General features: G+C 71.9%; 51 protein-coding genes and 6 pseudogenes (1 of these 57 only partly in view). 24 read left to right on the top strand and 33 right to left on the bottom strand.

Features of this window, described 5'->3' with window-relative positions; genetic code table 11:
• On the bottom strand, positions 1–191 hold the beginning of the coding sequence (locus ASC60_RS09565) for a carboxylesterase/lipase family protein (protein WP_055548934.1). 1,384 nt of this gene lie to the left of the window's left edge; 191 of the gene's 1,575 nt are visible here — the first part of the coding sequence; it begins with the start codon at positions 189–191; its stop codon lies beyond the left edge, outside the window.
• A gap of 135 nt (positions 192–326) precedes the next feature.
• Between ASC60_RS09565 and ASC60_RS09560 the strand changes: the two genes are divergently transcribed.
• On the top strand, positions 327–920 hold the full coding sequence (locus ASC60_RS09560; protein ID WP_079038347.1) for a TetR/AcrR family transcriptional regulator: 594 nt from the start codon (positions 327–329) through the stop codon (positions 918–920).
• Positions 921–983: 63 nt separating this feature from the next.
• Positions 984–1,145 (top strand): annotated as a pseudogene (locus ASC60_RS09555) (IS256 family transposase); the annotation flags it as partial.
• Positions 1,146–1,253: 108 nt separating this feature from the next.
• On the opposite strand, the gene ASC60_RS09550 reads toward ASC60_RS09555, so the two are convergent.
• The 3 genes from ASC60_RS09550 to ASC60_RS09540 all read right to left on the bottom strand — a co-directional run bounded on the left by ASC60_RS09550 (position 1,254) and on the right by ASC60_RS09540 (position 2,053).
• A complete protein-coding gene (locus ASC60_RS09550; RefSeq protein ID WP_055548929.1) occupies positions 1,254–1,466 on the bottom strand; it encodes a hypothetical protein in 213 nt (70 codons plus the stop codon).
• Positions 1,463–1,687: a DUF2892 domain-containing protein gene (locus tag ASC60_RS09545; protein WP_055548927.1), complete on the bottom strand. Its 225-nt coding sequence runs from the start codon at positions 1,685–1,687 to the stop codon at positions 1,463–1,465. The genes ASC60_RS09550 and ASC60_RS09545 overlap by 4 nt, the downstream gene beginning before the upstream one ends.
• A gap of 66 nt (positions 1,688–1,753) precedes the next feature.
• A complete protein-coding gene (locus ASC60_RS09540) occupies positions 1,754–2,053 on the bottom strand; it encodes an SHOCT domain-containing protein (RefSeq protein ID WP_199830909.1) in 300 nt (99 codons plus the stop codon).
• Positions 2,054–2,252: 199 nt separating this feature from the next.
• Between ASC60_RS09540 and ASC60_RS09535 the strand changes: the two genes are divergently transcribed.
• Together ASC60_RS09535 and ASC60_RS09530 are read left to right on the top strand one after the other, a co-directional pair.
• Complete coding sequence (locus ASC60_RS09535) at positions 2,253–4,838, top strand: heavy metal translocating P-type ATPase (protein ID WP_055548925.1); 2,586 nt, start codon at positions 2,253–2,255, stop codon at positions 4,836–4,838.
• A gap of 126 nt (positions 4,839–4,964) precedes the next feature.
• Positions 4,965–5,708, top strand: coding sequence for a HAMP domain-containing sensor histidine kinase (locus tag ASC60_RS09530; protein WP_055548923.1), 744 nt, complete (start codon positions 4,965–4,967; stop codon positions 5,706–5,708).
• Positions 5,709–5,925: 217 nt separating this feature from the next.
• On the opposite strand, the gene ASC60_RS42125 is transcribed toward ASC60_RS09530, so the two are convergent.
• Positions 5,926–6,504, bottom strand: a complete 579-nt coding sequence (locus ASC60_RS42125; protein WP_199830908.1) for a UTRA domain-containing protein — start codon at positions 6,502–6,504, stop codon at positions 5,926–5,928.
• 99 nt (positions 6,505–6,603) lie between these two features.
• Between ASC60_RS42125 and ASC60_RS09520 the strand changes: the two are divergent.
• Positions 6,604–7,353, top strand: a pseudogene (locus tag ASC60_RS09520) (glycosyl hydrolase family 5); the annotation flags it as partial.
• A gap of 275 nt (positions 7,354–7,628) precedes the next feature.
• Here the strand turns inward: ASC60_RS09520 and ASC60_RS38975 are convergent.
• Positions 7,629–9,507 (bottom strand): annotated as a pseudogene (locus tag ASC60_RS38975) (FAD-binding and (Fe-S)-binding domain-containing protein); the annotation flags it as partial.
• Between the two features lie 39 nt (positions 9,508–9,546).
• Complete coding sequence (locus ASC60_RS09510; RefSeq protein ID WP_055548919.1) at positions 9,547–9,993, bottom strand: ATP-binding protein; 447 nt, start codon at positions 9,991–9,993, stop codon at positions 9,547–9,549.
• A 165-nt stretch (positions 9,994–10,158) separates the two neighbouring features.
• Between ASC60_RS09510 and ASC60_RS09505 the strand changes: the two genes are divergently transcribed.
• Genes ASC60_RS09505 through ASC60_RS09495 form a run of 3 tightly spaced genes read left to right on the top strand, consistent with a single transcriptional unit; the run spans position 10,159 to position 11,380 of the window.
• The gene (locus ASC60_RS09505; RefSeq protein WP_055548916.1) at positions 10,159–11,016 is read left to right on the top strand and encodes a helix-turn-helix transcriptional regulator; all 858 of its coding nucleotides are present in this window, start codon (positions 10,159–10,161) and stop codon (positions 11,014–11,016) included.
• Positions 11,013–11,198 (top strand): DUF397 domain-containing protein, encoded by a 186-nt coding sequence (locus tag ASC60_RS09500; protein ID WP_055548913.1) that lies wholly within the window; start codon positions 11,013–11,015, stop codon positions 11,196–11,198. Before ASC60_RS09505 ends, ASC60_RS09500 begins: the two co-directional genes overlap by 4 nt.
• 5 nt (positions 11,199–11,203) lie before the next feature.
• Positions 11,204–11,380: a DUF397 domain-containing protein gene (locus tag ASC60_RS09495; protein ID WP_370592901.1), complete on the top strand. Its 177-nt coding sequence runs from the start codon at positions 11,204–11,206 to the stop codon at positions 11,378–11,380.
• 16 nt (positions 11,381–11,396) lie between these two features.
• On the opposite strand, the gene ASC60_RS09490 is transcribed toward ASC60_RS09495, so the two are convergent.
• Genes ASC60_RS09490 through ASC60_RS09450 form a run of 9 tightly spaced genes read right to left on the bottom strand, consistent with a single transcriptional unit; the run spans position 11,397 to position 19,158 of the window.
• Positions 11,397–11,882, bottom strand: a complete 486-nt coding sequence (locus ASC60_RS09490) for a hypothetical protein (RefSeq protein ID WP_055548911.1) — start codon at positions 11,880–11,882, stop codon at positions 11,397–11,399.
• Positions 11,879–13,570, bottom strand: a complete 1,692-nt coding sequence (locus ASC60_RS09485; protein ID WP_055548909.1) for a class I adenylate-forming enzyme family protein — start codon at positions 13,568–13,570, stop codon at positions 11,879–11,881. The genes ASC60_RS09490 and ASC60_RS09485 overlap by 4 nt, the downstream gene beginning before the upstream one ends.
• Complete coding sequence (locus ASC60_RS09480) at positions 13,567–14,172, bottom strand: hypothetical protein (RefSeq protein WP_055548907.1); 606 nt, start codon at positions 14,170–14,172, stop codon at positions 13,567–13,569. The genes ASC60_RS09485 and ASC60_RS09480 overlap by 4 nt, the downstream gene beginning before the upstream one ends.
• Positions 14,169–15,341: a beta-ketoacyl synthase gene (locus tag ASC60_RS09475; protein WP_055548905.1), complete on the bottom strand. Its 1,173-nt coding sequence runs from the start codon at positions 15,339–15,341 to the stop codon at positions 14,169–14,171. The genes ASC60_RS09480 and ASC60_RS09475 overlap by 4 nt, the downstream gene beginning before the upstream one ends.
• Positions 15,338–15,592: a phosphopantetheine-binding protein gene (locus ASC60_RS09470; RefSeq protein WP_055548903.1), complete on the bottom strand. Its 255-nt coding sequence runs from the start codon at positions 15,590–15,592 to the stop codon at positions 15,338–15,340. The genes ASC60_RS09475 and ASC60_RS09470 overlap by 4 nt, the downstream gene beginning before the upstream one ends.
• On the bottom strand, positions 15,589–15,861 hold the full coding sequence (locus ASC60_RS09465; protein ID WP_055548901.1) for an acyl carrier protein: 273 nt from the start codon (positions 15,859–15,861) through the stop codon (positions 15,589–15,591). Before ASC60_RS09465 ends, ASC60_RS09470 begins: the two co-directional genes overlap by 4 nt.
• 38 nt (positions 15,862–15,899) lie before the next feature.
• Positions 15,900–17,291 (bottom strand): class I adenylate-forming enzyme family protein, encoded by a 1,392-nt coding sequence (locus ASC60_RS09460; protein ID WP_055548899.1) that lies wholly within the window; start codon positions 17,289–17,291, stop codon positions 15,900–15,902.
• Positions 17,291–18,346 carry a 3-dehydroquinate synthase II gene (locus tag ASC60_RS09455; protein WP_055548897.1) on the bottom strand — a complete coding sequence of 352 codons (1,056 nt, stop codon included), beginning with the start codon at positions 18,344–18,346 and terminating at the stop codon, positions 17,291–17,293. The genes ASC60_RS09460 and ASC60_RS09455 overlap by 1 nt, the downstream gene beginning before the upstream one ends.
• A complete protein-coding gene (locus tag ASC60_RS09450; RefSeq protein WP_079038293.1) occupies positions 18,343–19,158 on the bottom strand; it encodes a 2-amino-3,7-dideoxy-D-threo-hept-6-ulosonate synthase in 816 nt (271 codons plus the stop codon). The genes ASC60_RS09455 and ASC60_RS09450 overlap by 4 nt, the downstream gene beginning before the upstream one ends.
• 228 nt (positions 19,159–19,386) lie before the next feature.
• Here ASC60_RS09450 and ASC60_RS09445 point away from each other — a divergent pair, with 228 nt between their 5' ends.
• The 3 genes from ASC60_RS09445 to ASC60_RS09435 are packed head-to-tail and all read left to right on the top strand — an operon-like array spanning position 19,387 to position 22,395.
• Positions 19,387–19,992: a flavodoxin family protein gene (locus ASC60_RS09445; protein ID WP_055548894.1), complete on the top strand. Its 606-nt coding sequence runs from the start codon at positions 19,387–19,389 to the stop codon at positions 19,990–19,992.
• Positions 19,989–21,533 (top strand): MFS transporter, encoded by a 1,545-nt coding sequence (locus tag ASC60_RS09440; protein WP_055548892.1) that lies wholly within the window; start codon positions 19,989–19,991, stop codon positions 21,531–21,533. The genes ASC60_RS09445 and ASC60_RS09440 overlap by 4 nt, the downstream gene beginning before the upstream one ends.
• Positions 21,493–22,395: a LysR family transcriptional regulator gene (locus ASC60_RS09435; protein ID WP_055548889.1), complete on the top strand. Its 903-nt coding sequence runs from the start codon at positions 21,493–21,495 to the stop codon at positions 22,393–22,395. The genes ASC60_RS09440 and ASC60_RS09435 overlap by 41 nt, the downstream gene beginning before the upstream one ends.
• A gap of 41 nt (positions 22,396–22,436) precedes the next feature.
• Here ASC60_RS09435 and ASC60_RS09430 read toward each other — a convergent pair whose 3' ends face one another.
• The 11 genes and pseudogenes from ASC60_RS09430 to ASC60_RS09385 all read right to left on the bottom strand — a co-directional run bounded on the left by ASC60_RS09430 (position 22,437) and on the right by ASC60_RS09385 (position 32,879).
• Entirely contained in the window at positions 22,437–23,780 is a 1,344-nt protein-coding gene (locus ASC60_RS09430) for a cell wall metabolism sensor histidine kinase WalK (protein WP_055548887.1), read from the bottom strand.
• A complete protein-coding gene (locus tag ASC60_RS09425) occupies positions 23,777–24,478 on the bottom strand; it encodes a response regulator transcription factor (protein ID WP_107097028.1) in 702 nt (233 codons plus the stop codon). The genes ASC60_RS09430 and ASC60_RS09425 overlap by 4 nt, the downstream gene beginning before the upstream one ends.
• A gap of 39 nt (positions 24,479–24,517) precedes the next feature.
• On the bottom strand, positions 24,518–25,663 hold the full coding sequence (locus ASC60_RS09420) for an LLM class flavin-dependent oxidoreductase (protein ID WP_055548885.1): 1,146 nt from the start codon (positions 25,661–25,663) through the stop codon (positions 24,518–24,520).
• A 107-nt stretch (positions 25,664–25,770) separates the two neighbouring features.
• Entirely contained in the window at positions 25,771–26,325 is a 555-nt protein-coding gene (gene ssuE / locus ASC60_RS09415) for an NADPH-dependent FMN reductase (protein WP_055548883.1), read from the bottom strand.
• Between the two features lie 133 nt (positions 26,326–26,458).
• A pseudogene (locus ASC60_RS38970) lies at positions 26,459–26,698 on the bottom strand (dimethyl sulfone monooxygenase SfnG); the annotation flags it as partial.
• A gap of 206 nt (positions 26,699–26,904) precedes the next feature.
• The gene (locus ASC60_RS43990; RefSeq protein ID WP_358626950.1) at positions 26,905–26,985 is read right to left on the bottom strand and encodes a putative leader peptide; all 81 of its coding nucleotides are present in this window, start codon (positions 26,983–26,985) and stop codon (positions 26,905–26,907) included.
• Between the two features lie 137 nt (positions 26,986–27,122).
• Complete coding sequence (locus ASC60_RS09405) at positions 27,123–28,085, bottom strand: LLM class F420-dependent oxidoreductase (protein WP_055548879.1); 963 nt, start codon at positions 28,083–28,085, stop codon at positions 27,123–27,125.
• Positions 28,086–28,209: 124 nt separating this feature from the next.
• Positions 28,210–28,407: a hypothetical protein gene (locus ASC60_RS09400; RefSeq protein ID WP_055548878.1), complete on the bottom strand. Its 198-nt coding sequence runs from the start codon at positions 28,405–28,407 to the stop codon at positions 28,210–28,212.
• Positions 28,408–28,453: 46 nt separating this feature from the next.
• Positions 28,454–30,391: a GDSL-type esterase/lipase family protein gene (locus tag ASC60_RS09395; RefSeq protein WP_055548876.1), complete on the bottom strand. Its 1,938-nt coding sequence runs from the start codon at positions 30,389–30,391 to the stop codon at positions 28,454–28,456.
• Positions 30,392–30,588: 197 nt separating this feature from the next.
• Positions 30,589–31,908 (bottom strand): glucarate dehydratase family protein, encoded by a 1,320-nt coding sequence (locus ASC60_RS09390; protein WP_055548874.1) that lies wholly within the window; start codon positions 31,906–31,908, stop codon positions 30,589–30,591.
• Positions 31,905–32,879: a 5-dehydro-4-deoxyglucarate dehydratase gene (locus ASC60_RS09385; protein WP_055548872.1), complete on the bottom strand. Its 975-nt coding sequence runs from the start codon at positions 32,877–32,879 to the stop codon at positions 31,905–31,907. The genes ASC60_RS09390 and ASC60_RS09385 overlap by 4 nt, the downstream gene beginning before the upstream one ends.
• A 115-nt stretch (positions 32,880–32,994) precedes the next feature.
• On the opposite strand from ASC60_RS09385, the gene ASC60_RS09380 reads away from it, so the two are divergent.
• Complete coding sequence (locus tag ASC60_RS09380; protein WP_055548870.1) at positions 32,995–33,786, top strand: IclR family transcriptional regulator; 792 nt, start codon at positions 32,995–32,997, stop codon at positions 33,784–33,786.
• A gap of 91 nt (positions 33,787–33,877) precedes the next feature.
• Here ASC60_RS09380 and ASC60_RS09375 read toward each other — a convergent pair whose 3' ends face one another.
• Complete coding sequence (locus tag ASC60_RS09375) at positions 33,878–35,347, bottom strand: aldehyde dehydrogenase family protein (RefSeq protein ID WP_055548868.1); 1,470 nt, start codon at positions 35,345–35,347, stop codon at positions 33,878–33,880.
• A 362-nt stretch (positions 35,348–35,709) separates the two neighbouring features.
• On the opposite strand from ASC60_RS09375, the gene ASC60_RS09370 reads away from it, so the two are divergent.
• Positions 35,710–39,114, top strand: coding sequence for a hypothetical protein (locus ASC60_RS09370; protein ID WP_055548866.1), 3,405 nt, complete (start codon positions 35,710–35,712; stop codon positions 39,112–39,114).
• Positions 39,115–39,124: 10 nt separating this feature from the next.
• Here the strand turns inward: ASC60_RS09370 and ASC60_RS09365 are convergent, their stop codons facing one another.
• Complete coding sequence (locus ASC60_RS09365; RefSeq protein WP_234356875.1) at positions 39,125–40,822, bottom strand: helix-turn-helix transcriptional regulator; 1,698 nt, start codon at positions 40,820–40,822, stop codon at positions 39,125–39,127.
• Between the two features lie 102 nt (positions 40,823–40,924).
• Between ASC60_RS09365 and ASC60_RS09360 the strand changes: the two genes are divergently transcribed.
• Positions 40,925–41,542: a hypothetical protein gene (locus ASC60_RS09360; protein ID WP_055548862.1), complete on the top strand. Its 618-nt coding sequence runs from the start codon at positions 40,925–40,927 to the stop codon at positions 41,540–41,542.
• Positions 41,543–41,654: 112 nt separating this feature from the next.
• Positions 41,655–42,344 (top strand): GPP34 family phosphoprotein, encoded by a 690-nt coding sequence (locus ASC60_RS09355; protein WP_055548860.1) that lies wholly within the window; start codon positions 41,655–41,657, stop codon positions 42,342–42,344.
• Positions 42,345–42,408: 64 nt separating this feature from the next.
• On the opposite strand, the gene ASC60_RS09350 is transcribed toward ASC60_RS09355, so the two are convergent.
• A complete protein-coding gene (locus ASC60_RS09350; RefSeq protein ID WP_055548858.1) occupies positions 42,409–42,825 on the bottom strand; it encodes an SsgA family sporulation/cell division regulator in 417 nt (138 codons plus the stop codon).
• Between the two features lie 247 nt (positions 42,826–43,072).
• Here ASC60_RS09350 and ASC60_RS41570 point away from each other — a divergent pair, with 247 nt between their 5' ends.
• The 3 genes and pseudogenes from ASC60_RS41570 to ASC60_RS09335 all read left to right on the top strand — a co-directional run bounded on the left by ASC60_RS41570 (position 43,073) and on the right by ASC60_RS09335 (position 45,868).
• On the top strand, positions 43,073–44,572 hold the full coding sequence (locus tag ASC60_RS41570) for an RNA polymerase sigma factor (RefSeq protein WP_055548856.1): 1,500 nt from the start codon (positions 43,073–43,075) through the stop codon (positions 44,570–44,572).
• Positions 44,573–44,750: 178 nt separating this feature from the next.
• A pseudogene (locus ASC60_RS09340) lies at positions 44,751–45,124 on the top strand (oxidoreductase); the annotation flags it as partial.
• 24 nt (positions 45,125–45,148) lie between these two features.
• A complete protein-coding gene (locus tag ASC60_RS09335; protein WP_055548852.1) occupies positions 45,149–45,868 on the top strand; it encodes an endonuclease V in 720 nt (239 codons plus the stop codon).
• A gap of 49 nt (positions 45,869–45,917) precedes the next feature.
• Here the strand turns inward: ASC60_RS09335 and ASC60_RS09330 are convergent, their stop codons facing one another.
• Positions 45,918–46,883: a YafY family protein gene (locus tag ASC60_RS09330; protein ID WP_055548850.1), complete on the bottom strand. Its 966-nt coding sequence runs from the start codon at positions 46,881–46,883 to the stop codon at positions 45,918–45,920.
• Positions 46,884–46,978: 95 nt separating this feature from the next.
• Here ASC60_RS09330 and ASC60_RS09325 point away from each other — a divergent pair, with 95 nt between their 5' ends.
• Positions 46,979–47,344: a VOC family protein gene (locus ASC60_RS09325; RefSeq protein ID WP_055548848.1), complete on the top strand. Its 366-nt coding sequence runs from the start codon at positions 46,979–46,981 to the stop codon at positions 47,342–47,344.
• Between the two features lie 250 nt (positions 47,345–47,594).
• Positions 47,595–48,581, top strand: coding sequence for an IS481 family transposase (locus ASC60_RS09320; protein WP_055548846.1), 987 nt, complete (start codon positions 47,595–47,597; stop codon positions 48,579–48,581).
• Here ASC60_RS09320 and ASC60_RS09315 read toward each other — a convergent pair.
• The gene (locus ASC60_RS09315) at positions 48,556–49,107 is read right to left on the bottom strand and encodes a DUF1203 domain-containing protein (protein WP_055548844.1); all 552 of its coding nucleotides are present in this window, start codon (positions 49,105–49,107) and stop codon (positions 48,556–48,558) included. The genes ASC60_RS09320 and ASC60_RS09315 overlap by 26 nt on opposite strands.
• Before the next feature lie 158 nt (positions 49,108–49,265).
• On the opposite strand from ASC60_RS09315, the gene ASC60_RS09310 reads away from it, so the two are divergent.
• Positions 49,266–50,204 (top strand): dihydrodipicolinate synthase family protein, encoded by a 939-nt coding sequence (locus ASC60_RS09310; protein WP_055548842.1) that lies wholly within the window; start codon positions 49,266–49,268, stop codon positions 50,202–50,204.
• Positions 50,201–50,485 (top strand): annotated as a pseudogene (locus ASC60_RS09305) (MFS transporter); the annotation flags it as partial. The gene ASC60_RS09310 and the pseudogene ASC60_RS09305, both read left to right, overlap by 4 nt.
• 98 nt (positions 50,486–50,583) lie before the next feature.
• Here the strand turns inward: ASC60_RS09305 and tnpA are convergent.
• Positions 50,584–51,015, bottom strand: a complete 432-nt coding sequence (tnpA, locus tag ASC60_RS09300; RefSeq protein ID WP_079038291.1) for an IS200/IS605 family transposase — start codon at positions 51,013–51,015, stop codon at positions 50,584–50,586.
• An 815-nt stretch (positions 51,016–51,830) separates the two neighbouring features.
• Here tnpA and ltrA point away from each other — a divergent pair.
• Both ltrA and ASC60_RS09295 read left to right on the top strand, forming a co-directional pair.
• Positions 51,831–53,612: a group II intron reverse transcriptase/maturase gene (ltrA, locus tag ASC60_RS38960; protein WP_079038289.1), complete on the top strand. Its 1,782-nt coding sequence runs from the start codon at positions 51,831–51,833 to the stop codon at positions 53,610–53,612.
• A gap of 90 nt (positions 53,613–53,702) precedes the next feature.
• Positions 53,703–54,890 (top strand): RNA-guided endonuclease TnpB family protein, encoded by a 1,188-nt coding sequence (locus tag ASC60_RS09295; RefSeq protein WP_107097027.1) that lies wholly within the window; start codon positions 53,703–53,705, stop codon positions 54,888–54,890.
• The last annotated feature ends 46 nt before the right edge of the window (positions 54,891–54,936 follow it).

The raw sequence follows: 54,936 nt of genomic DNA, 5'->3' as shown, positions 1-54,936 counted from the left end.
CCCTCCAGGCGGCCCTGGCGAGTACGGGCGGTGTCCGACCGGGCCTCGGGGTGCTGTCCGTGGGCAGGCTGCCTGTGCGGATGCTGCCCGGCCGTCGCCGGTGAGGTCCGCACCGCGTCCGCTGTGCCCATCACCGCCACGAGGAGGGCCGCGCCCAATGCGGCGCCGGTGGTGGAGCGTCGCTTCGACATGGTCCGGTCCCCTCCCTCGTGCCGCTGCGGTGTGCAGGCGGACCATCACTTTTTACAATACGTTCGTATTGCCAAAGCGACATTAGGCTGATTCGCCCAGGAGGGCAAGCACGAGGAAGAGAGGTGCCCGTCGACGTGCCGCGACAGGTAGACCACAAGGCCCGCCGGGACCAGATCGCCGAGGCGCTGCTGGACATCGTCGCCGGCCATGGGCTGGAAGCGATCTCCGTACGGGCCGTGGCGGCGCAGATGGGCGTCTCAGCCGGCCGCATCCAGCACTACTTCGCCACCAAGGACGAAATGCTCGCCTATGCGATCGAGTACCAGGACTGGCTGGTCCAGCAGCGGTGGAACGAGCAGGCATGGCCCGAGGGCGACCCCACCCCCCGGGAGGCGCTGCGCTGGGTGCTGCTGGAGACGATCCCCAGGGACGACCGGCGTCGCCGCGAGTGGCTCGTCGGCGTCGCGTACCTCATCCGCATGCTTGCGAACCCCAACCTGCGAGCCCTCTACGTCGACGGGCTGCCCCGCCTCTACCGGCTCCTCGCCGACCTCGTCCGCATGGCCCAGGAAGCCGGCGACATCGCGCCGGACCGCGACCCAGATGTGGAAGCGGAACTGCTCTTCGGCCTCGCCGACTCGCAGGGTCCACCCGTCGTCCTGGGCCTGCGTACCCCCGAACAAGCCACCGCTGCCATCGACTATTACCTTGACCATCTCTTCCAGTAACCGCCGACGGCGGGGCATCGACTGACCAGAATGTGGCCTTTCCTGAGGAGATCGTCCAAGGTGGGGGGCGCGGCCGCCGCCCTGGCCATGGTCTTCAAGCTCGTCGAGTCCGCCCAGCAGCGGTGGCGGGCCGTGAAAGCACTCCACCTCGTCGCCCTGGTCCGTGCCGGAACCCGCTTCGAGCGCGGCCACCTCGTCGAACGCTCCGAGAGCCACGCGGCCTGAACCACCGCGGCTGAACCACCGGTCATGACTCCTGACCCCTCAGCCTGAGGTTCCCCCGCTGTACGGGGGTGGCTGACTAGCTGGTCAGGGCGGGTTGATCCACGGCGGTCAGGAGCGGTCGTTGCCGCCTTGGTCCATGCCGCGCATCATCACCGCCATCATGGCCACGCACATGATGGCGAGGACCAAGAAGCCGGCGCTGAGGATGCCGGTCACGACCAGCACGATCACGGCGACGATCATTGGGACGCAGCAAGCGGGCATCAGCCATCCGTGCTTGCTCCGTTTGTCCTCGCCGGGCGTGGTGTGGCGGGTGCTCATGTCCGGCTCCGTCGGGCCCGGGGCACGTGGCCGGGCTTGGCGTACAGCGGGCAGTGCCCGGTCGCACCCGTGATCATCAGGTCCGGCCCGGCCGGGAGCAGCAGCACCTTCAGTACGACGGCGGGTGCGCCGCCGACGGTGGTGAGCGGGATGATCGCGATGATGGCGGCGGCCAGGCCCAGCAGGACGCGGCCCGCGCGCTCGGCGGGGCCGATGTTCACCGTGCGCCAGGCGGGGGCGCCGGGGCGGTGGGTGACAGGCGCGGCTTGCGGGTGGGGGCGGTCCGGTCAGGGGGATGGTGGACCTGGGGACCTGGGTGGCGATCGTCGGAGGGTGGCCAGGCGCCGCTCGTATTCTTCTTCGTCGATCTCGCCGCGTGCGTACCGCTCGGCGAGGATCTGCTGGGGGCTGTCGGGCGGCGGCGTCTTGTGCCAGGTGGTGGGCCCGCCACCGGGCGAGGTAGGGCGGGCCAGGGCCCGGTAGAGCAGGACGCCGATGGCGATGATCAGCGCCCAGAACACCACCATGCTGATCGACATCGCGAACCAGCCCCAGCCGTTCATGCCGTGGCCGTACCAGAACATCATGCCCGCCTCACTTCCCCAGGTCGGCCGGGCGCAGGCACTCGGCCCTGGTGAGGTTGTTCCCTGCTGTCATCGTCGCTCGTGCCTCGCCGGGTGTGCTGGGGCCTGCAGGTCCCCGGCCGGTGGGCCGGTCAGCCCCTACCGGGTACCGGTGCCTGCGCGCGACGCTGGCACCAGGGGGCGGGAAGGGGACGGTCTGCCTGTGAACGCCCTGGATCTGGTTGTCATCGCCGCCGCCGTTGTCGTGGTCGCCGGGCTGGGCTGGTATTTCTTCGGGCCGCGCCGGGCCCGCACCGCGACCGTGGAGGGCGGGCTGCAGAGGGTCGGCATCACGGTGCGCGGCGGTTACAGCCCGAGCGTCATCCGGGTGCGCCAGGGCATGCCGGTGGAGCTGGTCTTCGACCGGCAGGAGTCCGGGGAGTGCACCTCGCGGGTGGTCTTCCCCGACCTGCGGGTCAGCGCGGGCCTGCCCGCCCACACGCGTACGACCGTGCGGCTGCGGCCCGAGGAGGCCGGGTCCTTCGGATTCGCGTGCGGGATGAACATGATCCACGGAACCCTGCTGGTCGACCCGGCCGCCCCCGGGCAGGGCGGGCAGGTCTCCGCCGACGGTGGCCAGGCTCGGCCCACTACCGCCAGGTCGCCCGGTGGGCCACCGGAGGGCGAGAGCGCGGCGGGCGCGGATGCGGCGGAGGCCGCAGAGCGGCGCGCGGAGATCCATGACCTGACCCGGCGGCTCGCGGTGGGCGCGGTGCTGACGCTGCCGGTACTGGTCGCGGTCATGGCGCACGAGCTGTTCGGCGCCGGCTGGGTGCCGGGATGGATGCTGAACCACTGGTTCCAGCTGGCGCTGGTCACGCCCGTGATGTTCTACACCGGCCGTCCGATCCACACCACCGGCCGGCTGGCCCTGCGGCACCGCTCGGCCGACATGAACTCACTGATCACCCTGGGTACGACCGCCGCCTACGGTTACAGCCTGCTGGTCACCCTCGCCCCTTCTCTGTTCCCGGCCGGGGTCCGCGCGGTGTACTTCGAGGCGGTGGGGGTGATCCTCACCCTGATCCTGCTGGGCCGGCTGCTGGAAGCCCGCGCCAGGGCAGGCACGGGCGAGGCCATCCGGTCCCTGCTCGGGCTGCGGGCCCGCACCGCCCGCGTGCTGCGCGACGGCACCCCGGTGGAGATCCCGGTCGACGACGTCGCCGTGGGAGACGAGCTGTTGATCCGCCCCGGGGAGAAGGTGCCGGCCGACGGCGACGTCCTGGCCGGGTCCTCGGCGGTGGACGAATCCATGGTCACCGGCGAACCGATGCCGGTCACCAAACACCCCGGGGATACCCTGATCGGCGCCACCGTCAACGGCACCGGATCCCTGCGGGTACGGGTGGCCAAGGTCGGCGCCGACACCATGCTGGCCCAGATCATCCGCCTCGTTCAGCAGGCCCAGGCGTCCAAAGCCCCCATCCAGCGGCTCGCCGACGCCGTCTCCGCCTACTTCGTCCCCGCCGTGATCGCCATCGCGGTCGCCACCTTCGCCGTCTGGTTCACCCTCGGCCCGCCCCCGGCCCTGACCCTCGCCCTGGTCTCCGCCGTCGCCGTACTGATCATCGCCTGCCCCTGCGCGCTGGGCCTGGCCACCCCTCTGTCGGTCATGGTCGGCACCGGCAAAGGCGCGCAGGCGGGCATCCTCATCCGTTCGGCCGAGGCCCTGGAGACCGCCCACAAGCTCGACACCATCGTGCTGGACAAGACCGGCACTATCACCGCGGGCAAGCCCGTCCTCACCGACGTGCACCCGGCCGACGGCTACGACGAGAGCGGACTGCTGGCGCTGGTGGCAGCCGCCGAGGACATGAGCGAACACCCCCTCGCCACCGCGATCGTGGCCGGCGCCCGGCAGCGGGGCCTCGACCTCCCGGCAGCCGACGCCTTCGATTCGATCACCGGCAATGGCGTCCGCGCCACCGCCGACGGCCACACCCTCCTGGTCGGCACCGCCCGCCTGCTCACCGACGCCCACATCGACACCGGGGCCCTCCAACCCGTGGCAACGAACCTGTCGGCCCAGGGCAAGACCCCGGTGCTCGCCGCCATCGACGGAACACCCGCCGGGGTGCTCGCCGTCGCCGACACCGTCAAGGACGACTCCGCCGCCGCCATCGCCGCCCTGCGGCGGCTCGGCCTGGACATCGTCATCATCACCGGCGACAACGCCCGCACCGCCGAAGCCATCGCCCGCCGGGTCGGCGTGGCCCGGGTGCTGGCCGAGGTGCTGCCCGAGCACAAGGCGGACGAGATCCGCCGCCTACAGGGCGAGGGGCGCACGGTCGGCATGGTCGGCGACGGCATCAACGACGCCCCCGCCCTGGCCGCCGCCGACGTCGGACTCGCCATCGGCACCGGCACCGACGTCGCCATCGAAGCCGCCGACATCACCCTCATCTCCGGCTCCCTGGCCGGCGTGGTCACCGCCATCCGGCTCTCCCGGGCCACCATGCGCAACATCCGCCAGAACCTGTTCTTCGCCCTGGTCTACAACGCCGTCGGCGTCCCCGTCGCCGCAGGCGCCCTCTACCCCCTGTGGGGCCTGCGCCTCAGCCCCGTGCTCGCCGCGGCCGCCATGGCCCTGTCCTCCCTGTCGGTCGTCACCAACTCCAACCGCCTGCGTCACTGGCACACCACCCCGCCACCACCCGCCACACCTGCCCGCGCCGAGCCTCACGCGGAGCCCACCACGGACCGCTCCCCGACCGCGAGCGGCACCCGCGAAGGAGGCCCACCGCGATGACCACCGCCCACCACCACGCCACCCGGAAACCGGCACCGCCCGGATACACGGGTCACTGGATCCGGTGGAGCGATACCGGCACCGAGCCGCGACCCTGGCGACGGCGCGCCTCGCGTACGCCTTCCCGTGCCCGAAGACCGCGATGACGAGATCACCCGGCTCGGGCACACCCTCAACCAGATGCTCGACCGCCTCGAAGCATCCGCCGAACGCGAACGCGAACGCGAACGCCGCCTCGTCGCCGACGCCAGCCATGAACTGCGCACGCCCCGGTCTCTGCTGCGCGCAGAACTGGACGTCGCCCTGCACCGCCCGCGCGGCGCGGACGAACTCACCGAGACCCTCCGCTCGGTCGACGCCGAGGTCCAGCGGCTCATCGACCTCTCCAACGCCCTGCCCGACCTCGAAGAGCTCGGCAGCAGCGAGCACATCGCCCGCTCGCCGGAGGACCTGGCCGAACTGGTCGGCACCGCCGTCTTCGCGGCCTTGCGAGTCGCCGAACGCGCTGGCCGTTCCCTCACCGTCGATGCCGCCGCCACTACCGTGAACGTGGACGCACGCCGGCTCCGCCCCGCCATCGGCAGCCTGATCAGCAACGCCCTGCGCCACGGGCAGGGGGATGTCCGCGTTACGGCGTCTGCCACCGAAGGCAGGCTCAGGCTGACCGTCACCAATGAAGGGCCCGGATTCCCAACCGAGTTCCTGCCCTGCGCGTTCGACCGCTTCACCCGCGCCGAAGCCAGCCGCACCAGCGAAGGATCCGGCCTGGGACTCGCCTTCGTCGCCGCGGTAGCCGCCGCCCACGGCGGTACGGCCCGTGCCGAGAACACCCCCACCGGTTCCGTCGTGACCCTCGATCTTGCCTGCTGAGTTCCGTCAGGGTGCCCAGTGTGTCCCTGGCGCGGCTGTTGCCGCGTCACCGCCCGGGGGCGGACCGGCCTGTCGAGAAACGCCCCTGCCAGGCCGCCCTCGCACCCAAGTCACCGATCCGGCACACCTGGATACCGCTACACGTTCTGCCTGCTCTCACTGACCGGCCGGGCCACGCGTGCGGACGCCAGCGGCGTCGGCTTCTTCCTCTCCGACATCACAGATCCGGAGGACACGAACCGGGTTCATCCCTGGACCCTGAAGACCTGGCCCGCATCAATCCGGACACGGGCACCCTGCCGGTATTCCGCACGCAGCGGGACGCGGACATCACGGCTGGTGTGTATTCCGCGCACGGCCGCCGTCCCGACGTCCGGCGCGGACTGGGGTAGGCGTGCCGCCGGGCAGGGTCGGGGCAGTGGGACCGAAGCCAGGTCAACCGGCGGAGCCGGATCACCGCTTGGCCCTCGGGCACGCTCAGCCGGGCCGCGGTCACGGCGTCGAGCGCGATCGGGTCGACGTAAACGCGGGATTTGGCGGCGGGGACGCCGATCCGGGCGAAGTAGTCGTACGTGGTCAGGTGGTCGAGGTTTTCCTCTTTCAGACGAGGTGCCAATGAGAAGGGGGTGGCGGAGAGTTCGACGGCGATCACGTTGTCGTCGAGGTCGTACTTCAGCCGCCGTAGCTGGTGCACGGGGTTCCACCAGGAATCCGTGCCGGATTCGAAGTGACCGTTCCCGGCCAGTTCGGCATGTGCGTCGAAGAGAGCGCGCCGCGGGGCAGTTTTGGCGCACATCTTGTCTGCCGGCCCCCGGGGTCCTACATTCCGGAAAATTGGTGGGAGCGCTCCCAAGGTGCTCCCTGCCGTCGAGGAGGGAATCTCGTGATCACTTCCATGAGGTCGGTGACATCGGTCCTGCTGGCCACGCTGTTATCCCTGTGCGGCCTGCTGGCCACGGCGTCAGGCGCACACGCGGACGCGGCCGCGGAACTGTGCGACCAGTACGCGACCACCACCATCCAGGGCCGTTACGTGGTGCAGAACAACCGCTGGGGTACGAGCGCGCCCCAGTGCATCAACGCAACCGGCAGCGGTTTCACCATCACCCGGGCGGACGGCTCGGTGCCCACGAACGGGGCCCCGAAGTCCTATCCGTCGGTCTTCTACGGCTGCCACTACACCAAGTGCACGCCGGGTACCAACCTGCCCAAGCAACTCGGTTCGATCGGCAGCGCCCCCACCAACACGTCCTTCACCTACGTCGGTGGCGCCGTCTTCGACGCCTCGTACGACATCTGGCTCGACCCGACGCCGAAGACCGACGGAGTGAACCGGACCGAGATCATGGTTTGGTACAACAGGGTCGGTTCGATCGCCCCTGTCGGTTCCCAGGTCGGCACCGCCACCGTCGGCGGGATGTCCTGGCAGGTGTGGACCGGCTGGAACGGCACCAACAACGTGATCACGTTCGTGTCGTCGTCCGCGCTCTCCAGTTGGGGCTTCAACGTCATGGACTTCGTCGCTCAGGCGATGAACCGCGGCCTGGCCGATCGCTCCTGGTACCTGACGAGCATCCAGTCCGGCTTCGAGCCGTGGTCGGGCGGCGCGGGCCTCGCGGTGAATTCGTTCTCCGCGACGGTGAATTGATAGGCGCGAATTTCGCCGTCTGTCGTTCGCCTCGCTCTGCCCGCAGTCCCCGGGGGCGCCGTCCGATCCCCGCCGTCACTTCACCACCGGGCCGTCCGGTGGCTTGAAGGGCGGCTCAGGCGGCATCGGTGGCGGGGGCGGTGGCGGTGGAGGAGGCCCCGGAGGGAACAGGTGAGGCAGCGTGGGGAGCGGCTCCCAGGCCCATCTTCGCCACCCGCTGATCGCCGCTGGAACTCGATGGCGCATGGTCGCGGTTGACCGGCCGTTCGCTGTCAGCGACGTCCTTGGGTGAGGCGTCGTACGGCGGTTGCCGTGAGAGCGAGACCGGCTGTCCCCGCGGCCGTGGCGGTGGCCCAGCGGGCCGCGGCGGAGGGCGGGGAGGGGCGCTGGGCGAGGCGTTCGGGGTGGTCGGTGGGGAGGGGGCCGTCCAGGGCCAGGGCCAGGGCTTCGGCCAGGTGGAGGGCCCGGCGGCCGGTGTCGCCCTGCTCGATCTGGGTGCGGCAGCTGAAGCCGTCCGCGAGGAGCAGGCTGCCGGGGGCGGCGGCGCGTACGGCGGGCAGGACGCCCTGTTCGGCGATGGCCATGGAGATCTCGTGGTGGCCGCGTTCGAAGCCGAAGTTCCCGGCGAGGCCGCAGCAGCCCTCGTCGAGGACGTCGGTGACGAGATGGGCCCGGCGCATCAGCTCGCGGTCCGGGTCGTCCTTCATGACGGCGTGCTGGTGGCAGTGGGTCTGGACGACGGCCTGCCGGGTGAGGGCGGGCGGCTGCCAGCCGTCGGGGGCGTGGTGGACGAGGTGTTCGGCGAAGGTGCGGAACTGGGCGGTCAGCCGCCGCATGTCCTGGTCGGCGGGCATCAGTTCGGGGGCGTCGGCACGGAACACTGCGGTGCAGGAGGGTTCGAGGCCGATGACGGGGGTGCCCGCTTCGATGTAGGGCCGCAGGGTCCGGAGCGTGCGGCGCAGCACCTTCTTCGCGGTGGCCAGCTGGCCGGTGGAGATCCAGGTCAGGCCGCAGCAGACCGGGGTGGTCGGTACGGCGACGCGGAAGCCCGCGTCTTCCAGGACGCGCACGGCCGAGGTGGCGACCGAGGGGTGGAAGTAGGTGCTGAAGGTGTCCGGCCAGAGCACCACGGTGCGCGGGTCGGCCGGGTCTGGCTCCCCGCCGGGGCCGGCGGGGCGGGCGCGCCACCACTGGAGGAAGGACTGCCGGGCGAACAGGGGCGCCGGGCGGGCGCTGTCGACGCCGGCCAGCCGTTTGCCGAGGCGGGCCAGGCCCGGCGCCTGGGTCGCCGCGTCGACCAGGGGCGGCGCGATACGGGACAGCCGGGCCCACAGCGGGAGCCAGCCCATGGAGTAGTGCGCGGCGGGGCGCGGGCGGCCCGCGTAGTGGTGGGCGAGGAATTCGGCCTTGTACGTCGCCATGTCGACACCGGTCGGGCAGTCCGACTTGCAGCCCTTGCACGCCAGGCACAGGTCGAGGGCGTCGCGGACCTCGGTGGAGCGCCAGCCGGAAGTCGGCCACGCCGTCGGCGGTCCTCAGCCCGAAGGGGATGCGGGTGTGCACACAGCCCTGCCCGAAGTGCCCGTACAGGGAGGGGTGGTCGTAGCCGAACTCCCCGAACAGCTCCTTCAGGTCGCGGAGGTAGTCGCCCAGGCGCTCGGGCGGGACGGCGGAGTCCTCCCAGCCCTCCCACGTCTCCCGGTCGTCCGGCGGGCGCGCGGTCACGCCGAGGCCCGCCTCCCGGGCCCTGAGCATGCGCTCCTCGCGCTGGGGGTTGTCGGAGAAGGCCACGGTGGTGTCCTTCTCGTCCCGCCCCACCGCGTGCAGCAGCGCGTACGCCTGCTCGTCGACGTCCCGTTCGCTGTCCCCGCTGAACTGCACCAGCAGCCAGCTGTCCCCGTCGGGGAGGGAGTTGAGCGATTCGAGGTAGGCGTGCTCCTCGCGCATCAGCTGGGCCATCCGCCCGTCCAGGGCCTCCAGCGCGCTGGGCGCGCAGTGTTCCAGCAGCCGGGGCACATCGTCGGCGGCCGCGCAGATGTCGTCGTAGCCGAGCACCAGCAGCGACTGGTACGGCGGTACGGGCACCAGGTCCACCTCCGCGCGCAGCGTGGTGTGCGTCCTCGGGCCCGTTCTCCCGGTCACCGCCGCCGCCCCCACCAGCCGCGCGCCGCGCCGCTGGTACGCGCGGTTCTATCCGTCCGACACCTGACGGGAGTCGCACTCCGCCCACACGGTCTTGCCCACGGGGTGGCGCGGCTGCGTACCCCAGCGGTCGGCGAGCGCGGCGACCAGCAGGAGGCCGCGCCCCGACTCGCTGTCCGGCCCCGGGGCGGGTCCGAGGGCGGGCAGTTTCTCGCCACGGGTGTCGGCCACCTCGATGCGCAGGGTGCCGTGGGCTTCGTCCAGGGTCAGCGCGAGCCGGAAGTCCCGGCCCTGGACGCGTCCGTGGATCGCCGCGTTGGCGGCCAGCTCGGCGACGATGCGCTCCGCGCGTTCGGTGACGGCGGGTGACACCGGCCAGCTACGGAGCTGCCCCACGGCGAGCAGCCGGGCGAGGCGGGCCCCGCGCCGCGTGGAGGACAAGCGTTGGGCAAAGGTGCGGGTCGTGGCGGGGAGTTGGGGTGTGCTTGCGTTCATGGGGGCAACGGTCGCGGGTGCGCGCGGCGACTCGCCAGCGGCGCGCGGCGTACGGAGGGTCAGCGTACGGGCACTTTCGGTAGACGGTACGGCGTTTCGTGCGTCACTCTGGGTGAGACGAGCGCGGGGGCCTCGCACAACGTACGCACCTGGAGGTGGCCGCGTATGACGATTGATGACGCCTGTGTGGCGGGAGACGGTGACTGGGGACGGGAGCCCGATCCTTCGGACAGTCTGCGGACGTTCGGGGCGGTCGTCCAGGCTCTGCGAGAACACGCCGGTCTGAGCCGGGCGGAGTTCGGGGAGTTGGTCCGGTTCTCCAAGCACACCGTGGAGTCGGTGGAGCTGGGGCGGCGTATGCCGGAGGAGGCGTTCGTGGAGCGGGCGGAGGAGGTCTTCGGTAACACGGGCGCGTTGCGGAGGTCGGCCAGGTTCCTGTCGCGGGGCGAGCCGGGGTTCGCGGCGTGGTTCCGCCGGTGGGCGTGGCTTGAGCGGAAGGCGGTGAGCCTGTGCACGTATGAGTGCCGGTTGGTTCCGGGGTTGTTGCAGCCCGAGGGGTACATGCGGGCGGTGTTCGACAACAGCATCCCGCTGCTGACGGACGAGCAGTTGGAGGCACAACTCATCGCTCGACTGGGACGCCAGACAATGCTGCACGAGAGGTCGAATGTGCCGTTCAGCTTCATTGTGGAAGAGTCCGTATTCCGGAAGACGCTCGGTGGCCCGGAGGTGACGCGGTCCCTGTACGACTACGTTTTGGAGCACAGTGCGCCGCGCAATGTGAGCCTCCAGATCATGCCGCTGGGCGCCGAGTCCCACGCCTGTCTGGACGGACCTGTGCAGCTGCTGGAGACACCGGAGGGACGGCGCTTCGCCTACTCGGAAGGGCAGCAGAACGGACGGCTGATTGCTGACAGGAAAGAGGTCTCTCTCCTCCAACAGCGTTATGACACACTGCGCTCACAGGCCCTCAACCCCAAAGAGTCGCGGGGCCTGCTGGAGCGGATGCGAGGAGAGTTATGAGCACGTCGGAACTCGCTTGGTTCAAGTCCAGTTACAGCGGCACCCAGGGCGACAGCTGTGTGGAGGTGGCTGTGTCCGAGGAGGCCATTCACGTGCGGGACTCCAAGGACACGACCCGCCCCCACCTCGCCGTCACCCCCGACGGCTGGGCGCGGTTCGTGCGGTTCGCGGCGGGCGGCTGAGCCTGATGAAGCTCGCTTGGTTCAAGTCCAGCCACAGCAGCGCCCAGGGCGACGACTGCGTGGAGGTGGCCGTGTCCGAGGAGGCCGTTCACGTTCGGGATTCCAAGGACACGAGCCGCCCCCACCTCGCCGTCACCCCCGACGGCTGGGTGCGGTTCGTGCGGTTCGCGGCGGGCGGCTGAGCGCGAGCGGAGGGGCTCAGCCGGGCCGCATCAGCAACCGGCACGCGGGGTCGCCGTTGCGCAGACAGGCGGTCGCGCAGTTGCGGGTGAGCTCGACGCCCAGCCCCTCCGACCAGCCCGCGTGGATGTCCGTGCACGGGCAGTCGTAGCCGTCCAGCGAACCGGCCATCCGGACCATCGCCACGGCGAAGTTCTGCCGCATGGTCAGCTCGATCTCGCCGTCCGGGAGCACCGCCGTGCCGCCGTCGCGCAGTTCGCTCGGGAACATCCACTCGGAGCACGCCTCGTACCGGCAGCGCAGTTCCTCCAAGTCGGCGGCCGGTTTTCCGCCGTGCAGGCGGGCGATGCGCTTGCCCGCCTGGACGGCCACGTAGCGCAGCGCCTCGGCGTTGATCTCGTTGGCCGCCGTGTGGCCGAACCGCTTCGCCACGCCCTGGTACCAGCGGGCGTCGTGCAGCCACCACTGGCGGTACACGTCCATGGGCCGGGGGCTGGTGGTCATCGGGACGTTCCGTCCAGGCCACGCCCGCCCGCCAGGCGGGACCGGAAGCGTTCGCGCATCTCCCGTTTGAGCACCTTGCCGGTGGCGCCCTTCACCACGTCGTTCGCGTCCATCCGGAGCGCCCCGGTGAGCGGCGGGAAGCCCTCGGCGGTGAGGATCCGGTTGACCGTTCCCGTCCAGTCGCCGGTGTCCGCCGCGTCCGGGCGCACCTGGAGCAGGACGTACGCGTCGGCCGTTCCGTCGCCGTCCCAGTCGGCGCGCACGCCCTCGGGGGCGACGGCCACCACCGTGCAGTCGTCGAGTCCGGGCAGTTCGCGCAGCAGCAACTCCTCGGTGCGGGTGCTGAACACCAGGCCCGCGGCGGTGCGGACGGCGTCGGGGGCGCGGTCGAGGTGGTAGAAGTTGCCGTCCTCGTCGCGGTAGGCGAGGTCGCCGGTGAGCCAGTAGCCGCCGAGCCGCAGCCGGTGGAACGTCAGCGAGTCGTTCCAGTAGCCGGGGGTGAGGGTGGGGGAGCGGACACCGAGGCGGCCCACCTCGCCGGGTGGCAGCGGGCGGCCGTCCTCGGAGAGCACCGCGGCCTCGGCGAAGCTCATCGGTTTGCCGACGCAGCGGGAGTACGAGGAGCGGCCGGGCTTGTGGCCGTTGTGGAAGAGCGAGTAGCCGGTCTCGGAGGAGCCGAGCCCGTCGGTGAAGACGGAGCCGGGGACGCGGCAGCGCTTGAGGTCGCGGCCGATCGTGTCATGGCTGCCCAGCGCGATGAGCGCCCTGATGTGGGTTTCGTGCGCCGCGTCGCCGGTGTTGTACCAGGCCTCAACGCTGGACAGATCGCGTGCGGCGAGGTCCTGGGCCGCCATCTCCCCGTACGTCCCGGCGAACGCGAAGACGGTGGTGGGGCGGAACGATTCCATCGCGTCCAGGACGTCCACGCCGCGCTGGCTGGACAGCAGCAGGACGGGCGAGCGCAGCAGGAAGCCGAAGAGCATGACCGAGATGGACGCGTTGTGCGAACCGGGCATCGCGACCAGCAGCCTGCCCATCGCGGAGCCGACCGACAGCTTCAGCCGGTGCAACTGCGCGTACAGCAGCGTCTCGTGGGTGTGCGGGACGGCCTTGGGCATGCCGGTGGTGCCGGAGGAGTGGGAAATGATGATCGGGTCGGTGGCGTGGTGGGCGTACGGGTACGACGCCGGGAGCGGGCCGCGGGCCGTGTCCGCGCGGATGCCGGCGGCGGTGGCGCAGAAGGCGAGGCCCAGTTCGTCCCTGTGGGGAGCCAGGACGGAGCGGTGGGCCTGATCGGTGAGGGCGCCCACCGCGCCCTGCCGGCGCACGTACTCGCGGGCGATCTCGGGGCGGAGGTTGCCGTTGACGAAGGAGGGGATCGCGCCGAGGGAGGTGAGCGCGAGGAAGTTGATGGCGAATTCGGTGCTGGAGTACGTCTGGATCGCCACCGGGTCGCGGGGCCGCACGCCGTGCGCGTGGTACCAGCGCGCGTAGATCTCGACGGCCTCGTGCAGTTCGCCGAAGGTCAGCACCTCGGGGTGGCCGCCGTCCGGGGCCTGCCAGGTGGCGTCGGTCCACAGCGCCTGTTCGCCGAGCGGTCTGCCGTACGCCTTCAGCCGGTGGATCACGTTCCCGGCACCCAAGGCGGCGTCCTGGCTGATCCGCGCGCGTTCTTCCTTGGTGATCATGGGCGGTCGGTTCCTTGGATTCGGGCGGCCAGTTCGACCAGGCCGCGGAGGGTGCCGTACGCGGTGGGCGGGGTGCCGTACGGGGGACGGGGGTGCGGGTGAGGGTCGTCGCGGTCGATCACGAGGGCCACGGCCCGGTCTTCGGCGGGCGGGCCGATGGTGCGCAGCTCGCGGTACGCGGCCGTGGTGCGCCCGGTGCCGGCCAGCTCGACACCGATGAGCACGACACGGTCCAACTCCTTGTCGGTGAGGAGGAGTTCGGTGGTGGACAGCAGCTCCCCGGCCAGGTCCGCCACGGTGGACAGGCACAGCAGCGGTCCGGTGACGGCGAAGTCCCGGCTGAGCTGCCCGAGGATCGCGTTGGCGGTGCTCTGCATGAACAGCAGCGGGTTGTGCACCTGCCCGGCGACGAGCCGGCGGCTGCCGAGGTCGAGGGTGGTGGCGTCGCCCATCGTGCTGGCCAGGACCATCGCGGTCCGGGAGCCGTCGCCGGGGTGGGCGGTCAGGCATCGCTCGACGGCCTGGTGCACGAGCGGGTTGAAGGCGGACTCCACGAAACCGGCGACGGGCGGCGCGGCCGGACCGGCCATCGCGGCGATCACGCGCGCTCCACGATCAGCGCGGTGTTGGCGCCGCCGAACGCGGCGTTGACGGTGAGCGCCCGCCGGATGTCGGCCTTGTGGGGCCGGTTCGGTACGTAGTCGAGGTCGCAGGCCGGATCCGGTTCGGTGAACCCGGCGGTGGGCGGCAGGACCCCGTCCCGCAGCGCGAGCAGGGTGATGACGAGTTCCACCACTCCGGATGCCTCCAGCAGATGTCCCGTCGTGCTCTTCGTGGAGCTGACCGGCACGTGGGGCGCGTCCGCGCCGAAGAGCGTGTGCAGCCCGCGTGTCTCGGCGGGGTCGTTGGACTTGGTCGCGGTGCCGTGCGCGTTCACGTAGTCGATACGCGGCCCGCCCGCCCGCCGCAGGGCCCGCCGTGCGGCGGTGACCAGCCCGGTGCCCTCGGGGTGCGGGCGCGCGATGTGGTGGGCGTCGGAGGCGGCACCCCAGCCGGTCACCGCGCCGAGCGCACGCGCTCCCCTGCGCCGGGCGTTCCCGGCCGATTCGAGGACGACGGCGGCGGCCCCGTCGCCCAGCAGCAGCCCGCTGCGGTCGGCGCAGAACGGCCGTACCGCCCCGTCGCGGGAGAGGGCGAACCCCGACCCGAACTTGGCCAGGTTCTCCTCCTCCACGAGGTACGCCCCCGCGCAGACCACGACGTCGGCCCGGCCGGTGGCGATGAGCTGGCAGCCGTGCGCGGTGGCACTGGCCGAGGCGACGCAGGCGTTGGTGAACGCCAGCCGGGTGCCGCGCACCCCGAGGGCGTCCCCGAGCGCCGCGGCCTGCCACCCGGGCACGGTCTCGACGGCGCGGTCGGCCACGGCGGCGCGGTCGGTCTCGACCGCGTGGTCGGGGGAGCCGGGCGCGGTGCGCCAGAAATGGGTCAGGGCGGTGAAGTCGCCCGCGGTGCCCACCAGGACGGCCGCCTCCGTGTCCCTCGGCAGCCCCGCCATCGCCACCGCCGCCCCGGCCACGTCGGCCAGCACCTCGCGCAGCGGGACGGCCCCGCCCCACGTCGCGGCCAGCCCCGTACGGTACGGGCCGGTGTCGAAGCGGGTGATCGGGGCGAACGCGGGGTTCCCGTCGAACACGCCCTCCCGCAGCGCGTCCGCCCCGGTGCCGAAGGCCGTCCGTACCCCGAAGCCGGTCAGCAGCACCTCATGGGTCATGGGCGGTCCACCAGGTGGTGATCGTTGAGGTAGGCGGTGATGCGCCGTACCGAGGTGAACTCGGCGAGGAACGCCTCGGCCGGTTCGATCTCCAGCCCGTAGCGCAGCTCCAGTTGGTGCAGGAACCACACCAGGCCCAGTGAGTCCAGCGCCAGGTCGGCGTCGTCGTCCAGTTCGGGCGGCAGGGCTGCGAAGATCTTGGGGTCGGACAGCAGCTCCCGCACCACGTCGGTGGTGATGTCCGCGGTCATGCCGTGGCGCCCCGCTTGATGACGTCGTCGACCAGGTCGCCGAGGTTCATCGCGCCGACCGGTTCGAAATCGGTGTCCGGGAACTTCACCCCGAACCGGCGCTCGATCCGCAGGACCAGCTCGATCAGGCTCAGCGAGTCGATGTCGATGCCACCGGTGCCCAGGGGGCTGGCGTCGGTGATCTCGTCCGTGTCGAGCGGGTGGTTCATGTCCTCGCTGATCGTGCTGAGCACGAACTGACGGATCTCCTTCTCCAATGCCGTCTCCATGGTGCGGCAACCCTTCTTTCGGCAGCGGTGATATGAGGTCAGTGGCCGGGGGAGCGGGCGAGCAGAGCCTCGCGGCGGCGGATGAGCTTGCCGTTGGAGGTGCGGGGCAGGTCCGGGAGGACCTGGATGACGCGCGGCACCTTGTAGTCGGCCAGCCGGTCCCGGCACCAGCGCAGCAGCTCCCCGGCCGAGGGGCCGTCCGGTGCGGTGGACACGTACGCCTCGGTGGTACCGGCGTGCACGACCACGGCCCCGCTGACCCCCGGGTGGTGGCGCAGCACGTCCTCCACCTCGGTCAGATCGACCTTGAGGCCGCCGATGACCACCAACGAGTCACCGCGGCCCAGCAGCCGCACGGCTCCGGTGGGGTCGAGTTCGGCCCGGTCGCGGGTGTGCAGCCAGCCGTCGGCGTAGCGGCCGCCGCCGGAGGCGTGCAGATACGGGGAGCCGTCCGGCAGCCAGACGTCCAGCTCGCCCTCGTGGACGCGTAAGAGCACACCGGGGGCGGCGCGCCCGACGGTGGGGCGCGAGGCTCCGCTGACCTCCATCGCGATGACGCCCGTCTCGGTGGTTCCGTACGATTCGCCGACTCCGATGCCGAAGCGGTCGGCGAACCGCGCCGCCGTTTCCGGGGGCATGATCTCGCCGCCGGACACCGCGGCGCGCAAGGCGGGAAGCGGGGGCAACTCCTTGGCCGTGCTGAGCAGTTCGTAGTGGAACGGGGTGCCGAATATCGCGTGCACATCGTGGCGCCCGGCCGCTGCGAGGATGTCCTTGGCGGACACCCGGCGGGCGAACACGGCCGCGACGCCCGCGACCAGCGAGTGCAGCACCCCGGCGATCAGCCCGAAGCTGTGCGCGGTCGAGCTGAGCAGCAGCACCCGCTCGCCCAGGGTGGGCATGCCCTCGATCCGGGTGAACCGTTCGATCTCGGCGGCCAGCGAGGCCGGGGTCCGCCCGATCACCTTGGGCAGCCCGGTGGAACCGGAGCTGAACTGCACCAGCCGGTGGCCGGTCGCCGCGGCCCGGCCGTCCGGGAAGCGGGAGGTGACCACCTCGTAGCGGGGCTCGAACCGCAGCGGTGCGCGCCCCGCCATACCCGAGCCGACCAGGAACTGCGGATGGCACAGCGCGCGCAACGCGTCCACTTCGGACTGTTTGAGCCGGTGGTCGACCAGCATCACCTGGGCGCCCAGCCGCCACAGCGCGAGCAGCACCTCGATCTGGGTGAAGCTCGGCGGTATCCGCAGCATCACCGTGGTGCCCTCGCCGATGCCGTACCCGGCGAACACGTCCGCCTCGCTGGCCGCGGCGGCGCGTACCTCGGCGCGGCTCACCGGGTGATCGCCGTGGACGAGGCAGGGCAGTTCGCCGGGGTGGGCGTCGAACAGCGTCTCGACGAGCGTCCGCATGCCGATGTCGCCGCTCATCACTGTTCCCGGCAGAACTCGCCGATGGGGAGGCCCACATGGCGCTGGTCGGTGGCCAGATGGCCGAGCAGTTCGTCGCCGGGCCGCAGCTCGGTGACGTTGTGGACCCGTCCGCCGGGGCCGAGCACCCGTACGTGCCAGTCGTCCTGGACGGTCAGGCTCACCTCGACGCCTTCGGGGGAGCGCGCGGTGATGGTCAGCAGCGGCCGGGACTCCAGCTTGGCGCGGCCGATGAGGACCGGCCGGGTGCGCCCCTCGGCGTTGACGGCGAGGGTGGTGCGGCCCGCGCGCAGCTCGCTCAGGTAGTTGGTGCGGTTGTCCGGACCGAGGACGTAGGAGTGCAGGGCGCCCGCGTTGACCCGGAAGGGGCGGGTCGGCATGTACGGCAGCGGGTGGGTCTCGCTGCAGCACAGGATGAAGCCGGTCGAGTACGAGCCGACGAGGATGCCCTCGTCCTCGGCGAAGTGGCTGCAGGTGTCCACGCACACCCGGTCGCCGAGCCCGTGGTGTTCGATGCCCTCGACGGTCAGCGTGGTCAGGTTCAGCGGTTCCGTACCGGCTTCCAGCAGCCGGGCCAGCGCGAACACATCGCCCGCGGTCGAGGGGGCCAGCAGGATGCCGTCCGAACCGCGTTCGAGCACGTCGAGGACGGTGGCGGCCTCTTCCAGGTCCGCGCAGACGGTGATCAGCTTGCCCTCGGAGCGGTCGGCGGCGGCGAGCACGATCTCCAGCGGGATCTTCGTCGGGTCGGCGAAGCGGACCACGGTGAACGGCAGCGTGACGGCGGCGGCGCACGCCAGCCGCAGCGACGGTTCGTCGTGGACGTCGACCCAGCCCGCGACGACCCGGTCCGCGGTGCCGGCGTCGAGGCCGTACAGCTGCTTCTCGTCGGTCACCGGTGTGGTGGTGACGCCGGTGATGGTCGGGGGCAGGGCCTTGAGGACGGCTTCGTCGTCGCAGAGCACACCGTGGGTCCGGGTGTGGATGGCGGCGTCCACGACGGACTCCAGCTGGTCCTGCGGCACGGTTCTGAGGTCGATCCAGGCGAACTTCATGCGGCACCTGTCGCAATCGTCGGGGGATGGGGGGCCGTTCCGGTGTCGATACCGTCGACCGCGTGGACGACGGCCGCGAGCCGCTTCACCAGCGACGCGGGGGAGGGTGAGGAGAAGATCCGGCGGCCGACCGCGAGGCCACGGCAGCCGGCGAGCATCAACGACGTCCCGTGGCCGATCAGGTCCGTACCGTCGGGCGGGCCGCCCGCGGCGAGGACCGGCAGCGGGCAGCTGTCCACCACCTCGGCCATCCGGTGCAGCGGCAGCGCGACCGATGTCTTCACCAGGTCGGCGCCGAGGTCCGCGGCGATGTTGACGGCGTGGGCGAGCAGCGCCGGGTCGTGCGGATCGGCGATCCGCGGGCCTCGCGGATAGATCATCACGAGGAGTGGCATGTTCCAGGTGTCGCACGAGGCCGCGACGGTCCCGAGGTCGGCCAGCTGCCGGTGTTCGGTGTCCGAGCCGAGGTTCACGTGCACGCTCACCGCGTCCGCGCCCAGCCGCACCGCCTCTTCCACGTCGCCGACGAGCACCTTGGCGTCGGCGTCGGCCTGGTACACCGTTCCGGCGCTCAGGTGCACCACCAGCGCGCAGTGGCGCAGGACGCCCGGGGCGATCGCGCGCGCCCGGCCCTTGTGGACGACCACCGCGTCCGCGCCGCCGTCCACCAGCGCGCTCAGCAGCCCGTTCCAGCGAGCCTGGGGCACCACCGGCCCGTCGGACACGCTGTGGTCGAGCGGGACGAAGAGGTATCTGCCGTCCCCCACGGCGGACAGCCTCCGCATCCGGAGTGACTTACCCAAATCGGTCATGTGCCGGGAACACCTCTTCCAACGGGTGGACGGTGCTTCGGGGGTTCTTGGGGGTGCTTCGGGATTGCCGGGTCAGAATGGCACGCCCGTGCGAGGGCGAGCCGATAGCGAATCTCCATCACTTGGCGGTTATGCGGCTCTGAGAAACCTCTGAGACGGCTGTGGCAGGCTGCCCGACGGCTCTGAGCCAAGAACCGGACCCGGAACAGCGTTTTCGAGGAGGCCGGCTTGAACGCCTTGACCCACCCGGTACACATCGCGATCGCCTGTCACGGCGGACGCGGACACACCGCACGGCTGGGGGAGGCCGTACGCACCGGAGCGAGCCGGGCCCCGGACACCAAGGTCACCCTCGTCCGGGTCGACCGGATCACCGACGAGGACTGGCAGCTGCTCGACGACGCCCACGCGATCGTCTTCGGCGCGCCCACCTACATGGGCACCGCCTCCGCCGCCTTCCACACCTTCGCCGAGGCCAGCGCCCGGCGCTGGCTCGCCCGCCGCTGGCAGGACAAGGTGGCGGCGGGCTTCACCAACTCCGGCTCCATGGCCGGGGACAAGTCGGGGACGCTGGGGTACTTCGCCACCCTCGCCGCCCAGCACGGCATGCTCTGGGTCGGCCTCGGCCTGGCCTCCGGCTGGAACTCCAGCCGCGGCGGCGAATCCGACCTGAACCGGCTCGGCTTCTTCCAGGGCGCGGGCGCACAGTCCCCCGTGGACGACCGGTCGGGCACCGTGCACCCGTCCGACCTCGCCACCGCCGAACACCTCGGCCACCGGGTCGCGGAGATCACCCGGACCGTCGTCGCGGGGAGAGAAGCGCTGACGCCGTGAGGCAGTGGTGGGCCGTGGCCGTGGCGGTGCTGGCGCAGACGCTGGTCCTGCTGGACAACACGGTCCTCAACGTGGCCATGGAAACCCTCGCCGATCCGGTACGCGGCCTCGGCGCCGACTCCGCGGAGCTGGCGTGGGCCAACGCCTCGTACTCGCTGGTGTTCGCCGCGGGCAGCTTCGCCGGTGGCGCCCTCGCCGACCGCTACGGGCCGCGCCGCACCCTGGCCGCCGGGCTGCTGCTCCTGGCCGTCGCCTCCGCGCTGGCCGCGTTCTCGCCCGGCGCCACCGAACTCATCGTCACCCGGGGGTTCATGGGCGCGGGCGGGGCGCTCATCACCCCGGCCACGCTGGCGATCGTCACCCGTGGCACCGCGCCCGCCCACCGCACCCGCGCCATCGCGGTGTGGGCCTCCGCGGGCGGCGCGGCCGTCGCGGCCGGGCCGGTGGTGGGCGGTGCGCTGCTCAGCCGGTTCTGGTGGGGGTCGGTGTTCCTCGTCAACCTGCCGGTGGTGGCCGTATGCCTGGCCGGTGTGGCGCTGCTGGTGCCCGAACTGCGCTACGCCGAGCGCCGGGTGCTCGACCCGGTGGCGCTGCTGCTCTCCGTGCTGGGCCTCGGCCTGGTGGTGTACGGCGTCATCCAGGGCGGCCGCCCGTCCGGCTGGGCGAGCCCGGCCGCGCTGCTGCCGCTGGTGGCCGGGCTCGCGCTGCTGGCGGTGTTCGTACGGACGCAGAGCGGCCGGGAGGCGCCGGGGTTCGACGTGCGGCTGTTCACCGAGCCGCGCTTCGCGGGCGGCAGCGTGACCCTGCTGCTGCTCTTCTTCGGCCTGGCCGGGCAGCTCTTCTACTGCGCCTTCTATCTGCAGGGGGTGCACGGCCTGTCGGCGCCGGCCGCCGGAGTGGTGATGGCCGCCGCGGCGGGTGGCATCGTCCTCGGCAACCAGATCTCCCCGGGGCTCGCGCGGTGGCTCACCGTGCGGTGGTGCGCGGTCGCCGGGATCCTCCTTTCCAGCGCCACCTTCGGCGCGTACGTGTTCTTCGACGCGGCCACCCCGGTGGCCTCGATCGCGGTGGTGCTGTTCGTCCAGGGCGCCGGTATCGGGCTGGTGGTGGCGCCGATGACGGCGGAGATGATGGCCGTCCTGCCCGCCCGGTACACCGGCGCGGGCGCGGCCGTCAGCGCCGCCACCCGGCCCGTGGGCAGCACCCTCGGGGTCGCGGTCCTCGGCTCGGTGCTCGCCACCTCGTATCGCGGCGAGATCCGGCCCGCGCTCGACGGTCTGTCCCCCGGCCCCCGGGGCCGGGCGCTGGATTCCGCGGAGGCCGCCCGGGCGGTGGCCGCGACGCTGAACCGGCCCGAACTCCTCGCCGCCGCCGACCGGGCCTATCTGCACGCCCTCTACGTCACCGCCACGTGGACGGCGCTGCTGTCCCTGGCCGGTGCCGTACTCGTCATCGGCTATTTCCGGCCACGACCATCACCGACGGAGGCAGGAAGTGGATATGGGTCTGCGCCACCTGCGGATCGTGCTCACCGTGGCTGAATCCGGCAGTATCAGCCGCGCTGCCGCCACGCTGAACATCGCGCAATCCGGGCTCTCCACTCAACTCCGCCGTATCGAGCAGGAGTTGGGCGGGCCGCTGTTCCGCCGCCGTCCGCAGGGCGTCGTGCCGACCGAGCTGGGTGTCCATGTGGTGGGCCGGGCCCGGGAGTTGCTGGACGAGTTCGGCGATCTGATCGCCACGGCCCGTACGCTCGCCCGGCCCGCCGAACCGCCGCGGGCCGTCGCGCTGGGCGGCGTGGACAACCCGTGGGTGCCGCTGATCGCCGCGCTCGTACGGGAGCGGCTGCCGCACCACGAACAGCTGACGTATCTGGAGCCCTCCTCCCAGGCCGTGCTGGAGCTGCTGCGTATGGAGAAGATCGCGCTCGCGGTCGTCAGCGAGTTCCCGGACGTCGGCCCGCCCGCGGTCCGCGAGTTCACCGTACGGGACCTCGGCACCGAACCCGTGCTGATCGGCCTGGCCCCCGGCCACCGGCTGGCCCACCGGCAGCTGATCACCCTGGAGGAGCTGGCCGAGGAGATCTGGGTCGCCCCCGGAGACCGCTCCGACGGCCTGGGCTTGAGCCTGCGGATCGCCTGCGAGCGGGCCGGGTTCACCCCGCGGTTCCGCTACTTCGGCGCCGACCAGACCACCGCGGCGGCCATCGTCGGCGCCGGGAACGCGGTCGGCGTCTTCGCCGCCCCGGGCGACCGCTGCCCGGGCATCGCCCTGAAACGGCTGGCGGGCGGGCGGCTGTGGCGCCGGACCCGGCTGGTGTGGCCGGCGGGTTCGCCACTGGCGGAGCTGGCCGGGGACATCGACGCGGGCGCGCTCGACCGGTGCCGCCCACGCGCCTCATGACCGGCGGACGAGTTGGACGGCTGACGCGCCCGGGCGCGCGGTCAGCGCCCGGGGCCGCCCGGCTGCCGGGCCACGACGGACAGGCACGCCGCGATCGACCGCTGCCGTGGGATCGCGCCGCCCGTCGCGCCGCCCGTCGTGTCGCCCGCCCGCGCCGCCGGAAGCTCGACGGTGAACAGCGCGCCGTGCCCCGGGCCTCCACCGGCGGTGATCCGTCCCCGATGGCTTTCGACGACTTCCCGGGCCAGCGCCAGACCGAGCCCGAACCGCCTGCCCCGCCCGGCCGTCCCCCGGGCGAACCGCTCGAAGAGGCGATCGGCCTCCTCCGGAGCGATCCCCACCCCGGTGTCGCGCACGGACAACGACACGACCCCGGGGCGCGGGGCGTCCACGGACACCACGACCTCCCCGCCGGGCGGGGTGTGCCCCATCGCGTTGTCGACCAGCGCGGCGATCACCCGGCGCAGCGCGGGGGCGGTGCCCATCACCACGTGCCGCCCCGGCCCCTGCCGCGTCCGCACGGTCAGCCCCATCGACAGGGCCCGGGCGTCCTCGGCGGCCACCGCCTCCTCGGCGAGGGCGGCGAGGTCGACCGGATCGTACGCCCCCGGCGACTGGGACAGCCGCGCGGACAGCAGCAGGTCGTCGATGACGTCACCGAGCTGCCGGGTCCCGGTCACCAGGCGCTGGAGGTCGGCGGTCAGCGCTTGCGGGCGCTCCGAACCGGAGCGCCGGGCCAGCAGCTGGGCGCGGGTGTGCAACTGGGTCAGCGGGGTGCGCAGTTCATGGCTGGCGTCCGCGACGAACCGCCGCTGCCGGTCCAGCGCCTCGGACAGCGGCGTCATCGCCCGCCGCGCGAGCCTGCCGCTCGCCACGGCGACGAGCAGCAGACCGATCGACTCGGCCGTCGCGAAGGCGAGCAGCAGGTGTTCGCGGTCCGCCCGCTGGAACCGTTCGCCGTACGCCGCCTGCACGATCTCGTCGCCGCGCCGCGCGGTGCGCACCGTGTACTGCTCGCCACCGCGCTCCACCCGCTCCAGCACCGGGCGAGCACCCGCCCGGACCGCGTTCAGGCTGGACATCACGGGGAGGCCGTCCGGGGTGCCGCGGGTGCTGCGGAGCACTCCGTCCCGCTCCACGGTGATCCACACGCAGACCGGCGGGCTGTCGACGGTGTTGTGCCGGATGCCCCACTGCGTCTCGCGCTCGGCGTCGGCGCGTTGGGCGAACAGCACGACGGAGTACACGATGGCCACGACCAGCAGCATGATCACCGACATCACCAGCGAGATGCGCAGGGTGATCGACCACTGGGCGGAGGCGAGCCGCCGCTGCTCGGGGCCGGGAGCCGGGCGGCGCGGCAGACGGACCGGAAGGGAGATCACAGCGAGCCCATCCGGTAGCCGCGCCCCCGCACCGTGCGGACGACACCACGGCCCAGTTTCCGCCGCAGATAGTAGACGTAGGTGTCGACGATGGACTCCGCCGAGGTATCGGGAAACACGCGCTCGCGCAGGTGCGAGCGGTCGTGCACCCGCTTGGGGCCGTCCGCGAGCGCGTGCAGCAGACCGAATTCGCGCGGGGACAGCTCGATCCGGCTGCCGTCGGCGAGACGCACCTCATGGCGCCGCAGGTCCAGCTGCCCGTCCCCGTCGCCGAGCGGCAGAACTTCGGCGTCCGCGAGGTCGCGCCGGTGCAGCGCCCGCACCCTGGCCAGCAGTTCGTCCACTTCGAACGGCTTGACCAGGTAGTCGTCCGCACCTGAGTCGAGGCCGGTGACCCGGTCCCCCAGCTCGCCCAGCGCGGTCAGTACCAGGACCCGGGCGGTGACACCGACCCGCCGTAATCGTTTCAGCAGGTCCAGGCCGTCGATACCGGGCAGCATCCGGTCGATGACCATCACCTGATGACGCCGGCCGAGGCCGAGATGGAGCCCCCGGTGGCCGTCGTACGCCACCTCGACGTCATAGCCCTCTGAGACGAACAATTCGGCCAGCATGTCTGCGGTCTCCCGGTCGTCCTCGACCAGTAACAGCCGTGTCTGATCCGCAGTCGACCGTTGTGTATCGGCTGGGTAGATCATTCGCTCATCTTGGCAGCCCGGCTCCGGGGGCGGTGCGTACTATCTCGGCCGACCGCTCGGCACCGGCCGGCTCAGGCGGCCGGGGCGCGCCGGATGGGACCACAGCCCCTGCTGCCGCAGACGCGGCAGCACGCCCTCGCCGAACCAGTACGCCTCCTCCAGATGCGGATAGCCGGACAGCACGAACTCGTCGATCCCGATCCGGTGGTACTCGGCGATCCGCTCCGCCACCTCCGCGTGGCTGCCGACCAGGGCCGTACCGGCGCCGCCGCGCACCAGGCCGATGCCCGCCCACAGATTGGGGTGGATCTCCAGCCCGTCCCGGCCACCGCCGTGCAGCGCGAGCATGCGCCTCTGCCCCTCGGACTCGCTGCGCGCCAGCCCCTCCTGCACGGACCGCACGGTCTCCGGATCGAAACCGTCCAGCAGCCGCCCGGCCTCCGCCCACGCCTGCTCGCCGGTGTCGCGCGTGATGACGTGCAGCCGGATGCCGAAGCGGATCGTACGGCCCTCCTCGGCCGCGAGCCCCCGGATCCAGGCGATCTTCTCCGCGACCTGGGCGGGCGGCTCGCCCCAGGTGAGGTAGACGTCCGCATGGCGGGCGGCCACCTCACCGGCGATGGGCGAGGAGCCGCCGAAGTACACCTCGGGCACCGGATCGGGCAGCCGGGCCAGGGAGGCGTCCGCCACCTGGAGGTGTTCGCCCGCCAGATCCACCGTCTTGCCGTCCCACAGCCCGCGCACGACCTCCAGGAACTCCCCGGTGCGCCGGTAGCGGGCCTCCTTGTCGAGGAAGTCGCCGTACGCCCGCTGCTCGTGGCTCTCGCCCCCGGTGACCACGTTCAGCAGCAGCCGTCCGCCGGTCTGCCGCTGGTAGGTCGAGGCCATCTGCGCGGCGAGGGTGGGGGAGACGAACCCCGGCCGGAACGCCACCAGGAACTTCAGCCGCTCGGTGTGCTGGCTGACCATCGCCGTCGTCAGCCACGCGTCCTCGCACCACGCCCCGGTCGGCGTCAGCGCCCCGACGAAGCCCAGGTCCTCGGCGGCGCGGGCGATCTGGGCCAGGTAGCCGACGGACGGCGGCCGGTCGCCACCGGCCGCGGTGACGGGCGTTCCATGGCCGCCGCCGACGACATGGCGGCTGTCGCCGTTGGTGGGCAGGAACCAGTGAAAGGTGAGGGACATGCTGCGCGGCTCCGATCGGGGCGGGGAAAGGGGGAGTTGCGGAAGGCCGTGCCGGGGCGGCGGGGTGCCGTTCAGCGCCGTCACCCCGCCGCCCGCCGTGGCACGCGTCAGCTCGCGGCCGCGAGCACGGGACGGTGCCCCAGTGCCACGGAGAACTGGTCGACGACCTGCTCCAGCGCCTCGGCCGCGCCGGGGGCGACGATCACCCCGCCGTCGGCGGTGGTGTCGATGTCCTTGTCGAGCGTGAACCAGCCCTGCACGATGTGTGCGGCGCCCATCGAGGACAGCACCGGCCGCAGCGCGTAGTCGATGGCCAGGACGTGCGCCGTGCTGCCGCCGGTGGCCAGCGGCAGCACGGTCTTTCCCGCCAGCGCGTACTGCGGCAGCAGGTCCAGCAGGGACTTCAGCAGCCCGGAGTAGGCGGCCTTGTAGACGGGGGTGCCGACGACGACCCCGTCCGCCCGCTCGACCAGCGTCCTGGCCCGGACGATGTCCGGATGCCCGAAGTCGGCGCCGAGCAGCGCGGTGGCGGGGATGGTGCGGACGTCGAGCGGGATCACCTCGTGGCCCTGGCCGGTGAGCCGGGCGTCGAGGTGGCGCAGCAGCCGGGCGGTGCGGGAGGTGGCGGAGGGGGAGCCGGAGACGGACAGGACGGTGGCCATGGTGGCCCCTTTCGGGAGGGTCGCGGGCGGTGTGGCGGGCGGGTCAGGCGAGCGCGGGCTCGGTGTCCGGCAGCTGTGCCTGCGGCTCGCGCACCAGCGGCGGCACGCGTTCGCCGAACGCGCTGGAGAAGTCCCCGGCCGGCCACAGCCCGGGGTGGGTGGCGGCGATGACCTTCAGCCGCTGGGTGGCGAGCAGCAGCGCGAGGCCGAAGCCGCTGTTCTCGGCGGGCACGGGCAGCTCGCGGTGGTCGTCGTAGCCCCAGTCGGTGCGCTGCTCGATGCGGCTGGTGACCGGATCGGCGCTGACATCGGGCACCCAAGGGGCGTAACGCGGCGGGTCGTTGGGGAATTCGACAGGGGGATGTGCGGGCATGGGGAACTCCCGGAACGTGAATACGGGCACTCAGGCGCACGTGAAAGCGGCGGCCGCGGTGGGAAATGAGGCGGGTTACCCGGAAAGGCGGCGGCCGGAAGAAAGCAGCCCTGGTCCGTGCCTGGTCAGGTCAGGGGTGCTGAGGAAGGGGGAGGGGCGGCGACGCGGAAGGAGTCGAGGGAAGTCGAGAGATCCGAAACGTTCGCTCAGGCCCGACAGCGACAGGACGCGCTGGAGACACGCGCAAGGTCGACGTGGCGTCGCCGCGTGAGGTCCTGTCGCTTCATGCCATCGATACAAGCAGGGGAAAGTCCGGCCGGTCAAGAAGTCCCGGCCCGGATTCCATATCCCGGACACGCGGACGAAAGCGGCTGGGCCGCGGAATTCCCGCGGCCCAGCCGGTGTTGCTCGCGTTGTTTCGCCGCTACAGCTCCCGGAGAGCGGGCAGCAACTGCTTCTCGGCCCAGTCGAAGAAGGGCTCCTGGTGGTCCCCGCCGATCTGGACCAGGGCCACGTCCGTGAAGCCCGCCTCGACGAACGGGCGGAGCTTGTCCGTGAACTCCCCGACGTCATTGCCGCACGGGAGGGACGCGGCCACGTCCTCGGGCCGTACGTACTGTGTGGCGCCCTCGAAGGAGGCCGGGCCCGGCAGCTCGGAGTTGACCTTCCAGCCGCCGCCGAACCAGCGGAACTGGTCATGGGCCCGAGCGATCGCCGCGTCCCGGTCGGTGTCGTACGCGATCGGCAGCTGGCCGATGCGCGGCTTGCCCTCGCCACCGTGCCGCTCGAAGGCGTCCACCAGCTCGGGCTTCGGCTCGGTGGCGATCAGCATGTCCGCCTGCTGCCCGGCCAGCCTGCAGGACGCCTCGCCGGACGCGGCGAGCCCGATGGGCGGCGCCTCGTCGGGCAGATCCCACAGCTTGGCGGAATCGACGTCGAAGTGCGTGCCCCGGTGGTTGACGTAACCGCCCTTGAACAGCGCGCGGATGATCTCCACGGCCTCCTCCAGCATCTCGTGCCGGATGTCGGCCGCCGGCCAGCCGCTGCCCACCACGTGTTCGTTCAGGTTCTCGCCGGACCCCAGCCCCAGCCGGAACCGGCCCTCGGACAGCAGCTGCAGCGTGGCGGCCTTCTGCGCCACCACCGTCGGGTGGTAACGGACACTCGGGCAGGTCACGAACGTCGTCAGCGGGATCCGCGACGTGGCCTGCGCGGCCGCCCCGAGCACACTCCAGGCATAGGGGGAGTGCCCCTGGGACTCCAGCCACGGAAAGTAGTGGTCGGACGTCACCGAGAAGTCGAAACCGATCTGCTCGGCTCGGACCACGTCCTTCACGAGCTGACGCGGTCCGGCTTGCTCGGTCATCATCGTGTATCCCCATCGCATGGCTCTCGGGTACCGGTTTGCCCCGCTTTCAAACCCGCTTCCCGAGGACGGAGAGCGCCACCGAGACCGGCCGGCTCCGCCTGCCGCGGGCCGCGTCATGCGCCCGCGCAGCCCGCGCCGCCGGTCAGCCGTCGTCCCCCGTGGTGCCGCCGCCGGAGCCCCTGCGGTTGCGCTTCGACTGGCTGCGCACCACCTCACCCATGCCCAAGGTCACGCCGGCCACCGCGCGCACCCAGCGCGGCCCGCCCCGCGCCGCCCACACGACGCAGACACACCCTCCGGCGACGAGCACCAGGACGACGGCCAATGCGAGCACGATCACACTCCACCCCTCCTTCTGTTGTGGTGCGCGCCATCATGTCACTCGATCAGCCGCCGAGCCTGGCGGAGATGAGAGGGGCCAGGCGGGTGGTGATGGTGCGGTGGCCCTGGTCGTTGGGGTGGACGGAGTCGGAGAGGTCGCCGGCGGCCAGCCAGCCGGTGGTGTCGACGTACGAAGCCCTGGCGTCGGCGAAGGCGGTGACCGCGGCCTTGGTCTCGGTGCCGAAGCGGCCGCTGAAGGTGCGCAGGGCGAAGATCCAGGCGCCCGGGTAGGCGGTGCGGACCTTGCGCAGGAGACTGGTGTACGACGCCTGGAACTGCGCCGAACTCACGCCGCGGCCCACGTCGTTGGTGCCGAGGTTGATGACGACGGCGTTGGCCTGGTAGCGGGAGAAGTCCCAGGCGGGCGTGGCGGCGTTGGGGTTGAGCTTGGTGAACTGCTGCTCCAGGCTCATCCGGTCGTCCGCCGTGTCGACGAGTGCGGCGCCGCCCTGGGCGATCTGGGTGTGGTCGGCGCCGAGGCGTTCGCCGATGAGCCAGCCGTAGGCGGTGCGGGCGTTCTGGGAGGTGGTGGTGCCGACGGTGATGGAGTCGCCGACGAACTCGATCAGCTTCTTCGGGGCGGGCGGGGCGAAGGTGGTGGCGCCGCTGTCGAGGGTCAGGCCCTGGAAGACCGCGTCGCCGTGGTAACTGCCGGCGATGACTTGGTAGTTGACCTGGAGGGTGTGGTTTCCGGCGGCGAGGGGGGTGGGGGTGAGGTTCACCGTGCCCTTGGCCTCGTCGTAGAAGGTGGCGGGGCCGCCGTCGATGCTGGCCCACAAGTCGATGGCGCCCCGTTGCCTGAGCCCCACGGTGCGGCCGGTGAAGCCGGTGCGGAAGTAGGCGCCCGCCCAGTAGGGGGTGTAGGCGGTGGCGGAGGTCGTGGTGTCCCAGCGGCCGCTGAGCTTGATGTTGGGGTCGCCCGGCTGGCCCGGGGCGGCGGCGGACTTCATGGCGGCCGCGCCCAGCTTGGCGCTGATGATGGGGGCCAGGCGGTTCGCGAACGTGGTGTGGCCGGCCTCGTTGGGGTGGCCGTCGCCGTCCTCGTAGTCCGTGCCGTCGGTGAGCCAGCCGCTGGTGTCCACGTACGTCACCTTCGTGTCCCCCGCGCCGTTGCGCGCGCTCACGGCCGCCTTGGTCTCCGCCACGTACCGCTTCTTGAGGGTCTGGACGGCGAAGAGGGCCGCGTTCGGGTACTTCGCGCGGATGTCGCGGAGGAGGGTGGTGTACGCCGACTGGAACTCGGGCCCGGTGACGCCGTGCCCGATGTCGTTGGTGCCGAGGTTGATGACGACGGCGTTCGCCTGGTAGCGGGAGAAGTCCCAGTTCTGGTCGCCGGTGGAGGCCGTCTTGAAGAACTGGGTGGCCAGGCCCGCGCAGCCGCTCTTGGCGACCAGGCAGTAGCCCGCGCGGGCGATCTGGGTGTGGCGCATGCCGAGCTGTTCGCCGGTCTTCCAGCCGTACGAGTCGAGCGCGAGCCGGTCGGTGAGGGCGCCGGCGGTGATGGAGTCGCCGACGAACTCGATGAGCTTGCCGGGGATGCGCGGGGTGGTGGTGCCCGCGCCCGCGTCGAGGACCAGGCCCTGGAAGACGGTGTCGCCGGAGCGGTAGGACACGCGGAGGGTGTGGGTGCCCTGGGGGAGGGGCTTCGGGGTGAGGTCGACGGTGCCCCTGACGCCGGTGTAGAAGACGTCGGCGCCGCCGTCGACGCTGGCGTAGAAGTTCACCGCGTTCCGGGCCTTGACCTTGACCGTCGTGCCGGTGAACGCGGTCTGGAGGTAGCCGCCGGTCCAGTTGGGGACGGCGGCGGTGGCGGAGCCGAGGTCCCAGCGGCCGGTGTAGACGATGTTCGGGTCGGTCACCGAGCCGTTCCCCAGGGCGCTGGTGGGAGCGGCGGCGTGGGCCGTGCTGAGGCTCAGCCCCAGCAGTAGCAAAGTCGTGGCCATGACAAGCGCTAAGAGTCTGCGTATGGGAGGGGGGTTCCTCTCGCGGAAGGGAGTGGCGCTGGGAGCGCTCCCAGATGTGGGGTGCGGTCACGATGGAAGCGATGAATCGGTTCAACGTCAAGAGTGGCGTCGAGGTGGAGCGCACGCCTGGTCCGGGCCGCCCCTCAGCGGCCCGGACCAGAAGGGGAAGGCGCGGACTACCAGCGCGGAATGGCCGGGGTCGTCCACTGTGGGTCGGCGACGCGCATCGCGGCGGCGTCGTCGCGGTCCCGCATCGTGCCGTCGTCGTCCAGCCAGCGCTGGTGCAGAACGGCGAGCCGGTCACGATCGAGGTCGACGCCGAGCCCGGGGGTGTCGGTGACGTCGAGACGGCCGTCGCGGAAGGTGAGGCGCTGGGTGATCACGTCCTCGGTCTGCCACGGGTAGTGGCTGTCGCACGCGTAGTCCAGGTTGGGCACGGTGGCCGCGACATGCGTCATGGCGGCCAGGCTGATGCCCAGGTGGGTGTTGGAGTGCATGGACAGGCCGACGCCGAAGGTGCGGCAGATGGCGGCCAGCTCACGGGTGTTGCGCAGCCCGCCCCAGTAGTGGTGGTCGGAGAGGACGACCTGCACCGCGCCCTTGGTGAACGCCTCCCGGATCTCCCCGAAGGTGGTCACGCACATGTTGGTGGCCAGCGGGACCCCGGCGGATTCGGCGACCTCGGCCATTCCGGGCGTACCGCTGGTCGGGTCCTCCAGGTACTCCAGGACGTCCCGCAGCTCCTCCGCCACGTGCAGGGACGTGGGCACGGACCAGGCGCCGTTCGGGTCCAGGCGCAGCGGCTGGCCGGGGAAGCGCTCGGCCAGGGCGCGGATCGCGGCGATCTCCTGGTCGGGTTCGAAGACGCCGCCCTTGAGCTTGAAGGAGGTGAAGCCGTAGTCGCGGGCGAAGCGCTCGGCCTGCGCCACGACCCCGGCCGGGTCGACCGCCGCATCCCAGTCGTCCGCCTCGGCGACGACGCCGTCCGGGTGCTCGGCCCAGCGGTAGAAGAGGTACGCGCTGTACTCGACGCGGTCGCGGACCTTGCCGCCCAGCAGCGCGTGCACCGGCAGCCCGGCCGCCTTGCCCCAGGCGTCGAGGCACGCCACCTCGAAGCCGGAGAGGATCGACAGCCGCAGCTTGTCCGCCGTCTGGACGCCGCGCAGGCCGCCGACGTCGACGGAGTTCTCGACCCGGGAGGAGTCCACCGCGACCTCGCCTGCCAGGGTGAAGAGCCCGTTCAGGTCGGTGACGCTGTGCCCGGGCAGCTTCTCGGCCAGCGGGCGGGCGAGGTCGAGGTACTTGGTGTCGCCGTACGTCTCGCCGATGCCGGTCGTCCCGCCCTCGGTGACCACCTCGATGATCAGTCGGGGGGTGTACGGCTGGTGGACGCCCTGGGTGTTCAGCAGCGGCGGGTCGGCGACGAGGATGGGCGTCAGCCGCACCTCGGCGATGGTCAGATTCTGTGCTTGCGACGTCTGCGGCGGCTGCGTCATCGGGTGGCTCCCACGAGGTCGAGTCCGGTGGTCAGAAGGGCTTCGAGGTCGGCCAGATCGTCCGGGCCGGGGTCGGCGAGCGGTGCGCGCACCGGGCCGACCGGCCGCCCGCGCAGCCGCGCCGCCGCCTTGACCAGCGAAACGGCGTAGCCGGGGACGCGGTCGCGCAGCTCGACCAGGGGTACGTAGAAGTCACGCAGCAGCCGCTCCACCGTAGCGTCGTCGCCGTCGCGCTGGGCGGTGAAGAAGGCGTTCGCGATCTCGGGGGCGAAGGCGTGCACGGCCGAGGAGTACGCGGTGATGCCGATGCTGGCGTACGGGCGGGCCTGGACCTCGGCGGTCGCGGCGCCGTTGAAGAACAGGAAGTCGTCCGGCGCGGCGAGCTTCAGGCGCTGCAGCCGGTCCAGATCGCTGTGCCCGTCCTTGAGTCCGATGACGCCCGGGATCCGGACCAGCTCGCGCAGGCTGTCGATGGTGAAGGCGACCTGGTCGCGCTGGTACGCGATCAGGGGGAGCCGGGTGCGGGCGGCGATCTGCCGGATCTGCTCGACCAGCCCCGACTGCGGGCCCTTCACCAGGTAGTGCGGCAGGACGAGCGCGGCGTCCGCGCCCGCCTCCTCCGCGATTCCGGCGAACCGGGCCGCCTGCGCCCAGCCGTAGCCGATCCCCGCCACGACCGGCAGCCGGCCGTCGGCCTCGCGGACGGCCGCGGTGATGACCTCGCGGTACTCGTCCTCGTCCAGGGAGAAGAACTCCCCCGTACCGCACGCCGGGAAGATCGCGCCCGGGCCGGTCTCGATCTGCGCCGCGAGGTAGTCGCGGAACGCGGGCAGGTCGAGCGCGGCCGCGCCGTCGCCCTGGTCCCCCTTGGTGTCGGTGAAGCTGGTCAGCGGGAACGAGAGCACGCCGCTCGCCATCCCGTCGCGCAGCCGGGCCGCCGTCGTCGCCGCATCGGCCGTGAGGGCCGTCATCGCTCGTCTCCCTATGTAGATGACGTCTACGTATGCAGATAGAGATTAGGAATGTGCACGCGGGGGCGTCAATAGGTGCGACTTCGCTGCCGTGGTCCGGATTACGATGCGCCCCATGGCGGAATCCGGTGGCGTACGCGAAGTGAAGTCGGCGGGCCGCACCGTGCAGCTCCTCGAACTGCTCGCGGCCCGCGGCGACCAGCCCGCCCGGCTGCGGGAGCTGGCCGAGCAACTGGGCGTGCCGCGCAGCAGCATGTACGCGCTGCTGCAGACCTTGATCGACCGCGGGTGGGTGCGCACCGACGTCACCGGCTCGCTGTACGGCATCGGCATCCGGGCCCTGCTGACGGGCACCAGCTACCTCGACAGCGACCCGCGGGTGCGGGCCGCGCGGCCCTACCTGGACGAGGCGTCCGACGCCCTCGGCGAGACCATCCACTTCGCCCGGCTGGACGACGGCGACGTCGTCTACCTCGCCACCCGCGAGTCGCACGAATACCTGCGGCCCTTCAGCCGGGTGGGCCGCCGCCTCCCCGCGTACGTCGGCGCCCTCGGCAAGGCGCTCCTCGCCGAGCGCCCCGACGACGAACTCCCGCTGCCGGAAGGGCCGCTGGAGCCGCTGACCCCCCGTACCCACCGGGACCGGGCCTCCCTGGCCGCCGACCTGGCCCGCACCCGCGAACGCGGCTACGCGGTGGACCGCGAGGAGGGCGTCACCGGCATCGTGGGCTTCGGCTTCGCCCTGCGGTACGACACACCCGCGGTGGACGCCATCAGCTGCTCGGTGCCGACGGCGCGGCTGACGGAGGGCCGGGAGGAACGGATCGTGGCGGTGATGCGGGAGATCCGGGAGAAGATCGAAGCGGTGGTGCCGAGGGCGGGCGGGGCGGCGACGCAGTGGCGGTAGGGGGTGTTGCCCGGCGTTCGCCTTCGGCGCGGGCTCGGAGATGGCGGCGTCGGGGGGCCGGGCCCGCGCGGTCCGGCGGGGTCGGCTGACGTCATCCGAACCACCGCTGCGGGCGGGGCGCGGTGTTGCGCCAGATGTGCTTCGTCTCCTGGTACTCGTGCAGCCCCGCCGGGCCCAGCTCACGGCCGATGCCCGACTGCTTCATCCCTCCCCACTCGGCCTGCGGGACGTACGGATGGAAATCGTTGATCCAGACCGTGCCGGCGCGCAGCCGTGACGCCACCCGGTGCGCCTTCTCCGCGTCCTGCGTCCACACCGCGCCCGCCAGGCCGTACACCGTGTCATTGGCGAGCGCCAGCGCCTCCTCCTCGTCCCGGAACCGCTCCACCGTGAGCACCGGGCCGAACGACTCCTCCTGCACCACCCTCATGTCCGGGGTGCAGTCGTCCAGCACCGTCGGCAGGTAGTAGTGGCCGCCCGCGAGGGACGGCTCGTCGGGCGGCGCCCCGCCGCAGCGCAGCACCGCGCCCTCGTCGATGCCCGCCGCCACGTACGACGCCACCTTGTCGCGGTGCGCGGCCGAGATCAGCGGTCCGGTACGGGCGTCCTCGTCGAACGGGCCACCGAGCCGGATCGCCCGGGCGCGGGCCACCACCTCGTCCACGAACGCGTCGTGCAGCTGCTCCTGCACCAGCAGCCGGGCACCCGCCGAACACACCTGCCCGGAGTGCAGGAACACCGCCGTCAGCGCGTAGTCCACCGCCGTGTCGAAATCGGAGTCGGTGAAGACGATGTTCGGGTTCTTGCCGCCCAGCTCCAAGGCGACCTTCTTGACCGTGGGCGCGGCCGCCGCCATGATCCAGCGCCCGGTCACCACACCGCCGGTGAAGGACACCATGTCCACCCGCTCGTCCGTGACCAGCGGCGCGCCCACCGTCGACCCGGCCCCCAGGACGAGATTCGCCGCGCCCGGCGGCACCCCCGCCTCGGTGAGCAGCCGCAGCAGCCCGATCGCGGTGTGCGGGGTCAGCTCGCTGGGCTTGAGGACGAACGTGTTCCCGGCGGCCAGCGCGGGCGCCACCTTCCACGCCGTCTGCAGCAGCGGATAATTCCACGGTGTGATCAGGGCACACACCCCGACCGGTTCCCGCACCACCCGGCTGTCGATCTCCGGACTGCCCGTTTCCAGCGCCCGGTCCTGGCCACCGGCGGCGGCCAGGTGGCCGAAGTAGCGGAAGCACCCGGCGATGTCGTCCAGGTCGTACTCGCTCTCCACCAGCCGTTTCCCGGTGTCCAGGGACTCGGCCCGGGCCAGGGCGCTCCGGTCCCGCTCCAGCAGATCCGCGACGCGCAGCAGCAGCCGCCCCCGCTCCGCGGCCGCCGTGCCCGGCCACGGCCCGCGGTCGAACGCGTCCCGGGCCGCCGCGACCGCCGCGGCCACGTCCTTCGGCCCGGCCTCGTCCACCGCCGCCACCCGGGACCCGTCCGCCGGGCAGCGGATCTCCCGCGTCTGTCCGTCGAGGGCGGCGGTCCACTGTCCGCCGATGAACAGCTCCGGCATGTTTCCCCCTACGTATTGGGGTTGCCATGTGTGTGAGGGGTTGCCATGCACGGGGGTTGCCCGACGGCCCACACACCGAGCGTAAGGGCCACCGGGCGGCCCCGCACGGCGTGCGGACACCGATGGGCCTCCGGCGGGTGTCGCAGGGGGGTGTCCGTCGCCTCTCGGAGAGCTGGGACATCACCCGCCACGGCCTCGCCGCCGGCCACATCGGCCCCGCTCCGGCCACCGGCCCGCCGCCCCCGCCCACCCGCCCGGGGCTTCCGGGGGCAGGGGGCGGAGCCCCCTGGTTCGGGGAGGGGCGGGGTGGGGGAGCCGCACCCCGTGTGGGCGCGCGGCGGGGGGCGGGGAGAATCCTCGGCATGTACGACCCCGACGCGCCCCGCGCCCTCGCCGACGAACTGATCGCCGCCCTCGACCCCTTGCCCTTTCCGCGGCGCATGCGGGAACTGGCCGTGCGGGTGCGGGCGGCCAGCGCGCGGGGGCAACTGGCCGGGATCGTCGGGGAGCTGGCCGGGCGGGGGGCGTACGAGCGGCGGCTCGCCGCCGCGGCGGCCGCGATCGGCGGGCGCACCGGCCATCTGGCGACGCTGCTCACCGACCCCGACCCCCTGGTGCGGTGCCACGCGCTGCGGGCCCGGGTCGGGGACGAGGCGCTGGAGGCGGCGTTCGAGGACGCGCCCGCCGCCGTACGGCGCCAGCTGATCCGGGCCGTCGTCGCCCAGCACCGCACCGCGCTCGCCGACCGGCTCGTCGAGCCGCTGCGGGAGCGCTGGGGCGACACCGAGGCGGCGCGGCTGCTGCCGGCGTGCGGGGCGGACACCGTCGCGACGCTGCTGCCCGCGCTGTTCCACGCCGTCGGCAGCTGGCGGCCCCTCACCGCCCGGCACCCCGCCGCCGTCCTCGACGAGGCCGAGCGGCAGCTGACCGCGCTGCCCGCGGCGCTGCGCGCCGACTGGTGGCTGCGGTACGCGCCCGGCGTGGCGCTCGCCGCCCGCGCCGAACCGCACCGCGTGCTGGACCTGCTGGAGCGGCGGTGCCACAGCCCGCTGCCACCACCGCTACGGCACCGCCTGGGCACACTGGTGGCCGCCGACCCCGGCCGTACGCTCGATCTGCTGCTCACCCCCGAGCACACCCACCTGCTGCGCGGCCGGGGGCTGGAACGGTCCGTGCTGCGCCGCCTCGTGGCGGCCGACCCGCCCGAACTCGACGCGCTCGGCCGGGCCCTGGCGCACGACGGCGAGGCCCTGGCGCGGCTGCTGGCCGCGCTGCCGCCCGCCCGCCGCGCCGTCTTCTTCGACGCCGCCACCGCCGAACGCGACCCCTCCCACGCCGTCCTGGCACCCGCCGTCCTCGACGCCCTGCCGCGCCCGCGCCGCCAGGCGGAGGCGCGCCGGATGGCCGGGCAGGCGCGCGAGCGCGGCGCGCACTGGACCACGGTCCTCGAAGCGGTCGCGTATCTGCCGGTCGAGGAGGCGCACGACGAACTGCTGGCGGCCACCCGCCGCGCCGACGCGGACGACCGCGCCACCGCCTACCCGCTGCTGATCCGCAACGCCGCCCGGTCCGGCGACCCGGACGCCGTCACCGCGCTGCTGCGGCGCCTGGAACGGCTGCGCGACGAACAGGACCCGGTGCGTCACGCCGCCCTCGACGCGCTCGCCGCGACCCCGCCCGGCCTGTTCACCGACGACGCCGCCGAACCCCTGGACCGGGTCGCCACCGACGCCGTCCAGGCCCGCGACTCCTCCACCGGCACCCGCCGGGCGCTGCGCCGCCTCGCCGTCGCCCTGCTGCGCGAACACGCCGTCACCGGGCGGCGCGAACTGCTCGGCTGGGGTTTGCGCACCGTCACCCGGCTCGCGGGCAGCGTCGGCGCCACCGACCTCGGCCGCCTCGACCGCCGGCTGCGGCGCGGCCAGGAACACACCGTCTTCGAGGGCTTGCGCCCCTGGCTGGAGGCGGGCGCCGAACGCGTCGACCACGAACTGACCTTCGCCCTCGCCCGCTCCCTCGGGCGGCGCGCCCACGCCCTGCCCGAGCTGCAGGAACTGCTGTGGCAGGCCATCGCGTTCGGCCGTGGCGCCACCGCCCGCACCGCGATCGCCCTGTGGCTGGAGCCGCCCCGCGAACGGGAGGACCGGGTGGCCGAACTCCTCGCCCAGGAGCCCTCGGCCGCCGTCCTGCCGCCGGTCCTGGCCGTACTGGCCCGGCGCCGCACCGATCTGCTCGACCTCGTCCTCGGCGACACCCCGCCCTACGGCCGCTTCCTCACCCACGGCACCCACTGGACGCCACCCACCGGCCGTGACACCGCCCGCTGGCTGCCCCGCCAGCAGGCAGCCGCCGCGCGCCTGTTGGCCCGGGCCGCCGCCGACACCACCCTCCCGGCGGCCGAGCGCGCCACCGCGATCGCCCGCGCCGCGCCGCTCGACGAGGGCACGCCGCTGGTCAGGGCGTGGGCCACCGCCGAGGACGGGGTGCTCGCCGAGGCCGCCCTCGCCGCCCTGCCGTGGACCCGACTCCCCGGCGACGCCCTGCCCCTGCTGCTCGCCCACGCGGGCGGCGACCGCGCCCGGGTGGCGGTGTACGCGGCGGCCCGGGCCGCCCGGTATGTCACGCCGTCCCGGCTGGACGCGCTCATCCGCGGCGTCCTCGCCCCCGACGGTGTCGCCACCGCCATACCGACCGTCCCGGCCAAGGTCACCAGCCGCAAGGAGGCCGCCCGGCTGGCCGCCACCCACCTCCCGGCCTCCGACGCGGCCACCCTCCTGGCCGACGCCCAGGGGCTCCCCGGCCAGCACCCCGACGTCCAGGCCGTCTGCGTCCGTTTCGCCGCCCGGCTGCTCGGCACCGAACGCGCCTGGGAACTGCTGACCACCGCCGCCCGCGGGCGCCGCGAACTGCGCCACGCCGTCCTGCGCACCCGGCCGCTCGACCTCCCCGAACTCCACCGCGAGCGCTATGCCCAGCTCATCCGCGTCGTCTGCGACACCGAGGACCCCGAGGTGGCCGCCTCCGGCCACGCGGCGCTCGCCCGCTGGTCGCCCTGGGCACCGGACGCGGCCGCGCTGCTGGTCGCGGCCGTCACCGACCTCGGCAACCGGACGAGCTGGCGGTCCGCCGCCGACGCCCTGCTCGCCCTCATGGCCGCCGCGCCCGACGGCGCTTACGAGGACAACCCCCTCGCCTGGGCGCTGGCCGCCCTCGTCACCGCCGACGCCCGCACCGGTATGCCCGACGCCGAAGCGGACCGCGACCGGCCCGCCCGCCAGCGCGTACGCCATCTGGCCACCCGACTCGCCCAGCACGGGCGGATGCGGCCGCGGGAGACGCGGCGCCACGCGCTCGGCGCCGCCGAACTCCTCGCCGGATACGAGACGTTCGTGCCCGAGGCCGCCCAGGTGCTCGTCCAGGCCCTCGACCTGGACGCCCGCCCCTCGGCGCTGACCGCCGCGCTCGCCCGCCTCGCCCGGCTGCACGCCTCCCGCCCCGCGCTCGCCGCCCGCACCGCCGACACCCTGCGGGACCGGCTCGGTGCTGCCTCGCGGCCGGGCGGCGGCGAAGCGCTGCTGCGCGCCGCGTGGCAGCTGGAGGAGGACGGCGGCCACGCCGCCGGGCTCTTCGCCGCGGTCCTCACGGGCGTCGGCGGCCCCCGTACGGAATGGGCGGAGCCCTGGCGGGAACGGGTGCGCGAGCTGCGGCGGCATCCGCACCCCGATGTGCGGGACGCGGCGCTGCGGCTGACGACGGCGGGGGAGTAGGGAGGAGGGTCTAGGCGTCCCGGCGCCAGGCGCCCTCGCCGTAGTCGTAGACGTACGCGGGGCGGCCCTCGACGCCGCTCGTGCGGAACGGCGCGCCGTGGTCGTCGATCCGCGCCGTCCCGGAGCGGTCCCCGCTCGTCCACTCCAGCTCCAGGTACCAGCGGCAGTCGCAGCCCGCCGTGCGGGCGTTGACCAGCAGCACCTCCGGGTCCGAGGCCGAGACGCGGTACGGGAAGCGGACGGCGGGGATCGGCTTGCCCGCGTCATTGCCGTCGGTGGGGCGGGCCTGGGGGCGCGCGGCGTCCAGGTCGACGGCGAAGGCGCGCGGGGTGAGGGAGCCGCCGCAGCCGTTCTCCATGGCGAACGACGACCACGCCGGCGGCGTACGGCGCCCCACGACCCGTACGTGCAGGGCCCGCAGCACGACCGCGGACTCCGCCGCCCGCCCCTGGACCGTCACCTCGACGTTGGTGGTCCCGCCGTGCACCGCGTCATGGGCCGCGGCCCAGGCCGGGGCGTCCTGCTCGGTGGGCGGCGGGGCGACGTCGGCGGGCGGCCGGTCGATGAGGTAGCGGTGGTCGCAGCCGTTCTCCCAGACGTGGGAGCGGGTGCTGAGGGTGAGGGGCAGGCGCGTGCTGCCGTTCCCGGGCGGACGGGACGCGCCGGGCGCGGCGGCCGTTCCGCCCTCGCGCCGCCCCGGCTCTTCGCCGCGCGGCGCGCCCGGCTTCGGCCCGTCGCCGGACACCTCGCGGTCCAGACGGCCGCGGGCGGTGGGCCCGGCGGTGGGCGGGCGCGTCGCGGGCGCCTTCGGTGTCGCGCTCGCCACCGGGGGCGAGGCGGCGGTGTGGTGCCGCGGTTGGGCGGCGCCGGGCGACGACCGCACCTCGACGGCCGTGACGGCGAGGACGGCGGCGGCGGCCGCGCCCGCCACCAGCGCCCACGGCCGGTCCCGCCAGGGGGCGCGGACCGCCGCGGTGTCGCCCGGGACGGCCCGTAACCGCCCCCGCGCCGAGCCGCCCCTCGCCTCGGCCCGCCCGCCTGCCCGCGCCACCCCGCCAGCCCGCGCCACCCCGGCCGCCCGCCGTGCCCGAGCCGCCGCCCTGGCCCGCCCGGCCTTGGTGCGCCCGGCTCCGGTCGGCCCGGGGCCGCTGCCTCCGTCGGCGTCCGGCGCCGCGCCGCCGGTCGTACGGCCCGCCGCGCCGCCGAACCGCCCGGCCTCGGCGGCCGGCTTGACGTCGTGCGCCCGCTGCCCGGCCGTACGGCGCGTCACGTCGCCGGGGCGGGAAGGGACCCGACCCGGCGCTGTCGCCCCGGCATCGCCGCCTCGCGGGGGGCCGTGGCCGCTCGCCCGCGTCGTCGCGCGGCTCGCGTCGGCGAGGAGCCAGCGGCGGTGAAGGGCCATCAGCTCGTCCGGGGTCGCGCCGCAGAGGCGGGCGAGGCGCTCCACCGGGGCGTAGTCCGCGGGGACCGCGTCGCCGTTGCAGTAGCGGTGCAGCGTGGACGTGCTCACGTGCAGGTGCGTGGCCAAGGCCGCATAGCTGCGGCCCGAGCGCTCCTTCAGCGCGCGCAGGCTCTCCGCGAACTCCTCGACCGCATCGGCTCCGCCCACCGGCCCATCCCCCTCCTCGGCCTCCTCGGCCCGCCGCGCCATTCCGCGGGCGCGTCCCAGGCTGCCGTCGTATCCCCAAGTCAGCGTACGTGCAGGCATTCCGGCGTCCCGGATGCCACGCCCGCCGTAGCGGTCGTGGCGCGGGGCGGCGCACGCTCGTCACATCGACGCACGCCCCTCGACGAAGTGAGGAACCCTTCCATGCCCATGTCTCCGCGCACCCTCCGCACCGCCGCCCTCGGCGCGCTCACCGCGGCCGCCCTCATGGCCGGGTCCACGGCCGCGACAGCGGCCCCGGCGGCCCCCGGCCACCTCGTACCGAAGGAGCTGCCTCCGCACCCGTCGTCCGACTGGTACGCGAGCGACGTCACCCCGGGGCTGCCCGAGGATGCCCCGTTCTGCGTCGAGAACACGCTCCCTGCGGCCGGGGCCACCCATCGGACCTTCTGGACCGAGTACGACACGACCGCGAGCCAGATCGTGGTCGAGGCCGCCACCGTGGACGCCGCGCGCAAGCTCGCCGCGGCGGCCGGGAAGAAGGTGCGGAACTGCGCCGCCGACTGGCGGCGCGACCACCCCGAGGGCTCGGCGTCCTGGCGGGACTACGGCACGCTCCCCGCCGAGGACGGCGCCCACGTGTACGGCGTCCACACCTCGTACCCGGACTCGGAGCCGGGGATCCACCTGTACGGGATCGGGCGCGACGGGCGGACCGTCACCGTCGTCGCGTGGGGCGAGATGGGGGGCTACGAACAGGCCCCGGTCGACGCGTTCCGGCGGACGACCACCACGGCGGTGGTGAAGCTGTACCACCCGTGACGTCCCGTGCCGACCCGGAGGGCCGGAAGGGGTGCGCGTCGCCGCCGCCGAGAGAGGGCACACGCCCCAGGGTCGGTGCACCCGCCCGACCGGATCATGCCCGGAGGATCCCGTGCCGAACGGTTCGCTCTCTCTCGCCGCCACGCTCTACCTGCTCGCCTTCGACCCGGGCACCGGCAAGCCCGTCACGCACGTGGGCTATCTCGTCCAGGCCGGGGCGCTCACCGAACTCGCGCAGCGCCAACTGCTCGTCGACGCGAAGGGGCGGCCCCAACCGCTGCCGGACGCGCGGACCGGCGACCCGGCGCTGGACGGGCTGCTGGAGCTGATCGAGGAGTCGCGGCCGCGCACCTGGGGGACCTGGGTGGGGCATCAGCCGCGGCTGACCGAGCGGGCCGTACGGGACCAGCTGCGGGCGGCCGGGTATCTGCGCACGACGACGCGGCGGGTGCTCGGCCTGTTCCCGGTCAGGGAGTACGCGCTGGAACGCCCGGAGCTGGTCGCGGGGATGCGGGACGAGACGGTGCGCGTCCTGCACGGGGGACGGCCCGCGGCCGAGGTGTCCGAGCGGGACGCGGCGCTGATCGCGCTCGCCGCGGCGGGCGGGCTGACGACCGTCGTCACGCACGAGGACCTCGACGCGCACCGGCAGCGGATCGCGGAGCTGGAGGCGCGCGGCGGCGCGCCGGGGGCCGCGCTGGAGGGCGTGGTCGACCGTGTGCGGGCGGGGCTCGCCGCCGCGGTCGCCACCGCGCTGTCGGCGGCGACCACCGCCGTGACCACGACCACGACCACCAACTGACCCGGTCACCCGGCGAAAGGGAGTTCTCTCTCCGGCTCTCTGCCGGGTTCTCCTGGGTTCTCTCTCAGGAGGTGTCTCTGAGCAGCGACGCCAGACCGTCGTCCAGGTCCAGCTCACCGCCCTCGGCCCCCTCGGGCACCACCGCGTACGAGCGGTCCAGGAACCGCCGCAGGTCGCCGGTGTCGAACTGCACCATGGCCATGCCCTCGGGCGCGTGGAACTCCAGCACGGTGCGCTGCGTTCCGCACGGCCACATCTGCACGTCCCCGCTGCCCGCGGGCCCGCGCAGCCCGGCCGCGAGCAGTTCCCGCCCGAATGTCCACTCCACGGCGGAACCGTCGAGGGACGCGGTCGGCGGGAAGGAGACGCGGACGGCGAACGGGTCGTCGCGTTCGTAGCGCAGGCATGCCGGGATGGCGCGTGCCTCTGGGGTCGACGCGATGAGGTGGGCCTGGACTGCTTGGTCGATGACAGTGGTCACAACGCCTGCTCCCTTGCGATTTCGATCGGTGCGACTCCTCGCCGTCTCTACGTCCATAAGACGTACGGGCCGACGGGGCAGTGCACCCGCATGCGGCGTGACGTGCGTCACGACTGGTTTTTCGGGGGGACATACGGCATTTAGGCTTGCCAAATCCATGCACGGTCTCGGGTGCCGTGCGGAGCTGTTACAAAACTTCCGCCGCACTCCGCTCTCCCGAGGCACCCACCCCAGGGGTTGTTCCACCATGACGATGCGTCCCGCGGCGCTGGATGCGGCCGCGTACACCCGGCTGTACGAATCCGAATATCCACGACTTGTCGGGTACGCCCGCACCCTCACCGGCAACCCCTGGGCGGCGGGAGACCTCGTCGCCGAGGCGCACTTCCGCGTCTGGCGGCGGCTGCGCACCGGGGAGGCCATCGACGCCGACGCCGCACCGGGCGAACTGACGAGCGCCGTCCGCGGGCTCGCCGTGGCGTCGGTGAACTGGGGCCCGCAGCAGCAGGCCTCGCTCCTCGAACCGCTGATACGTGTCCTCGGCGAGCTGCCGCAGCGCTGGGTCACGGCGCTCTGGCTCGCCGAGGCGGAGGACCTGCCGCCGGAGGAGGCGGCCCGTCGTACGCGCAACACCGCCGAGGCGGCGGCCGCGCTCGTGGAGCGGGCCCGGGAGAGCCTGCGCCGCGAGTTCCTGCGCGCGCAGCCCGGTGCCCCGGCGAGCGCGGCCTGCGGTGGCCACTGGGACGGTATGCCCGGCCATGTGCTGGGCACGGACGACCCGCACCAGGCCGAGCGGATCGCGGTGCACATCGACGGCTGCCCGGACTGCCGGTCCCGGATGGAGCGGCTGGTGGCGGCCGATGGCCGGCTGGCCGCGCTGACCGGCCCGGCGCTGCTGGCGCTGTACGACCGGGGCGCCGCGCCGTACCTGCGGCCGCTGGCCGCCGCGGGCGGCTGGGCCGCGACGGGGGCCGCCGCGGCGGTCGCCAAGACCGCTGGGGTGGGCGGTCCGGCGACCGTGCCGATCGGCGGTGCGCACGCGGCTCCGGCGAACGGCCCGCTCGTCTCCGGCCGCCGCTCGATGCGCCACCTGATGCACGGGCGGGTGCGCGAGGCGGGGCCGGTCGCGGTGGCGGTGGCCGGGGCCGGGGTGCTGTTCGTCGCGGGCGCGGCGGTCATGACGGGCCTGGCCCTCACCAACGGCGGCGCGGCGGAGGCCGGGCAGCCGGCGGCGGCGTCGGCGTCGAGCCATAAGTCGGCCGATTCCGCACCTTCGTCGGGTTCGTCGGGTTCATCCGGTGCGGACGCCACCGACGCCGCGTCGCGGACGCCGGGCGCGCCGCGCGCGAACGGCACGGGGGAGGCGTCCCGGAGCAGGCCGTCCACGAAGGCGCCGGGGCCGTCGGACGTGCCGTCGAGCGCGGTGTCCCCCTCGCGGTCCACGGCGCCGTCGTCCGCTCCGTCGGACCCGTCGTCCTCGCCCTCGGGGAAGCCGACGACGCCGTCGAAGCCGACCAAGTCGCCCAACCCGTCCGAATCCGGGTCGACTGCGACATCAAACCCCACCTCCGAGCCCACGTCCAAGCCCTCGTCGCCGACGCAGGACCCGACGAGCGGCGGCGGTGGCGGCGGCACGGCGGACCCGCAGGGGACGACGCCGGGCCAGACCGGCACGCCGACCTCGGCGGCCGACGACGACTCACGGAACTGCCTGTCGCTGCTGGTCCGGCTCTGCGTGAACAACTGACCCGGCACGGCTGACGGCCGATCGGCGGCGCCCCCGGCATTCCCGGGGTCGCCGCCGCGCGTTCGGGCGCCGTGCCGGCTCCCTGCCGCCTCGGGCGATATGCGGGCGATATGCGGGTGTTGTGGACGGCGTACCGCCCATGGGCCGGCTTCCACCCCCATGACGCGCAGGGGGATCACCCGCCGGTGACCCGGCCCGCGGCGTCTTCGCCCTCGCCTTCCGCGACGTGCGCCACGGCCTCGCCGTCGGCGGTGACTACCGCCCCGGCCGGCCGTCGCCGCGCGCGGCCGCGGTCACCGCGGACGGCGGCGCGGCCTGGACCCCGGCCGCCGAGCCCCCGCCCGCCTGCCGTTCGGGGGCCGCCTGGCTCCCGTACGCCCACCGCTCCGCCCTCGCGGTCGGCCCGACAGGCACCGACCTGACGGCGGACGGCGGCCGCACCTGGCGCGCCCTCGACTCCGGTTCGTACGACACGGTGGACCGCGCCCCGACGGCGGCTGCTGGGCGTCGGGGGAGAAGGGCCGCATCGCCCGCCCAGAGCCGGCCCGGTAGCGGCGACCGGTAGCGTGGCCGGTCATGACGAGCGCCACCGATCCCCGCTATGAACTCCCGCGCGACTGGCCCACCACCGAGGCCGAGGCGACCGCCGTGCAGGAGCGGCTGCGGGGATCCGTCCGCGCGGAGGGCGGGGCCGTGCCCGCCCCGGGCGCCGGGGCCGGGGCGGTCGCCGGGGTGGACGTGGCGTACGACGACGAGCGGGGCGTCGTCGCGGCGGCCGCCGTCGCGCTGGACGCCCGTACCCTCGGCGTCCTCGGGGAGACGACGGCGGTGGGCCGGGTCACCTTCCCGTATGTGCCCGGGTTGCTGGCGTTCCGCGAGATCCCGGCCGTGCTGGACGCGCTCGGCGCCCTCGACCGGCTCGGCCACCGCCCCGATGTCGTGGTCTGCGACGGCTACGGCCTCGCCCACCCCCGCCGCTTCGGGCTGGCCAGCCATCTGGGGGTGCTCACCGGCCTGCCGACGATCGGCGTCGCCAAGAATCCCTTCGCCTTCCGCCACGCCCCGCCCGGCCCGCGCCGTGGCGACTGGACGCCGCTGCTCGACGGGGACGAGGAGGTCGGCCGGGCGCTGCGCACCCGGGACGGGGTGAAGCCGGTGTTCGTGTCCGTCGGCCACCGGGTGACCATCGAGGACGCCTGCGCGTACACCCTCCATCTGGCCCGTGACTACCGGCAGCCCGAGACCACCCGCCGCGCCGACGCCCTGTGCCGCCGCGCCCTGGCGGACACTCCCTAGCTGCACTGACCGGAGACGTTGATTGAGAGCAGGGCGTTCCGCTCGGCAGTCACGAGGCCGGGGTTGAGTGCCTTTCAACCAGGTCTCTGGCGAGCTGACTGATGCGTTCGCGGGCTGTCTCTGGGGTGAGTATCTCGATGTGGTCGCCGAACTGGAGGAGCTGACGCACTGACTCGATGTCGGGGTAGCGGACGACGACGGTGCACCAGCCGTTTTCCGCGTCGGAGACGTCGTGGATGCGGTTGCCGAGGATGCGCCGCGCCAGGTCGAGTCCGTTTTCTGGCAGGCGGACGGTCACGCTCACGCGACCTTGCCCCTCGGTGCGTTCCTTCAACGCGGCCCATCTGGTGCGGAGGGTTTCGCTTGGTCGGAGAGCAGCTGGCGCGTCGAGTTGTTCGTAGGACGAGAGTCGTTCCAGAGCGAACAGCCGACCGTTCCCCTGGTCATCGGCGATGAGATACCAGCGACCGGATTTCGCGACGATCCCGTACGGGTCGACCACCCGCGTTGAGGGCTGATTCTCGGCGCTGCGCCGGTATTGGATTCGCAGCCGGCGGCGGTGTCGCAGTGCCGAGGCCAGATCCGATACGTCGACCGCTGCCTCTGAGTCAGCAAACCACGCGGTGCTGTCTACCAGCACCAGGTCCGCCAGTTGCAGCAGGCTCGGCGACCCAGGTGCTGCAGCCTGCCGAGCGGCGATCTTGCGCGCGGCCGACTCCCACACCGCAGACAGGCCCATACGCTCAAGTTGCGCGCTGTCCAAACCGGCTACGGAGAGTGCCTCCAGCTCTGATGGTTCCAGATGCGATGCGTTGAGCCGTGCACTGGGGAGCAAGACGATCCCGCCGTTCCGCCCGCGTTCGGCATAGACAGGCACACCTGCTGTCGAGAGCGCCTCGACATCCCGCAGCACGGTCCGCCGAGACACTTCCAGACGCCCGGCGAGCTCGGTGGTGGTGATGCGCTGACGGGTCTGCAGGAGCAGCAAGAGATGCAACAGCCTCGAAGCCTTCATACTGACCAGCCTTTGCGGAAAAGGTGACAGGTTCTGTCGCGATGCGGCGGTCAACTGGAGCAGTACCGAGAATTCAACGATCTGAGGAGCGCACTATGCCCGCACCCAACCTGTTCCTGATCGGCGTCCGCGACGCCGAGACCGCTACTGCCTTCTACAGCGACCTGTTCGAGATCGAACCGACCTTCATCAGTCCCCACTACGTAGCTTTCGAGGTTGCCCCCGGCGTCCTGTTCGCGCTGTGGACGGGCTACAGCGAGCATGCGGTCCCGAGCACCCCTCGAACGAGCGAAGTCGGACTGATGGTCCCAGGAGGAGCGACCGCGATTGACGAGATCTTCACGAGCTGGGTCTCGAAGGGAGTCCATGTCGCGGAGGAGCCACACGACGCTGTCTTCGGTCGCACGTTCGTCATCACGGACCCCGACGGCAACCTCATCCGGGTCTCCCCGGTGGACTGATCTTCACGCCCCCTACCCACACTTCTAGTGCCGCGTCAGCCAAGGTTTGCCCGGTAGCGAGGCGTCCTGGTGCGGTCAGATGCAAGGCGCCGGATCGGCCTCGTAGTGGGCCTACTCGGTCGATTCGGCAACGCCGCAGATGGCCGTGCCAGGGCGGCGAGCGGGGTGAACCTTGGCTGACGCGGCACTAGTTGTCGAAGGGCCAGCTGCACACGATGGTCGGCCCTTCAGGCTGTCCAGGAGCTCAAACATGTCACATCCGAACGCCGTCCTCACCCCGCGCCACCGTCTGAAAGTCGCTCGACTCGTCGTTGACGACGGCTGGCCGATCAGCGAAGTCGCGGCCCGATTCCAGGTGTCCTGGCCAACCGTAAAGCGCTGGGTCGATCGCTACCTTGCAGACGAGTCCATGCAGGACCGATCCTCACGACCCAGGAGATCATCGACCAAAACACCCAAGAACGTGACGAAGCGGTGCGTCAGCCTGCGACTGCGCCTGCGAGAAGGACCGGTCCAGCTCGCCGCGAGACTCGACATCGCCCCGTCGACAGTGCACCGAATCCTGCGATCGGTCCGACTGAACCGACTAGCCTACGTCGATCGAGCGACAGGTGAACCCGTCCGCCGGTACGAGCACGACCACCCGGGATCGCTCGTGCACGTGGACGTGAAGAAGCTCGGGAACATCCCCGATGGAGGCGGTTGGCGGTACGTCGGTCGCCGCCAAGGCGAGAAGCACCGCGTCGCGACACCGGGCAAGTCACGCAACGCCTACGGCGGCCCGAAGTTCGGATACGCGGTCGTGCACACCATCATCGACGACCACTCCCGCGTCGCCTACACCGAGGTCCACGATGACGAGACGGCCGTGAGCGCAGTCGGCGTGCTGCATCGCGCGGTGGAGTGGTTCGCCGAGCGCGGCGTCACCATCGAGAGGATTCTCTCCGACAACGGCGGCGCCTACCGGTCCTGCCTTTGGCGCGACACGTGCGACACCCTCTCGATCACACCGAAGTACACGCGCCCTTACCGTCCGCAGACCAACGGCAAGGTCGAACGCTTCCACCGCACCATGGCCGACGGCTGGGCCTACGCCCGCTGCTACACCAGCGAGCAACAACGCCGAGACGCTCTGCCGCCGTGGCTGCACCATTACAACCAGCACCGTCCGCACAGCGCTTGCGGCAACCAGCCCCCGTTCTCACGGTTGATCAACCTCCCCGACCAGTACACCTAGCCCCCGCTCTGGCCCACCCGCTCCAGCCCACCCGCCGGGTCTCGGCCACGAAGCAGCCGAACTCGACGCAGCGCACGTGCACCACGGCCACCTCGGGGTCCGCGTACAGTTCGGAGAGGGTCTCCTCGCACGCCCGCTGCCCGGCGCCGGTCAGCAGCCGGCCGCCGAGGATGGTGCCCGTCGCGGAGTAGGCGCGCAGCACCCGGTGGTCGCCCCATATGCCGGACGGGAAGCCGGGGCCGGTCCAGCCGTCGCACTCCTCGGCGTGGAGGAAGACGGGCCCCTGCTCGTCGTACGGGCCGGGCTCGGCGCCCGTCTCCTCGGCCCAGCGGCGCAGCGGGGCGTAGGAGACGAGGGCGATGGTCTCGCCCGGCCGGCTGCGGCCCAGGCAGCAGCGCAGCGGGCTGTCGCCCTCCTCGTCGTCCACCACCATGCGCGGTGGGTCGCCCGCGTCGTCCCGGATCCGCAGTCGCTTGGCCACCTCGGGTGCGATGGCCCGGATCTCGTATCCGTCGTGGTCGCTCATGCCTCTCATCGTCGTCCGTGGGCCCCGCGCCGGCTGGCGCTATTCGGACGGGGCGCTCGGCGCGGGCGCACTTGACAGGGCGCTGGTGCTCCGTCAGATTCGCCCCAAAACATGGGACGTCCGACGTCCGGATCGTCCCAAAAGGAAGGCAGGTCCTGATGAGTCTTCCGGCTCCGCTCACCGGCGTCGTCCCGCCCCTGTGCACCCCCCTCACCCCCACCGGTGAGGTCGACACGGCCTCCCTCACCGCCCTCGCCGAGCGGCTGGTCGACGCGGGGGTGAGCGGCCTGTTCGCGCTCGGGTCGAGCGGTGAGGCCGCGTATCTGGGCGACGGCAGGCGCCGTGCCGTCCTGGAGACGGTGGTCGGGGTGGCGGCCGGGCGGGTGCCGGTGCTCGCTGGGGCGATCGACATGGCGACCGAGCGGGTCGTGGACCATGCCCGTGCCGCCGCCGCGCTGGGCGCGGACGCGATCGTGGCCACCGCGCCCTTCTTCACCCGCACCCATCCGGTGGAGGTCGCCGACCACTTCCGGCGGGTGCGCGAGGGCGCGGGGCTGCCGGTGTTCGCGTACGACATCCCGGCCTCCGTCCACTCCAAGCTGACGCCCGGGATCGTGCTGCCGCTGGCCGCCGAGGGCACGCTCGCCGGGCTCAAGGACAGCAGCGGCGACGACGGCGCGCTGCGGCGGCTGCTGGTGGAGGCCCGCCGCCGTGGCCTCCTGGAGAGCTTCTCCGTGCTCACCGGCTCCGAACTCGCCGTGGACGGCGCCCTGCTGGCCGGTGCCCACGGCGTGGTCCCCGGTCTTGGCAACGTCGACCCGGCTGGTTTCGTACGGCTCTACCGGCACGCCCGTGCGGGCCGCTGGGACCGGGCCGCGGCCGAACAGGACCGGCTGGCGGCGCTGTTCGCCCTCACCGACGCCGGTGACCCGGCCGCGATGGGCGGCAGCTCCTCGGCGCTCGGCGCGTTCAAGGCGGCGCTGCATCTGCTGGGCGTCATCGCCTGCCCGGCGACGGCCGCGCCCCAAGTTCCGCTGGGGGACGACGCGGTGAAAACCGTGCGCCAACTGCTCGAAGAGGGAGGGCTGTTGTCGTGACGGCCGAGGCATCGCGCACGCCCTGGTACCGCGAGGTCTCCGGGCGGCAGTGGAAGTCGCTGTTCGCCGCCTGGATCGGCTATCTGCTCGACGGTTTCGACTTCGTGCTCATCACCCTCGTGCTCACCGAGATAGCCGACGAGTTCGACTTGGACACGGCGTCGGCGGCGAGCCTGGTCTCGGGGGCGTTCATCACCCGCTGGCTCGGCGGGGCGCTGCTCGGGGCGATGGGGGACCGGTGCGGGCGCAAGCCCGCGATGATCACCAGCATTCTGCTCTACCTTTAATCTTGGCCAGTGCTCCGGCGTTTACGCCGGGGGTGAAGGCCATCTCAGAATTGCTCTGACCCGCGCATGAGCACGGGTCCGCAGTATTCAGCTCAGCCCACGGGGCGCTTCTGGTTCTCGATGTACTGCTTCACGACGGTCAGGGGCGCCCCGCCGCAGCTTCCGGCGAAGTAGGAGCCGGACCAGAAGTGTCCGCCCCACAGGTACCTGCGGACGTGCGCGTCGTACTCCTTGCGCAGCAGGCGGGCGGAGACTCCCTTGAGTGAGTTGACCAGCTTGGAGAGCTGGACCTTCGGCGGGTAGTGCGCGAGCAGGTGTATGTGATCCTCTTCGCCGTTGAACTCTTTCAGATCGGCCTCGAAGTCCGCGCAGACCTCCCGCATGATCTCTTCGCAGCGCGTCATCATCTCGTTGGTGAATGCTTTGCGCCGGTACTTGGTGACAAATACCAAGTGGACGTGAAGGTTGTAGACGACGTGGCGACCGGTTCTGACATCAGGATTCGGATTCCAGCGAGGTGACATAAACCAAATGTAGTGCAGTGATTGCCGTGAGTGAACTCGGCCTGGCGAAGCGGCGGTTCGGGCACCGTGCCCGACTGGCGCTCAGCCCTGCCGGGATCCGGGTCATGGACGATCAGGCGCACGCGGCCCGCACTATGTGGAACTGCCTGCACGCCTGGGTGCGACGCGAGGTCGCTTGTTATGCAGTGTTCGGTCCAGTGGTGAGGAGAAAACAGAGAGGTCCGATCCCGGGCGGTGTGCAAGCCCGGTCCCCACGGTCAACTGCGGGAGGAGCAATCCACCCGTGGAGAGCAGACCGGAGAAGCCCAAGGCAAAGTCGCCCACCGATGGAGCACAGGCGAGGGGAAGACCGGACGGGTGAGGGAAACGAACCCCCGATGTAAAGCTTCGACAGCAGGAACCCGCGCCAGGTAGAGAGCACGCGGCGGGTACAAGGCCCCGTCTGAAAGGCGGAAGGAGCATGGGCGCCAAGTACCTATGTCATGCACACCCCGGCCTCGGAGCAAAGGGGGCACCCACCCCGGTCGCATCTGCAACAAGCGGAACGCGGAAACCCCGTTGATCTCCCACAGGGGTAGGGAAGTCGCAAGACCAACGATGGATCAGCGGGAACAAGAAGGTTCAAGAAGCCAAGGCTGGCACGCCGAAAGGTAACGGGAAACCCATCAGGGCTCACCACCCGATGGCATAACCGGCCAGATACACCAGGTCCTCTGGTGGCCCGAAAGGGAGCTGACGTGAACCTGGTGGACCCCGTAGAGATGAAGCAAGAACGCCAGAACCGACAGGAAAGTTAGACACGGAGGGAGGTCGAGATGACCACTGAGGCCATCACGGCCGATCTCGCGGTGAACGGACTGGAGGACGCTCCACTGGACTGGTCCCGGATTGACTGGGGAAGGGCCAATGAGAACGTACGGCGGCTGAGGCAACGGATCTACCGGGCCGAAAGTGAAGGGAACCATCGCCAGGTCAAGAACCTGACGAAGCTGATGCTGCGAAGCCACAGCAACACGCTGGCTAGCGTGAGAAGGGTGTCGCAGATCAGCAGGGGGCGCAAAACGGCCGGAATCGACGGAGAGAGAGCTCTCACGCCGAAAGCGCGCCAAAAATTGGCTCATCGCATACACGCGGAGATTCAACCTTGGCGTGCACGGCCCGTAAAGCGTGTGTACATCCCCAAGGCGAACGGAAAGCAGCGCCCGTTGGGAATCCCGACGATCACGGACCGGGCCATCCAGGCACGAGTCAAGAACGCTCTGGAACCACAGTGGGAGGCGCGGTTCGAGAAAAGGTCATACGGCTTCCGCCCCGGGCGGAGCACCCACGATGCGATAGCCCAACTCTGGAGTATCACGTCAGGAGGAAGGGGGTCTCCCCCCGCCCGACAGTGGGTACTGGACGCCGACCTCAAAGCGGCGTTCGACAGTATCGACCACGAACGTCTCATGAGAGCCATCGGAGACTTCCCCAGCTGGGGACTGATTCGACAATGGCTTAAGGCAGGGGTTCTAGAGGGCGGAAAGCTCTCAAGAACCGAGGAGGGTACCCCGCAAGGGGGAGTCATCAGTCCCCTCCTACTAAACATCGCCTTGCACGGCATGGAAACAGCAGCAGGATGCCAGTACATCCCAAGGGGAGATGCCAAGAAGGGCTCCCCGACCTTGGTGCGTTACGCCGACGATTTCGTAGTGATGTGTCACTCGAAGGAAGAGGCGCAACAAGTCAAGGGGAAGCTGGCCGCCTGGCTAGAGTCCAGGGGACTGGAGTTCAACGAGGAGAAGACCAGCATCCGACACCTGTCGGAAGGGTTCGACTTCCTGGGCTTCAGCATTCGCAGATTCGAGAAGGACGAGAAGTCCGTCACGTTGACGCGACCCAGCAAGGACGCCATGCGGAGAGCCCGGCAACGGTTAAGGGCCGACACGAACGACCTAAAGGGGGCCAATGCGCGTGCTCTGACGGCACGCCTGAACCCCTTTATCAGAGGTTGGTCCACGTACTACCGGGGAGTCGCGTCCAAGGAGTCGTTCACCAGCCTCGACCGTTTCCTATGGGAGCGAACGTGGCGGTGGGTGACATGGACCCACCCGCGCAAATCAGGAAGGTGGAAAGCGGCCAGATACTACAGAAAGAAGGGGCGGCAGGGCACATGGTCCTTCGCCGACCCCGAGAGTGGGAACAAACTGCTGAAGTTTGCTCACACCAAGATCGTCAGACATCAACTGGTCAAGGGAGGGGCGTCACCCGACGACCCCGAGCTAAAGGACTACTGGGACAACCGCCGACGGAAGAGGGCACAGCCGCGCATGACGACCAACAAGGTCAGTCTCGCGGCGCGACAGAAGGGTGTATGCCCGCTCTGCCGGATGCCACTTATCGAAGGGGCCGAGTACGAACCCGACAACGTCCGGGACTGGGTGGAATGGTTTGAAGCCATGCGGCACAGGCTTCACGAGGATCACCTGGTGTACCGGCGCCACGGCGGGTCTGACGAGCGTAGGAATCTCCGGCTTGTACACGCCGAATGCCATCGGCTGCACCACGCAGGCGATGGCAAAAGGTCCCCCGAGACGACCGGAAACGAGAGGCCATAGGGTCTGCTTGAGCCGTATGCGGCGAAAGTCGCACGTACGGTTCTGAGGGGGCGGCAGCCCGGCAACGGGCTGCCGCTACCCGATTGGCAGATGATGCCGAAGGACAAGCGGACCCTCGCCGCCGCTGATGCGGCGATACGGGAAGCCCGTAAAGAGCTCGACTTCCTCGCCGAGCTGCCCGCGCAGGCATCCCAGGCGGTGCTGAAAACGTACTTCCGGGCCTGGGTGAACTGCTGGGAAGGCCGGGCGGACGAGCCGAACTTCAAGGCCCGGTCCCGGTCGGCGATGTCTGTGGACATCCCGCAGGGCCGTGACCTGAACATCGTCCGCGTCCACCGCCGCTGGGGCATGGTCAACCTGCCGAAGATCGGCCGCGTCCGCTTCCGCTGGACCAAAGACCTCCCCGTGGGCAAGCGAGCAGGCACCGACAACCGGATCACCGGCGCCCGCCTGGTGAAGGATGCGCTTGGCTGGCACATCGCCTTCCGTATCCAGACCCTCGAAGCCGAGCCGCAGCCCCACCAAGGCCCGGAAGTCGGCATCGACGCCGGAGTGAACATCCCCCTCGCCTTGTCCAACAAGGACCACCAGGACCACGGGCGTCCTCCACGCCTGCCGGACGGCACCGCCGACCGGGACACATGGCTCACCCCGAAGGAGAAGGCCAAACTCCTCAAGCTGGAACGGCAGGCCGCACACCGCAAGAGCTTGCGCAAGAAGGGGGAGAAGACCTCCCGCCGCTTGCAGCACACCTACGACCAGATCAAGCAGCTCCGAGCAAAAGCCACGCGACGAGCCTTGGACTGGCAGCACAAGACGACCACCTACCTCGCCCGTACGTACGGCGTGATCGTGGTCGAACAGCTCAACATCACGAACATGGTCAAGTCCGCCCGGGGCACCATCGAGGAGCCGGGCAAGAACGTCAAAGCCAAGGCCGGTCTCAACCGCTCCATCGCACAAGAGGCGTGGGGACGCACGGTCACGATACTGACGTACAAGCTCGCCCGCTACGGCGGCCGGCTCGTCAAGGTTCCCGCCCCGAACACCTCCCGACGCTGCTCCGCATGCGGATTCACCGTCCCCGGCAGCAGGGAAGACCAGGCCACGTTCGTATGCAAGAACCCCGACTGCGACTTCCAGTGCAACGCCGACTGGAACGCAGCGAGGAACATCTTGCACCTGTACCGGATCGGCCACGACATCGTGGAGGTCCCGGCCGCCGGAAGGCGCGGTCGCAGGGCGGCTAAGACCGTCAAGCCTGTCGCCGCAAGGTAGACGGGAATCCCCTTCCTGAGCTTGCGAAGGGAGGGGAGAACTTCAA

The organism is Streptomyces sp. NBRC 110028 (assembly GCF_001417735.1).
Taxonomy (GTDB): domain Bacteria; phylum Actinomycetota; class Actinomycetes; order Streptomycetales; family Streptomycetaceae; genus Streptomyces.
Note: the sequence above shows the minus strand (reverse complement) of the source record. Positions and strands in the feature narration are given on the sequence as shown.

Excerpts from the sequence above, each read along its gene's own strand:
- ASC60_RS09550 (WP_055548929.1), bottom strand. The coding sequence starts at position 1,466 with ATGAGCACCCGCCACACCACGCCCGGCGAGGACAAACGGAGCAAGCAC.
- ASC60_RS09540 (WP_199830909.1), bottom strand. The coding sequence starts at position 2,053 with ATGATGTTCTGGTACGGCCACGGCATGAACGGCTGGGGCTGGTTCGCG.
- ASC60_RS42125 (WP_199830908.1), bottom strand. The coding sequence starts at position 6,504 with ATGTGCGCCAAAACTGCCCCGCGGCGCGCTCTCTTCGACGCACATGCC.
- ASC60_RS09510 (WP_055548919.1), bottom strand. The coding sequence starts at position 9,993 with ATGAACGCAAGCACACCCCAACTCCCCGCCACGACCCGCACCTTTGCC.
- ASC60_RS09505 (WP_055548916.1), top strand. The coding sequence starts at position 10,159 with ATGACGATTGATGACGCCTGTGTGGCGGGAGACGGTGACTGGGGACGG.
- ASC60_RS09500 (WP_055548913.1), top strand. The coding sequence starts at position 11,013 with ATGAGCACGTCGGAACTCGCTTGGTTCAAGTCCAGTTACAGCGGCACC.
- ASC60_RS09495 (WP_370592901.1), top strand. The coding sequence starts at position 11,204 with ATGAAGCTCGCTTGGTTCAAGTCCAGCCACAGCAGCGCCCAGGGCGAC.
- ASC60_RS09490 (WP_055548911.1), bottom strand. The coding sequence starts at position 11,882 with ATGACCACCAGCCCCCGGCCCATGGACGTGTACCGCCAGTGGTGGCTG.
- ASC60_RS09485 (WP_055548909.1), bottom strand. The coding sequence starts at position 13,570 with ATGATCACCAAGGAAGAACGCGCGCGGATCAGCCAGGACGCCGCCTTG.
- ASC60_RS09475 (WP_055548905.1), bottom strand. The coding sequence starts at position 15,341 with ATGACCCATGAGGTGCTGCTGACCGGCTTCGGGGTACGGACGGCCTTC.
- ASC60_RS09470 (WP_055548903.1), bottom strand. The coding sequence starts at position 15,592 with ATGACCGCGGACATCACCACCGACGTGGTGCGGGAGCTGCTGTCCGAC.
- ASC60_RS09465 (WP_055548901.1), bottom strand. The coding sequence starts at position 15,861 with ATGGAGACGGCATTGGAGAAGGAGATCCGTCAGTTCGTGCTCAGCACG.
- ASC60_RS09460 (WP_055548899.1), bottom strand. The coding sequence starts at position 17,291 with ATGAGCGGCGACATCGGCATGCGGACGCTCGTCGAGACGCTGTTCGAC.
- ASC60_RS09455 (WP_055548897.1), bottom strand. The coding sequence starts at position 18,346 with ATGAAGTTCGCCTGGATCGACCTCAGAACCGTGCCGCAGGACCAGCTG.
- ASC60_RS09450 (WP_079038293.1), bottom strand. The coding sequence starts at position 19,158 with ATGACCGATTTGGGTAAGTCACTCCGGATGCGGAGGCTGTCCGCCGTG.
- ASC60_RS09435 (WP_055548889.1), top strand. The coding sequence starts at position 21,493 with ATGGGTCTGCGCCACCTGCGGATCGTGCTCACCGTGGCTGAATCCGGC.
- ASC60_RS09425 (WP_107097028.1), bottom strand. The coding sequence starts at position 24,478 with ATGATCTACCCAGCCGATACACAACGGTCGACTGCGGATCAGACACGG.
- ASC60_RS09420 (WP_055548885.1), bottom strand. The coding sequence starts at position 25,663 with ATGTCCCTCACCTTTCACTGGTTCCTGCCCACCAACGGCGACAGCCGC.
- ssuE (WP_055548883.1), bottom strand. The coding sequence starts at position 26,325 with ATGGCCACCGTCCTGTCCGTCTCCGGCTCCCCCTCCGCCACCTCCCGC.
- ASC60_RS43990 (WP_358626950.1), bottom strand. The coding sequence starts at position 26,985 with ATGAAGCGACAGGACCTCACGCGGCGACGCCACGTCGACCTTGCGCGT.
- ASC60_RS09405 (WP_055548879.1), bottom strand. The coding sequence starts at position 28,085 with ATGCGATGGGGATACACGATGATGACCGAGCAAGCCGGACCGCGTCAG.
- ASC60_RS09395 (WP_055548876.1), bottom strand. The coding sequence starts at position 30,391 with ATGGCCACGACTTTGCTACTGCTGGGGCTGAGCCTCAGCACGGCCCAC.
- ASC60_RS09390 (WP_055548874.1), bottom strand. The coding sequence starts at position 31,908 with ATGACGCAGCCGCCGCAGACGTCGCAAGCACAGAATCTGACCATCGCC.
- ASC60_RS09385 (WP_055548872.1), bottom strand. The coding sequence starts at position 32,879 with ATGACGGCCCTCACGGCCGATGCGGCGACGACGGCGGCCCGGCTGCGC.
- ASC60_RS09380 (WP_055548870.1), top strand. The coding sequence starts at position 32,995 with ATGGCGGAATCCGGTGGCGTACGCGAAGTGAAGTCGGCGGGCCGCACC.
- ASC60_RS09375 (WP_055548868.1), bottom strand. The coding sequence starts at position 35,347 with ATGCCGGAGCTGTTCATCGGCGGACAGTGGACCGCCGCCCTCGACGGA.
- ASC60_RS09370 (WP_055548866.1), top strand. The coding sequence starts at position 35,710 with ATGTACGACCCCGACGCGCCCCGCGCCCTCGCCGACGAACTGATCGCC.
- ASC60_RS09365 (WP_234356875.1), bottom strand. The coding sequence starts at position 40,822 with ATGCCTGCACGTACGCTGACTTGGGGATACGACGGCAGCCTGGGACGC.
- ASC60_RS09360 (WP_055548862.1), top strand. The coding sequence starts at position 40,925 with ATGCCCATGTCTCCGCGCACCCTCCGCACCGCCGCCCTCGGCGCGCTC.
- ASC60_RS41570 (WP_055548856.1), top strand. The coding sequence starts at position 43,073 with ATGACGATGCGTCCCGCGGCGCTGGATGCGGCCGCGTACACCCGGCTG.
- ASC60_RS09335 (WP_055548852.1), top strand. The coding sequence starts at position 45,149 with ATGACGAGCGCCACCGATCCCCGCTATGAACTCCCGCGCGACTGGCCC.
- ASC60_RS09330 (WP_055548850.1), bottom strand. The coding sequence starts at position 46,883 with ATGAAGGCTTCGAGGCTGTTGCATCTCTTGCTGCTCCTGCAGACCCGT.
- ASC60_RS09325 (WP_055548848.1), top strand. The coding sequence starts at position 46,979 with ATGCCCGCACCCAACCTGTTCCTGATCGGCGTCCGCGACGCCGAGACC.
- ASC60_RS09320 (WP_055548846.1), top strand. The coding sequence starts at position 47,595 with ATGTCACATCCGAACGCCGTCCTCACCCCGCGCCACCGTCTGAAAGTC.
- ASC60_RS09315 (WP_055548844.1), bottom strand. The coding sequence starts at position 49,107 with ATGAGCGACCACGACGGATACGAGATCCGGGCCATCGCACCCGAGGTG.
- ASC60_RS09310 (WP_055548842.1), top strand. The coding sequence starts at position 49,266 with ATGAGTCTTCCGGCTCCGCTCACCGGCGTCGTCCCGCCCCTGTGCACC.
- tnpA (WP_079038291.1), bottom strand. The coding sequence starts at position 51,015 with ATGTCACCTCGCTGGAATCCGAATCCTGATGTCAGAACCGGTCGCCAC.
- ltrA (WP_079038289.1), top strand. The coding sequence starts at position 51,831 with ATGACCACTGAGGCCATCACGGCCGATCTCGCGGTGAACGGACTGGAG.
- ASC60_RS09295 (WP_107097027.1), top strand. The coding sequence starts at position 53,703 with ATGATGCCGAAGGACAAGCGGACCCTCGCCGCCGCTGATGCGGCGATA.